51 protein-coding genes (2 of these 51 only partly in view) are annotated in these 57434 nt (G+C 70.3%); 30 read left to right on the forward strand and 21 right to left on the reverse strand.

The features are described from left to right. Both M4960_RS17855 and M4960_RS17860 read right to left on the reverse strand, forming a co-directional pair. Positions 1–502, reverse strand: partial view of a M23 family metallopeptidase gene (locus M4960_RS17855; protein WP_173169795.1) — the 5' portion only. It extends 848 nt beyond the left edge of the window; 502 of the gene's 1350 nt are visible here — the first part of the coding sequence; it begins with the start codon at positions 500–502; the stop codon falls past the left edge of the window. 64 nt (positions 503–566) lie between these two features. Then, positions 567–2234, reverse strand: coding sequence for a hypothetical protein (locus M4960_RS17860; protein WP_248704981.1), 1668 nt, complete (start codon positions 2232–2234; stop codon positions 567–569). Positions 2235–2320: 86 nt separating this feature from the next. Here M4960_RS17860 and pyrE point away from each other — a divergent pair, with 86 nt between their 5' ends. Both pyrE and M4960_RS19855 read left to right on the forward strand, forming a co-directional pair. After that, positions 2321–2872, forward strand: a complete 552-nt coding sequence (pyrE, locus tag M4960_RS17865; RefSeq protein WP_071404348.1) for an orotate phosphoribosyltransferase — start codon at positions 2321–2323, stop codon at positions 2870–2872. Further along, positions 2869–5190 (forward strand): septum formation family protein, encoded by a 2322-nt coding sequence (locus M4960_RS19855; protein WP_248704982.1) that lies wholly within the window; start codon positions 2869–2871, stop codon positions 5188–5190. Before pyrE ends, M4960_RS19855 begins: the two co-directional genes overlap by 4 nt. A gap of 178 nt (positions 5191–5368) precedes the next feature. Here the strand turns inward: M4960_RS19855 and M4960_RS17875 are convergent, their stop codons facing one another. Further along, positions 5369–6322 carry an aldo/keto reductase gene (locus M4960_RS17875; protein WP_131847050.1) on the reverse strand — a complete coding sequence of 318 codons (954 nt, stop codon included), beginning with the start codon at positions 6320–6322 and terminating at the stop codon, positions 5369–5371. A 111-nt stretch (positions 6323–6433) separates the two neighbouring features. Here M4960_RS17875 and M4960_RS17880 point away from each other — a divergent pair, with 111 nt between their 5' ends. Then, positions 6434–7078 (forward strand): HEAT repeat domain-containing protein, encoded by a 645-nt coding sequence (locus M4960_RS17880; protein ID WP_248704983.1) that lies wholly within the window; start codon positions 6434–6436, stop codon positions 7076–7078. Between the two features lie 420 nt (positions 7079–7498). Here M4960_RS17880 and M4960_RS17885 read toward each other — a convergent pair whose 3' ends face one another. After that, the gene (locus M4960_RS17885; protein WP_123340073.1) at positions 7499–8188 is read right to left on the reverse strand and encodes a metal-dependent transcriptional regulator; all 690 of its coding nucleotides are present in this window, start codon (positions 8186–8188) and stop codon (positions 7499–7501) included. A gap of 37 nt (positions 8189–8225) precedes the next feature. Between M4960_RS17885 and M4960_RS17890 the strand changes: the two genes are divergently transcribed. Continuing rightward, entirely contained in the window at positions 8226–9104 is an 879-nt protein-coding gene (locus M4960_RS17890) for a CPBP family intramembrane glutamic endopeptidase (RefSeq protein WP_248704984.1), read from the forward strand. An 80-nt stretch (positions 9105–9184) separates the two neighbouring features. Here M4960_RS17890 and M4960_RS17895 read toward each other — a convergent pair whose 3' ends face one another. Together M4960_RS17895 and M4960_RS17900 are read right to left on the reverse strand one after the other, a co-directional pair. Beyond that, positions 9185–9997: a methyltransferase domain-containing protein gene (locus M4960_RS17895; RefSeq protein WP_134195375.1), complete on the reverse strand. Its 813-nt coding sequence runs from the start codon at positions 9995–9997 to the stop codon at positions 9185–9187. A 2-nt stretch (positions 9998–9999) separates the two neighbouring features. Further along, positions 10000–10797, reverse strand: a complete 798-nt coding sequence (locus M4960_RS17900; RefSeq protein WP_111086157.1) for an HAD-IIA family hydrolase — start codon at positions 10795–10797, stop codon at positions 10000–10002. Between the two features lie 182 nt (positions 10798–10979). Between M4960_RS17900 and M4960_RS17905 the strand changes: the two genes are divergently transcribed. From M4960_RS17905 to M4960_RS17920, 4 genes are all read left to right on the forward strand, one after another. Further along, complete coding sequence (locus tag M4960_RS17905) at positions 10980–11675, forward strand: TetR/AcrR family transcriptional regulator C-terminal domain-containing protein (protein ID WP_248704985.1); 696 nt, start codon at positions 10980–10982, stop codon at positions 11673–11675. Positions 11676–11725: 50 nt separating this feature from the next. Beyond that, positions 11726–12022, forward strand: a complete 297-nt coding sequence (locus M4960_RS17910; RefSeq protein WP_131921319.1) for a DUF4190 domain-containing protein — start codon at positions 11726–11728, stop codon at positions 12020–12022. Between the two features lie 19 nt (positions 12023–12041). Then, positions 12042–12908, forward strand: coding sequence for a hypothetical protein (locus M4960_RS17915; RefSeq protein ID WP_248704986.1), 867 nt, complete (start codon positions 12042–12044; stop codon positions 12906–12908). A gap of 87 nt (positions 12909–12995) precedes the next feature. Next, the gene (locus M4960_RS17920; protein WP_123672028.1) at positions 12996–13643 is read left to right on the forward strand and encodes a TrmH family RNA methyltransferase; all 648 of its coding nucleotides are present in this window, start codon (positions 12996–12998) and stop codon (positions 13641–13643) included. Between the two features lie 91 nt (positions 13644–13734). Here the strand turns inward: M4960_RS17920 and M4960_RS17925 are convergent, their stop codons facing one another. Continuing rightward, positions 13735–14730: a LacI family DNA-binding transcriptional regulator gene (locus M4960_RS17925; RefSeq protein WP_248704987.1), complete on the reverse strand. Its 996-nt coding sequence runs from the start codon at positions 14728–14730 to the stop codon at positions 13735–13737. A 472-nt stretch (positions 14731–15202) separates the two neighbouring features. Here M4960_RS17925 and M4960_RS17930 point away from each other — a divergent pair, with 472 nt between their 5' ends. Then, positions 15203–15883, forward strand: coding sequence for an endonuclease domain-containing protein (locus tag M4960_RS17930; RefSeq protein ID WP_173169786.1), 681 nt, complete (start codon positions 15203–15205; stop codon positions 15881–15883). A gap of 92 nt (positions 15884–15975) precedes the next feature. On the opposite strand, the gene M4960_RS17935 is transcribed toward M4960_RS17930, so the two are convergent. The 3 genes from M4960_RS17935 to M4960_RS17945 are packed head-to-tail and all read right to left on the reverse strand — an operon-like array spanning position 15976 to position 19639. Next, a complete protein-coding gene (locus M4960_RS17935; protein WP_248704988.1) occupies positions 15976–18210 on the reverse strand; it encodes a YhgE/Pip family protein in 2235 nt (744 codons plus the stop codon). Beyond that, positions 18207–18977, reverse strand: a complete 771-nt coding sequence (locus M4960_RS17940) for a hypothetical protein (RefSeq protein WP_248704989.1) — start codon at positions 18975–18977, stop codon at positions 18207–18209. The genes M4960_RS17935 and M4960_RS17940 overlap by 4 nt, the downstream gene beginning before the upstream one ends. Continuing rightward, positions 18974–19639: a TetR/AcrR family transcriptional regulator gene (locus tag M4960_RS17945; RefSeq protein WP_111086194.1), complete on the reverse strand. Its 666-nt coding sequence runs from the start codon at positions 19637–19639 to the stop codon at positions 18974–18976. Before M4960_RS17945 ends, M4960_RS17940 begins: the two co-directional genes overlap by 4 nt. A 161-nt stretch (positions 19640–19800) precedes the next feature. Here M4960_RS17945 and M4960_RS17950 point away from each other — a divergent pair, with 161 nt between their 5' ends. Together M4960_RS17950 and M4960_RS17955 are read left to right on the forward strand one after the other, a co-directional pair. Next, entirely contained in the window at positions 19801–23475 is a 3675-nt protein-coding gene (locus tag M4960_RS17950; RefSeq protein ID WP_248704990.1) for a S8 family serine peptidase, read from the forward strand. Positions 23476–23649: 174 nt separating this feature from the next. Next, a complete protein-coding gene (locus tag M4960_RS17955; protein WP_159573348.1) occupies positions 23650–23814 on the forward strand; it encodes a hypothetical protein in 165 nt (54 codons plus the stop codon). An 87-nt stretch (positions 23815–23901) separates the two neighbouring features. Here M4960_RS17955 and M4960_RS17960 read toward each other — a convergent pair whose 3' ends face one another. The 3 genes from M4960_RS17960 to M4960_RS17970 form a co-directional block, all read right to left on the reverse strand. Next, positions 23902–24075: an antitoxin gene (locus M4960_RS17960; protein WP_173169781.1), complete on the reverse strand. Its 174-nt coding sequence runs from the start codon at positions 24073–24075 to the stop codon at positions 23902–23904. 106 nt (positions 24076–24181) lie between these two features. Beyond that, complete coding sequence (locus tag M4960_RS17965) at positions 24182–25063, reverse strand: L,D-transpeptidase (protein ID WP_123293843.1); 882 nt, start codon at positions 25061–25063, stop codon at positions 24182–24184. A gap of 76 nt (positions 25064–25139) precedes the next feature. Next, positions 25140–26525, reverse strand: a complete 1386-nt coding sequence (locus M4960_RS17970; protein WP_248704991.1) for a hypothetical protein — start codon at positions 26523–26525, stop codon at positions 25140–25142. Positions 26526–26907: 382 nt separating this feature from the next. Here M4960_RS17970 and M4960_RS17975 point away from each other — a divergent pair, with 382 nt between their 5' ends. The 5 genes from M4960_RS17975 to M4960_RS17995 all read left to right on the forward strand — a co-directional run bounded on the left by M4960_RS17975 (position 26908) and on the right by M4960_RS17995 (position 31970). Beyond that, entirely contained in the window at positions 26908–28203 is a 1296-nt protein-coding gene (locus M4960_RS17975; protein ID WP_111086193.1) for an adenylosuccinate synthase, read from the forward strand. Positions 28204–28205: 2 nt separating this feature from the next. Further along, the gene (locus M4960_RS17980) at positions 28206–28766 is read left to right on the forward strand and encodes a low molecular weight phosphatase family protein (protein WP_173169778.1); all 561 of its coding nucleotides are present in this window, start codon (positions 28206–28208) and stop codon (positions 28764–28766) included. Between the two features lie 240 nt (positions 28767–29006). Then, entirely contained in the window at positions 29007–29981 is a 975-nt protein-coding gene (locus tag M4960_RS17985) for a CPBP family intramembrane glutamic endopeptidase (RefSeq protein WP_173169777.1), read from the forward strand. Further along, positions 29968–31305 carry a sensor histidine kinase gene (locus tag M4960_RS17990; RefSeq protein ID WP_173169776.1) on the forward strand — a complete coding sequence of 446 codons (1338 nt, stop codon included), beginning with the start codon at positions 29968–29970 and terminating at the stop codon, positions 31303–31305. Before M4960_RS17985 ends, M4960_RS17990 begins: the two co-directional genes overlap by 14 nt. Next, positions 31302–31970 (forward strand): response regulator transcription factor, encoded by a 669-nt coding sequence (locus M4960_RS17995; RefSeq protein WP_123293595.1) that lies wholly within the window; start codon positions 31302–31304, stop codon positions 31968–31970. Before M4960_RS17990 ends, M4960_RS17995 begins: the two co-directional genes overlap by 4 nt. 9 nt (positions 31971–31979) lie before the next feature. Here the strand turns inward: M4960_RS17995 and M4960_RS18000 are convergent, their stop codons facing one another. Next, entirely contained in the window at positions 31980–33206 is a 1227-nt protein-coding gene (locus M4960_RS18000) for an MFS transporter (RefSeq protein WP_173169775.1), read from the reverse strand. A 54-nt stretch (positions 33207–33260) separates the two neighbouring features. On the opposite strand from M4960_RS18000, the gene M4960_RS18005 reads away from it, so the two are divergent. Further along, entirely contained in the window at positions 33261–34109 is an 849-nt protein-coding gene (locus M4960_RS18005; RefSeq protein ID WP_173169774.1) for a helix-turn-helix domain-containing protein, read from the forward strand. On the opposite strand, the gene M4960_RS18010 is transcribed toward M4960_RS18005, so the two are convergent. Beyond that, a complete protein-coding gene (locus M4960_RS18010) occupies positions 34022–34495 on the reverse strand; it encodes a hypothetical protein (RefSeq protein WP_173169773.1) in 474 nt (157 codons plus the stop codon). The two genes, M4960_RS18005 and M4960_RS18010, sit on opposite strands and share 88 nt — an antisense overlap. A gap of 124 nt (positions 34496–34619) precedes the next feature. On the opposite strand from M4960_RS18010, the gene M4960_RS18015 reads away from it, so the two are divergent. From M4960_RS18015 to M4960_RS18025, 3 genes are all read left to right on the forward strand, one after another. Next, positions 34620–35243: a TetR/AcrR family transcriptional regulator gene (locus tag M4960_RS18015; RefSeq protein WP_123340091.1), complete on the forward strand. Its 624-nt coding sequence runs from the start codon at positions 34620–34622 to the stop codon at positions 35241–35243. 257 nt (positions 35244–35500) lie between these two features. Further along, positions 35501–35962 (forward strand): GNAT family N-acetyltransferase, encoded by a 462-nt coding sequence (locus M4960_RS18020; RefSeq protein WP_173169772.1) that lies wholly within the window; start codon positions 35501–35503, stop codon positions 35960–35962. A 57-nt stretch (positions 35963–36019) separates the two neighbouring features. Continuing rightward, entirely contained in the window at positions 36020–36463 is a 444-nt protein-coding gene (locus M4960_RS18025; RefSeq protein WP_173169771.1) for a hypothetical protein, read from the forward strand. Positions 36464–36468: 5 nt separating this feature from the next. Here the strand turns inward: M4960_RS18025 and M4960_RS18030 are convergent, their stop codons facing one another. Then, entirely contained in the window at positions 36469–37767 is a 1299-nt protein-coding gene (locus M4960_RS18030) for a PP2C family protein-serine/threonine phosphatase (RefSeq protein ID WP_248704992.1), read from the reverse strand. A 285-nt stretch (positions 37768–38052) separates the two neighbouring features. Between M4960_RS18030 and M4960_RS18035 the strand changes: the two genes are divergently transcribed. Both M4960_RS18035 and M4960_RS18040 read left to right on the forward strand, forming a co-directional pair. Beyond that, entirely contained in the window at positions 38053–38382 is a 330-nt protein-coding gene (locus tag M4960_RS18035; RefSeq protein ID WP_248704993.1) for a hypothetical protein, read from the forward strand. 112 nt (positions 38383–38494) lie between these two features. Further along, positions 38495–38824, forward strand: a complete 330-nt coding sequence (locus tag M4960_RS18040; protein ID WP_207913272.1) for a hypothetical protein — start codon at positions 38495–38497, stop codon at positions 38822–38824. Between the two features lie 5 nt (positions 38825–38829). Here M4960_RS18040 and M4960_RS19860 read toward each other — a convergent pair whose 3' ends face one another. Further along, complete coding sequence (locus M4960_RS19860; protein WP_248704994.1) at positions 38830–39672, reverse strand: VanZ family protein; 843 nt, start codon at positions 39670–39672, stop codon at positions 38830–38832. Between the two features lie 138 nt (positions 39673–39810). Between M4960_RS19860 and M4960_RS18050 the strand changes: the two genes are divergently transcribed. From M4960_RS18050 to M4960_RS18080, 7 genes are all read left to right on the forward strand, one after another. Continuing rightward, positions 39811–40854: an LCP family protein gene (locus M4960_RS18050; protein ID WP_248704995.1), complete on the forward strand. Its 1044-nt coding sequence runs from the start codon at positions 39811–39813 to the stop codon at positions 40852–40854. Positions 40855–41316: 462 nt separating this feature from the next. Further along, on the forward strand, positions 41317–42699 hold the full coding sequence (locus M4960_RS18055; RefSeq protein ID WP_248704996.1) for a sugar transferase: 1383 nt from the start codon (positions 41317–41319) through the stop codon (positions 42697–42699). Then, positions 42696–43847, forward strand: a complete 1152-nt coding sequence (locus M4960_RS18060; RefSeq protein ID WP_248704997.1) for a DUF1972 domain-containing protein — start codon at positions 42696–42698, stop codon at positions 43845–43847. Before M4960_RS18055 ends, M4960_RS18060 begins: the two co-directional genes overlap by 4 nt. Further along, positions 43844–45088: a lipopolysaccharide biosynthesis protein gene (locus M4960_RS18065; RefSeq protein ID WP_248704998.1), complete on the forward strand. Its 1245-nt coding sequence runs from the start codon at positions 43844–43846 to the stop codon at positions 45086–45088. The genes M4960_RS18060 and M4960_RS18065 overlap by 4 nt, the downstream gene beginning before the upstream one ends. Continuing rightward, complete coding sequence (locus tag M4960_RS18070) at positions 45085–46374, forward strand: O-antigen ligase (protein WP_248704999.1); 1290 nt, start codon at positions 45085–45087, stop codon at positions 46372–46374. The genes M4960_RS18065 and M4960_RS18070 overlap by 4 nt, the downstream gene beginning before the upstream one ends. Continuing rightward, positions 46367–47545, forward strand: a complete 1179-nt coding sequence (locus M4960_RS18075; RefSeq protein WP_248705000.1) for a glycosyltransferase family 4 protein — start codon at positions 46367–46369, stop codon at positions 47543–47545. The genes M4960_RS18070 and M4960_RS18075 overlap by 8 nt, the downstream gene beginning before the upstream one ends. Beyond that, positions 47545–48480 carry a glycosyltransferase gene (locus tag M4960_RS18080; protein WP_248705001.1) on the forward strand — a complete coding sequence of 312 codons (936 nt, stop codon included), beginning with the start codon at positions 47545–47547 and terminating at the stop codon, positions 48478–48480. The genes M4960_RS18075 and M4960_RS18080 overlap by 1 nt, the downstream gene beginning before the upstream one ends. A 31-nt stretch (positions 48481–48511) precedes the next feature. On the opposite strand, the gene M4960_RS18085 is transcribed toward M4960_RS18080, so the two are convergent. The 4 genes from M4960_RS18085 to M4960_RS18100 form a co-directional block, all read right to left on the reverse strand. Next, the gene (locus M4960_RS18085; RefSeq protein WP_248705002.1) at positions 48512–52096 is read right to left on the reverse strand and encodes a FlgD immunoglobulin-like domain containing protein; all 3585 of its coding nucleotides are present in this window, start codon (positions 52094–52096) and stop codon (positions 48512–48514) included. A gap of 114 nt (positions 52097–52210) precedes the next feature. Beyond that, entirely contained in the window at positions 52211–53182 is a 972-nt protein-coding gene (locus M4960_RS18090; protein WP_248705003.1) for a hypothetical protein, read from the reverse strand. Beyond that, positions 53179–53814 carry a low molecular weight phosphatase family protein gene (locus M4960_RS18095; RefSeq protein WP_248705004.1) on the reverse strand — a complete coding sequence of 212 codons (636 nt, stop codon included), beginning with the start codon at positions 53812–53814 and terminating at the stop codon, positions 53179–53181. The genes M4960_RS18090 and M4960_RS18095 overlap by 4 nt, the downstream gene beginning before the upstream one ends. Before the next feature lie 2 nt (positions 53815–53816). After that, complete coding sequence (locus M4960_RS18100) at positions 53817–55256, reverse strand: polysaccharide biosynthesis tyrosine autokinase (RefSeq protein WP_248705005.1); 1440 nt, start codon at positions 55254–55256, stop codon at positions 53817–53819. A gap of 472 nt (positions 55257–55728) precedes the next feature. Between M4960_RS18100 and M4960_RS18105 the strand changes: the two genes are divergently transcribed. Beyond that, positions 55729–57434, forward strand: the 5' portion of a protein-coding gene (locus tag M4960_RS18105) for an S-layer family protein (RefSeq protein WP_248705006.1). The gene runs 3844 nt beyond the window's last position; only the first 1706 of its 5550 coding nucleotides appear in the window; its start codon is at positions 55729–55731; its stop codon lies off the right edge, out of view.

A 57434-nucleotide genomic window follows, 5' to 3' on the forward strand; every position in this document is an offset into this window, starting at 1 on the left:
CGGACAGCTTGCTCAGCGCGCCGAGGTCGTAGAGCAGGTCGCGTGCGTCGTCACCCTTGGTGAGCACCGAGGTCGTGACGTCGGCACCGCCCGAGCGGGCCATCTGCGCGGCGAACTGGCCGGCCTGCGCGGCGCTCTGCTCGGCGACCTTCGCGTGTTCGTCCGCCTTCGCGCGGAGCTTCTGCTCTTCTTCCGCCTTCTTCTGCGAGACGTTCTGTGCCTCGTAGAAGACGTCGCCGAGTTCCTTCGCCTTCGCCTGTGCGGCCTCGACCTTGGCGTCGAGGTCGCTGATGATGCCCTTGATCTCGGTGATCTGCCCCTGCTTCGCGGATTCCTTGCCACGGGCGTTCTTGACCTCGTCCCACGTGGGGTAGGTCACCGCCTGGGCAGTGGGTGCATCGACGACGACCGTGCCGACGAGGCCCGCGAGTGCCAGTCCGGTGACGGCGAGGCGGAGGCGCACGGAGGCACGAGGGGTGCGGTGGCTGGTGGGGCGAGACATCGACCACGAGCCTATACATCCGTACAGAGAAGATCGGACGCCGACGCGCCGCTGTGGACAACTCCTAGAACCCGCGCTCCTGACGGATCTCGTCCGCACTGCCGACCACGTCGCGCCGGAGGACGTCCGCGCCGGAGGTCCCCGCGTAGTCGTAGACGTCGAACCCCGTGCAGTGCGTGATCGTCGCCGGGGCACCGAGGGAGTCCTCGACCGCGGTGGTCCACAGGTCGTGCGACCCGACCACCACGAAGGTCGGGTCGGCGTCCCGGTAGGCCCCGAGGTCGACGAGCCACGGGTACGTGTCGAAGGTGTCGCGGACCTGCAGCAGCTGCACGTTCGTCGCGGAGTACGTGGCGAGGGGCCGCACCGTCCAGAACTGGCCGACCCCGGTGACCGACCGTCCGTCCGCCCAGCGGTCCAGGCAGGACGACGGCGTGTACCGGGCGGTGGCGACGGCGTGCGCGGTGCTCGGTGCGGTGGCGACCCCGGCGGCGAGGACGGCGACGGCGGCGATCGCGACGGTGGCGCGGACCCCGCGGAACGGCCGGTGCACGCGGGTACGGCGGACCGCGGTACGGGTGAGCTCGGCCACCGCGACGAGGGCCAGCAGCGGGGCGGTCACGACGGGCTCGAGGTACCGCGGGGTCTCCGACCCGACGAGGACGACCCCGATCGACGCCGCGACGACGGTCACCAGGGGCAACGCGGTCGCGACGAGCACGGTGCGTGCGGTCCGGACCCGCCAGGCCCACACCGTGCCGCCGACGGTGACGAGCACCCCGACGAACATCAGGAACAGCCCGGCGTCGCCCGCCGCCGTGCCGGCTCGCACGTCGGTCAGCGCCGCGAAGAACTGCAGGGTCTCCACCGCGCGCGACGGCCGGACGTAGGTGGACGGGTCGAGCGACACGAAGGGCTGCAGCGGGATCCGCACCAGGTACCCGAGCAGCGACCCGACCGTCACGGTGCCGGACAGCAGCAGCGCGGGACGCCACGGCACCCGGCGCACCGCCGCCAGCAGCACGAGCGTGACCACCACGGGTGCGGCGGACCACGGCACGTACAGCGGGTTCGACGCGGTCGTGCAGAGCGCCACCAGTCCGAGCACCACGAGCACGACGACCGACGCCCGCCCGACCCGCACGGCGCGGAGCACGAGCACCGCGGTGCCGAGCATCGCCAGCACCACGCCGTAGTAGTACGTCGTGGTCAGCAGCAGGGACGCCAGCTCGAGCGACGTCGCGGTGCCGGACGACTCCGTCAGCACCAGCAGGGTCACGAACGCCACGCTCGCCGCCGACACCGTGATGCGGGCCGCTCGTCCGGCCGACGGCATGAGCTCGTTCGCGGCAGCCCGTACCAGCGCGTACACGGCCAGCAGGACGAGCACCCCGTTCAGCGCCAGGGCCTGCTGCGGGGTACCCGTGACGAGGGCGCAGAGCAGGTAGACCGGCAACTCGGGGAAGAAGAACAGCGCCGGGGACATCGCCCACTCGAACGGCTGCCCGAGCTGCATCGACCGGTGCACCAGGGGCAGCAGCACCGAGTCGCCGTCGTACCAGAGCAAGGCGACCCGTTCCGTGGCGACGACGTGGCGGAGGGCGATGACGGACAGAGCCAGCGCGACCAGGGCGCCCAGGGCCTCCCGTCCGATCGCCCCGGCCACACCGCCGGACCGACGGCCGCCGGACGGAGCCGGCGCCACGGCGGAGCGACGCGGTGCTCGGGGCATGTCCCGGAGCGTACCGAGGGCTGCTCGGGACGACCCCACAGGACGGGGGAGCGCGCTGCGAGTCCGACCGGCTACCCTTGTGCGCTGTGACCGACGCGCGCGAACAGTTGATCCAGTACATCTCCTCCGAAGCGGTGTTCCACGGCGACTTCACCCTGACCAGCGGGAAGAAGGCGACGTACTACATCGACCTGCGGAAGGTCAGCCTGGACCACCGGGTCGCGCCGCTGATCGGGCAGGTCATGACCGAGCTCGTGCAGCAGGTGCCGGATGTCTCGGCCGTCGGCGGACTCACCATGGGTGCCGACCCCATCGCCAGCGCCGTGCTGCACCAGGCCGCCGCACAGGGCCTGACCTACGACGCCTTCGTCGTCCGCAAGGAGCCCAAGGACCACGGCCGCGGCAAGCAGGTCGAGGGCCCTGACCTGAAGGGCAAGCGCGTCGTCGTGCTCGAGGACACCTCCACCACGGGCGGCTCGCCGCTCAAGGCGGCCGAAGCGCTCGAGCGTGAGGGCGCGATCATCGCCGCCGTCGCGGTCGTCGTCGACCGTGACACCGGCGCCAAGGAGACCATCGAGGCAGCCGGGTACCCCTACTTCGCGGCCATCGGGTTGGCTGATCTGGGGCTGACCGCGTGAGCGGGGAGCGTCCGGACGACGCGCGCGACCCCGAGGACACGGCCGGCCCCGCAGCGGCGGCCGACGGTGCCGACGGGGTGGACGGCCAGGAGGCCCGGCGCGCGTCCGACCCGGACGCTCCGTTCCACGGTCTCCGCAGCGCCGCGGACATCTTCGGCGCCCCGCGGGGCGAGGAGGACTGGCCCTCGCGACGGGAGCGCCGCGAGGCCGAGCGCACCGCACGCGAGACGGGCGCACCGTTGCCGGAACCGTTCGAGGCGTCGGTACCCGAAGCCTCGGCCCCCGAGGCGCCGGCGCCCGAGGCGCCCGCCGCGCCTGCTGCTCCGGCGCTGGACGACGGCGCGACGCAGGCCATCTCGATGCCCGAGCAGCTGTCGGCGCCGTCCGAGAGCCCGGACGCCGCCGCCGAGCACGAGCGCTCCACCCTGCACGACCGCATCCCGCCGGCCGCCGTCGTGCCGCCGAACCCCACCGCGCCGCACCCCTCGTCGATCGTGCTGCCCACCGCGCAGACCCACCGCGACGAGCGCGCCGCGGCGTCGCAGGCCATCGAGGACGAACGTCGCCGCGTCGACCCGTTCGGCGAGGGCCGTGCCGACGTCGACTGGCTCGGCCGTGCGACCGGCTCCGGCGCACCCGTCCCGCCCGCCGGACCCGTCGCACACCAGCCGCTCGGCGTCGAGAACGTGCTGCCCCCGTCCGAGGAGCCGCCGAGCTTCACCGACCTGCTCCGGATCGCCGGCGAGGGGTCCGTGCCCACGCAGGGCGCCGGACCGGACCGGCCGTTCGACTGGGCCATCCGCGACGACGAGACCGGCGAGGTCCCGACGACCCTGACCGGCGACTCCTTCGACACGACGGCGTTCGGTGGCGGCGGCTCGTGGTCGTTGGCGGACGAGACCGACGCCGAGGACGAGGTCGTCTCCGGCGAGGTCGACACCCCGGTCGACGGGGTGCCGCAGGCGCTTCGGACGTTCCCGGTGCCCCCGGCGGTGCCGACTGCTGCGGCTGCTGCGGCTGCTGCCGTGCCGCCTGCGGCTGTGCCACCGGGGGCTTCCGTGCCGCCTGCTGCTGTGCCGCCGGCGGTTCCCGGTGCCGGGCCGGTGGCTCCCGCGGAGCCGACCGAGGCCCCGGACGCGACCCGCTCCGCTGCCGAGGGTGACGGGGCGGACGCGGCCACGGGCCTCCCGGACGCCGCGACCACCGCACTGCCGGTCGCCGGGACGCCCTGGTGGTCCGAACCCGACGCGACCGTGCCGCCGACCGCTGCGCCGCCCCTCGTCGAGCCCGCTGCGTCGCCCGCATACCCGGCGCACCTGCCGCCCGCGGTGGGCCAGGACCTGGACGCCGTCCTCGGCCTGCGCCGGGACGACACGGGGGCGCAGCCCACGGCGTTGCCGGCCGCGGCGCCGGACGAGCTGGACCAGTCCGAGTGGGACGGCCGCGAGACCAGCGACACGAGTGCGATCAAGGACCTGTTCGGCACCGAGGCCGTCGGGCAGCTCGGTGGCACGGGCTACGACCCGGAGGACACCGGGACGCGGATGATGCCGGCGGCCGCGATGCCGTCGGCTGCTGCCGGTGCCGGTGCCGGTGCCGGTGCCGGTGCTGCAGGTGCGTCGTCGCCTCCTCCCGCTCCGTCGGGCCAGCCGGTCGAGCGCGACAACTTCATCAACCAGGGTGCGGCGCGCCTGCGGAGCGAGGGCAAGCGCGGCAAGCAGCTGCTCGTCTACGGCTCGATCGCCCTGATCGTCGTGCTCATCGTCCTGGTGTTCCTGCTGTCGAAGTGGATCCTCGGCAACAACATCTCCGACCAGGAGATCGCGCCGACGAAGTCCCCGGCGGCAGCGTCATCGGCTCCGGCGACTCCTTCGACTGCGGCGTCTGCCGCTCCCTCGGACGAGGCCGCTGCTCCGGCTGCGACGCTCCAGTTCGCCACCACGCCCGCGCTGCCGGGCGAGCACGCCTGGACCGACCTGGCCGGCGGGGAGTGCCTGTCGCCGTTCACCAACGCCTGGGCGCAGAGCTTCACGGTCGTCGACTGCGCGACGACGCACATCGGGCAGCTCACCGCACGGATCGCCGTCGACGGGGACGCCTACCCGGGGGCCGAGGCCCTCGCGACGCAGGCGGCCGACCAGTGCCAGTCGGACGCGGCCCTGAACGCCTCGGCGGCTGCGGCCGTCGGGGACGTGCAGGTGCAGGGGTCGTACGCGCCGGACCAGGCGACGTGGGACCAGGGCGACCGGTTCATCTCGTGCTTCGTGACCCGGTCGTCGGGGCAGGAGCTCACGGCGTCGTTGGCGCCGGGGGCGTAGGGCGGCTGCTGCTGCTGCTGCGGCGGCTGCGGCGGTCGACGTGGAACGACACCGTCGACGTCGTACGACATCGATGTCGTCGCCCGTTGCCCGCCGGTGATGCCCGCGTGTGCAACGAACGACATCCCCGACGTCGTGCGACGTCGAGGATGTCGTTCGGGGTCGAGGCGGGCGCGGGTCAGGCGGCCGCGGGGACCTTCGCCGACACGTCGGACAGGGTCTGCAGCTCGTCTGCGCTGAGCTCGAGCTCCGCCGAGGCCAACAGCGCCGGCAGCTGCTCGGTGTTGCGGGCGCTGGCGATCGGCGCGACGACGTCCGGCTGCGCCTGCAGCCATGCCAGGGCGACGGTTGCGAGCTCAGTGTCGCGGGCCTCGGCGATGGTGGACAGGGCGTCGACCACGGCGAGTCCCTCGTCGTTGAAGTAGCCCGAGACCTGGCCCTCGCGGTCCTTGCCGGCGAAGTCCTCCTTCGAGCGGTACTTGCCGGTCAGGAACCCGGCGGCGAGAGCGAAGTACGGCACGACGCCGAGGCCGTGCGCGTGGGCGAGCGGTGCGATGTCGGACTCGTACGGCTCGCGGGTGACGAGGTTGTAGTGCGGCTGGATCGCGACCGGCTGCGCGAGGCCGTTCTCCGTCGCGATGCGGATCCACTCCTCGGCGCGGTCCTTCGAGTAGTTCGAGATCGCGGTGTAGCGGACGATGCCGTCCGTGACGAGCTGGTCGAAGGCGCGGACGGTCTCCTCGAGCGGGGTCGACTGGTCGTCGAAGTGCGCGTAGTACAGGTCGATCCGGTCGGTGCCGAGGCGCTGCAGGCTGGCACGGGCGGCAGCGGCGACGGTGTCCGCGCCGAGGCCCTGGAACTGCGGGTGCTGCGAGCCCTTCGTGGCGATGACGACGTCGTCACGCTTGCCCGAGGCCGCGAGCCACGAACCGATGACCCGCTCGGACTCGCCGCCCTCGTTGCCGGGGGCCCACGCCGAGTACACATCGGCGGTGTCGATGAAGTCGCCGCCCGCCGCGGTGTAGGCGTCGAGGACCCGGTGGGAGGTCGACTCGTCCGCCGTCCACCCGAAGACGTTGCCGCCGAGGGCGAGGGGGAACACGTGGAGGTCGCTGGTACCGATGCGGGGCATACGGTGGTCCTTTCGTGGTCGGGCGAGCGGTCCTCGATGCGAACCGCTCCTCGGCCGACGCTATGCCCCGAGGCTTGACACGGCCCCGGTGGCAGCGGGTTGCATGGACCCATGACCGCACTCACCGATGCCCTCGCCGACCCCCGTTCCTCGGTGCGGCTGCAGGCCGTGATGGCCGCCGGGACCACCCCGGACGCGGCCGACCTCGACGTGCTCGTCGAGCAGTGCGCCGTCGAGCCGGACTTCTTCGTCCGCGACATGCTCACCTGGGCGCTGACCCGGCACCCGTCGGCCGACGTCGTCGCGCGGGTGGTCCCATCGCTCACCCGTTCCGAGCCGCAGGCCCGCAGCCAGGCGTTGCACACCCTGTCGAAGGTCGGCGACCCGTCGGCGTGGCCGTCGGTGCGCCCGCTGCTCGCGGACCACGACGACGAAGTGCTCCGCGCCGCCTGGCGGACCGCCGTCGCACTCGTGCCCGACGACGAGCGGGGAGACCTCGCCCGGACGTTGGCGGTGCAGCTCGGGGTCGGTCCGCGCGAACGGCGGCTCAGCCTGTCGCGGGCACTGGTCGGGCTGGGTGAGGAGACGGTGGCGCCGGTGCTCGCGGCGGCTGCCGGCCGGGGCTCCGACGCCGTGCGGGACCACGTCGCCGACACGGAGCGGCTGTTGCGCGACCCGGACGCTGCGTCCGCGCTCGCCCTCGAGCGGGCTCGGCGCGAGGTGGCGCTCGGCCGCACTCGGTCCGCCAAGGGCTAGGGCCGGCGGGCGCGCCCGGCTGGGCGGGTCGAGTGGTCGAGAACCGTCGGCGTCGCGGTGGTGGGACGGGCGCGTCGCGCGGTCACGAAACCCCGTGGCCGGGCTGCCGAGTGGTCGTGAACCGTCGGTTGCGGGACTGCCGGGCGACAGATGGTGACCGCTCGGCGGACGTGAGCGGGGTGTCGTGACCAATGGGGGCGACGGACGGGAGGCGCGTGGCGGCCGCGCACCGGGCCTCCCGTCCGACACCACGCGCGTTCGCGGGCCGTGGTGCGGTCACGAAACCCCGTGGCCGGGCTGCCGAGTGGTCGTGAACCGTCGGTTGCGGGGCTGCCGGGCGACAGATGGTGACCGCTCGGCGGACGTGAGCGGGGTGTCGTGACCGCCCGACCGCCCGACCGACCCGCGCGCGCAGCCCGCTCAGTCGGCGTCGGGAGCCAGCCAGATCGCCGTCGCGGCGGCGGCGGGCAGGTCGACGAGCGCCTCGGCGCCGTCGGCCCCACGTCGGGAGACCGCGATGACGCCGGCGTAGTCCCGCACCCGCTCGACCCGCAGGTGGGTGCCGAGACCGACCCCGAGCTCGTCGAAGTACCGCAGCAGCGAGGGGTCGTCGTCGGACACCCGGTCGACGGTGCCGCACGCGCCGGGCTCGATCGCACCGAGCAGCGTGCCGAGCGTGGCGGGCACGGTGCCGTCCGCGGCGGGGATCGGGTCGCCGTGCGGGTCGTGGGTCGGGTGCCCGAGGTCGGCGTCGACCCGGTCGAGGAACCGCTCCGACACCGCGTGCTCGAGCGCCTCGGCCTCGGTGTGGACCTCGTCCCACGTGTAGCCGAGGCGGGACACCAGGAACGACTCGATCAGCCGGTGCCGTCGGACCATCGCGACCGCGACCTGGTGCCCGAGCGGGGTGAGCACGACGCCGTAGTACGGGGTGTGCTCGATGAGGCCGTCGCGGTCGAGCTTCTTGAGGTTGCCGGACACCGTCGATGCCGACACCTTCAGCGTCGCCGCGATGTCCCGCGTGGCCAGTCCGGCGCCGCCGCGCTCCCCGGCCTTCCAGATGAGCTTGACGTAGTCCTCGGCCATGGTCGACAACGAGGGCAGGCGCATACCGCCAATCGTACGGCTGCACTGGTACAACCGGGACGTGCACCAACCCCGTCGTCGCCGCTGGCCGGTCCCACCCTCGCTGCTCATCGGCCTCGCGCCGCTCGTGGTCTTCGCGGCGATCAGCGCGTGGCGGTCACGGCCGAGCGACGACTACCCGACGCTCGGCCAGACCGTCGACAGCGTCGTCCGCGCCCTGGTGATCCCCGAGGGCATCGCCGCCGTCGCGCTCGCCGTGGTCGTCACCGGGCTCGGGTGGTGGCGGATCGCGACCGTCGACCGCACCCGGACGCCGCTGCGCTGGTCCGCGCTCGCACCGGCGCTGGTGCTCGTGGTGTGCCTGGTGCGGCTGCCCCTGATCGACTGGACCGCGCTGCCCGTGCGCTACTTCCTGCTGCTCACCGTCGGGGTGCTGCTCGTCGGGGTGTTCGAGGAGCTGATGGCCCGGGGCATGCTCCTGGTCGGGTTGCGTCGCCGGGTGCCCGAGTTCGGGGTGTGGGCGCTGTCGTGCGTGCTGTTCGGGCTGCTGCACCTGCTCAACGCGCTCGCCGGGGCCGGGATCGGACCGACGCTGATCCAGGTCGTGTTCGCGGCGTCGTTCGGCTCCACGCTGTACGTCGCACGCCGGGTGACCGGTTCGCTGCTCGTCCCGGTGCTGCTGCACGCGTTCTGGGACTTCGGGTCGATCGGGTACTCCGCGACCGCTGACCCATCGGACACGGGTCGCGTCGTGGTGCTCGGCCTGATCGGGCTGTTCTCGTTCGCCGTCCTGGCGTTCGGGATCGTCGCGGGCGGCATGGTCGCGTGGCGTGACGACCGGCCGCGTCGCCTGGCGAAGCGGTGGCGTTCGGTGCCGCCGATGGCGGCCTTCGCCCTGGAGGCCCGTGGCGACCTGGCAGCGCCGACCCCGGCCCGGTAGCCGCCCGGCTGCAGAGCCCGGCGCGCTTCCGCGCCCGGCGCGCTTCCGCGCCCGGTGCGTGGCAGCCGCGGCGCCGTCCGTCAGGGCTTGCGACCGACGGCGAAGACCCGGCGGAACGGGTACACGGTGCCGTGGGTGCTCGCCGGGTACGCCTCGCGCAGCGCCGCCCGGTACCGCTCGACGTACTCCGCCGTCAGCGCACCGGAGGGGTCGGCGGCGTCGAGGGCAGCCAGTGCCGGTCGCAGCCCGGTGCCGCGCACCCAGTCGAGCACCGGGTCCTCGCCCGGCAGCAGCTGCGCGTAGGTCGTCTCCCACGCGCGCGCCGCGAACCCGGCGTCGAGCATGATGCCGAGGTAGCCGGCGGGGTCGAGCACCGGGTCCTCGCGCAGGACGCCGTCGAGCGCTGACGCCCACGGCCCGGAGGCCCCGATCGACCGCATCAAGGCGTGCGACGGGGACCCGAAGTTGCCCGGCACCTGCATCGCGAACCACGATCCGGACGGCATCGCGTCGAGCCACCGCGGCAGCAGCTCCACGTGCGACGGTACCCACTGCAGCGCCGCGTTCGTCACCACGACGTCGTCGGTCGGCCCGGGCGTCCAGTCCTCGATCGCACCGAGCTCGAACGACAGGTTCGGCAGGCCCGCCAGAGCGGGGTCGGCCGCAGCCGACGCGAGCATCTCCGCCGAGCTGTCGATCCCGACCACCGGCGACGAACGCCACCGCGCTGCCAGCGTGGCGGTGAGGGACCCGGGACCGCAGCCCAGGTCGACGACGCGACGCGGGGCCTCCCGTCCATCGTCCGCCGGCCACGCGACCTGCGCGACCAGGTCGTGGAAGGGGCGCCCGCGGTCGTCCGCGAACGCGGCGTACCGTGACGGGTCCCAGCGCATCGCTACAGCTCGACCTCGAAGGGGGCGGTGCGCACGAGTTCGTGCACGCCGGAGATGACCTCGCTCGGACGGAACGGGTAGCGGTCGATCTCGGCCTGGTCGCTGATGCCCGTCATCACGAGGACGGTGTGCAGCCCCGCCTCGATGCCGGCCTGCACGTCGGTGTCCATCCGGTCGCCGATCATGCCGGTGTTCTCGGAGTGCGCGCCGATGCGGTTCATCGCCGAGCGGAACATCATCGGGTTCGGCTTGCCGACCACGTACGGCTGCTTGCCGGTCGCCTTCTCGATCATCGCGGCGATCGCGCCCGTGGCGGGCAGGACGCCCTCGGCCGACGGGCCGGTGGCGTCGGGGTTGGTGACGATGAAGCGGGCGCCGTCGCGGATCAGGCGGACGGCCTTGGTGATCGCCTCGAACGAGTAGTTGCGGGTCTCGCCGACGACGACGTAGTCGGGGGCGGTCTCGGTCATGATGAACCCGGCTTCGTGCAGGGCGGTGGTCATGCCGGCCTCGCCGATGACGAACGCGGAGCCGCCGGGCATCTGCGACTTGCAGAAGTCGGCCGTGGCGAGGGCACTCGTCCAGATGCGCTCCTCGGGGACGTGCAGGCCCGAGCTCCGGAGCCGGGCGCTGAGGTCACGCGGCGTGAAGATCGAGTTGTTCGTCAGGACGAGGAACTCGGTGCCCTCGTCGAGCCACTGCTGGATGAGCTCGGGGGCACCGGGGAGAGCCTGGTTCTCGTGGACGAGCACGCCGTCCATGTCGGTCAGCCAGCACTCGACGTCGTCGCGGGTCGCCATGGCCTCACCCTACTGCGCACGGCCGACGGGCCGGCCCGTCAGACGGGTTCCTTCGAAGGGGCCGGGAGGCGCGGATCGGCTCTTGCGCGTCGCCTCCGGACCCGAGATGGTCGAGTCACCGAACGCCACTCGGCTTTGCCCTAGGCTTTTCGGGACACGTACCGAATCAAGGAGAACCCGCCGTGCTCGTCGAACCCGGATCCCCGACCGCCACGCCCCGCCCCGCTGCGGTGCCGGACCTGGAAGCGGCTCCCGATCTGGTCGAGGCGACACCGCGACGACGACGGGGCCGGCCCAACGTCCTGAGCCGCGAGCAGGTGATCGACGCCGCGACGGCGATCGCGAACGAGGACGGCCTCGACCGCCTGTCGTTCCGTGCGCTCGGGGTGCGGCTCGGCGTCGCGCCGATGACCGTGCACCGGACCATCGGCGGCCTCGACGACCTGCACGGTGAACTCGTCCGTCGCACCGTCGACGAGTTCACCGCCACCTTCGTCTGGCCGGACGAGTGGCACGCCGTGGTGCGCACCTTCGCCACGACGTTCCGCGACCTGATGCGCACCCACCCCCTGGTGCTCGAGTCGCACAGCCGGCGCGGGGCCCTGGTGTCCACCGAGTCCGACGCCGTCGTGGCGAAGGTCGTCGGGGCGCTCCGCTCCGCCGGGCTGGCCGATGCCGAGGCGATGTACGCGTTCTTCGTCGTGTACGACTTCGTGGTGGGGCACACCTCGGTGGAGATCGGGCGTGGAGATGCCGAGGCTGGGCGTCCCGAGCGGCACGCGCTCGTCGGAGAGCTCCTGGGGGAGCACTCGTACGACGCACGCTTCGCGCTCGGGCTCGACGTCCTCATCGCCGGGATCGAATCGCGCGTCCGCTGAATTTCGGTACGCTTCCCAACAAAAAAAGATGTGAGATACCGTCTTTCACGATGTCCACTCAGTACCAATCCCCACAGTCTTCCGTTCCACAGTCCTACGGTTCCGTCCCGCACCGCACGAACACCCTCGCGATCATCTCGCTCGTCGCGGCGTTCGTCGCACCGCTGATCGGGTTCATCCTCGGTCTCGTCGCGATGTCGCAGGCGCGCAGACGATCCGAGGGGGGCCGCGGCCTCGCGCTCGCCGCGGTCATCGTCGGTGGGGTGGTCACGCTGCTGTACATCGGGCTGTTCGTGACGATCGCGGTCCTCGCGGCGAACACCCCCGATCCGACGTACTCGTACTGACCGACCACGCACGTCGATCATGAGCACCACCGATCCGGCCGCCGCCCTCCGTGCGAAGGCCGCCGCGCAGCAGGGCAGCGCCCGTGCACTCGTCCTGACGATCGTGTGGGCGGCGCTCCTGCTCGCCGTCGGCGTCGTCGCCGGGTACGCGCTCGGGTCCGTCCTCGGCACCATCCGGGACATGACCGTCAACAGCGTGTTCTCGGACACGCCGGACCCGGAGTACCCGTGGTGGGCGATGCCCGTCGCGGTCACGGGGTCGATCGTCACGCTGGGCATGTACTCGAAGTGGAACCACCGCTTCGCAGGCCGGGCGTCGGAGTTCGTCGGGGTGGGACCGGTGAGCATCTGGCTCGTCGGCGCCGCAGCCGGGCTCTGGTGGACGACCGCGACGCAGTGGGCGCCCGTCGACCGCGTCGGGACCACCGTCGACCCGGCGTTCGGCCGCGACGAAGTCTGGGGCATCGGCGGCTGGAGCTGGTACGCCGCTGCGTGGTGGATCCCCGCACTGGTCACCGCGCTGGCGCTGGTCGCCCTGATCGGCGGGACGGTTGCACGCCGCGGGCAGGGCGGCCGACGCGGTCGGCTCGAACAGCTGCTGCGTGCGGGACGCCGGGTCGACGGGATCGTCACCGCGGTCAGCGGCTCGACCGCCCACGACGCCTCCTTCACGCTGCTGCGCTGGACCTTCACGTTCACGGACCTCCAGGGACAACAGCGCTGGGTCGACCGGACCGAGGGGTTCGGCGACGGAACCGGCCCGGTGCTCGGAGCGACCGTCGTCGTCGTGTTCGACCCGACCCGTCCGAGTGATCGGAAGCGCATCTTCGCGGCGACGAACGCCGGTGCCGTGCCGGAGGACTTCCTCCGCCCGGGTACGCAGTGACACCGTGACGCGGCGGGCGTTCGGCTGGAACACGGTCGTGGGACTCGCGCCGACCGGCCCGGTTCGCCGCGGCTCTACCCTGGAGGCGTGACCGACGAGCCCGCCCCGACGCACGAACTGACGACGAACGGCGTCGGCCCGCACCCGGAGCCCTGGCCGGACGACCCGCGGCTCGACCCGGAGCTGCTGGCAGCGGGGGACTCGCGGAACGTGCTCGACCACTTCCGGTACTGGTCGATGGACGCCATCGTCGCCGAGCTCGACACCCGCCGGCACGCGTTCGACGTGGCGATCGAGAACTGGCAGCACGACCTGAACATCGGGTCGATCGTGCGGAGCGCCAACGCGTTCCTGGCCGGCACGGTCCACATCATCGGGCGGCGGCGCTGGAACAAGCGCGGCGCGATGGTGACCGACCGGTACCAGCACGTCCGGTACCACCCCGACGTGCAGGCGTTCCTGGCCGCGATGGCCGAGGAGCAGCGCCCGGTGATCGCGATCGACAACACCCCTGGCGCCGATCGCATCGAGACCGCGGCGATCCCGGAGCGGTGCGTGTTCCTGTTCGGCCAGGAGGGCCCCGGGCTCACCGACGAAGCGGTGGCCGGGGCGTCCGGGCACCTGGAGATCACGCAGTTCGGGTCGACGCGGAGCATCAACGCCTCGGCGGCGGCTGCGATCGTCATGCACAGCTGGATCGTGCAGCACGCGGCGCCTGCCGACGCGACTTCGTGAGCAGAAATGGTCGGGTACGGGCCCTGGACCCGACCATTTCTGCTCACGAAGCGGGCGGGGCGGACGCGGGGCGGGCCTCCCGTCAGCCGCGTCAGCGCGGGGCGGTCGTGCGGCGAGCAACCAGGCGGGGCTCGACCAGGGACTCGGTGGCGGCCAGCCCCGGGTCGGCGATGCGGGCGAGCAGGCGCTCGCCGGCGCCGCGGCCGATCTCGACACTGCGGTCGTCGATGCTCGTCAGGCCGACGTAGCGCGTGGCGGCGACGGGGGTGTCGTCGTAGCCGATGACGGAGACGTCCTCGGGGACCCGGAGTCCGCGTTCGGCGAGTTCGGACAGTGCTCCGAGGGCCATCACGTCGTTGGCGGCGAACACCGCGGTGACGTCGGGGTGCTCGTCGAGCAGGGCGCCGAGGGCGCGGGATCCCGCCTCTTCGGTGGGTTCGCCGGGCAGGACCACGACGGCGGGACTTGCACCCGCACTGGCCGCGACGGTGCCCTCGAACCCTGCGCGGCGTTCCTTCGACGCCGCCGAGCTCGCCCCCACGAAGCCGAGCCGCGTGTGGCCCAGCGCGAGCAGGTGCTCCGCGGCCATGCCGCCGCCGGCCCGGTCGTCGTTCGCCACGGTGTCCGCGCGGGGGATCGACACGCGCCCGCCGGCGATGACGACCGGCATCGAGGCCGGGATCGCCAGGTCGGTGTCGGGTTCGCCGGCGATGACGATGCCCTCGACGCGCATGGACAGGAAGCCCTCGACCGGCGAGGCGTCGAGCCCCGTGTTCAGGAACCGGTCCGCGACGACGAGACGGTGACCCTGGTCCTGCAGGGCCTCGCGCAGCCCGGTGAGCAGGTCGACGAACCACTGGTTCCGGAAGTCGTCGAGGACCACGCCGACGGTGCGGCTGCGGGTGCCGGCGAGGGACACGGCGGCAGTGGAGGGCCGGTAGTCGAGCTCCTGGATCGCCGTGAGCACGGCGGCCCGGCGCTGGTCACTGACCCGGGGGGAGCGCTGCAGCACCAGGGAGACGAGGGACTTCGAGACCCCGGCGCGCGCGGCGACGTCGTAGATGGTCGCGGGTTTGCCGTCTCCCATGATGCGCTTCGACCTCCGTTGGTTCGTCCGTCGATCGTAGCGGGCGGCGGGGTTCCGTTCGGTGCGTCGAGTGAGCAGAAGACGACGGGTGCTGGATGCTCACCCGTCTTCTTCTGCTCACTCGGTGCGCGGTGCGAGTCCTCCACACGGGAGGCGCGGTGTGCGTTGTGCACAGAACAAACGTTCGGCCTGCGGAGGCGGGGCGCGGGGCGCGAGCGTGGTGCGCATGCAACCACGCGCACTTCCGCCATCGCTCCGCGGGCGAGCGTTCGACGTCGGAGCCGCTGACCGTGCGGGTGTTCCGCGTGAACGGCTCCAGCGCCGAGACCTCGTCTGCCCGACGCGGTCCATCCGCTGGGCGCGTGACCGTCAGCCGGACCAAGTCCAGCGAATCCAGGCACTGCGACCGGTCCTGTTGCCTGGCCAGTTCATCAGCCACCTGTCGGCCGCAGTCCTGTGGGGGCTCCCGATCATGTGCTCTGACGACGATCCGGTCCACATCACGAGCGTGCTGCCGCAGACCCAAGCCCGTCGGAGCGGGGTGGTCGGGCACCGCATCGCGGCAGAGCGCGCGTCGGTCCGACTTCGTCGCGGCATGCCGGCGAGCGCGCCTGACGCGGTCTGGGTCGAGTGCGGCGCGATGCTCGACGCCGACGAGCTGGTCGTGCTCGGCGACGCGATCGTCACCGAGCGCCGCTGTGCGACGACTCCGGGCGACCTCGCCGTCGCGCTCGCCGCAGCCGGCACCCGCCGTGGCGTCCGCAAGCTGCGGACGGCACTCGAACTCGTGCGGGTCGGTGCTGGCTCACCGCAGGAGACCCGGGCGCGACTGACGATCGTGCGCGCCGGATTGCCCGAGCCGGAGCTGCAGGTCGACGTGCTCGACGAGGCAGGGCGGTTCGTGGGGCGCGTCGACATGGCGTACCCGGAGCAGCGCATCGTCATCGAGTACGAGGGGGACCAGCACCGGACCGACGCCGAGCAGTGGGGTCGTGATCTGCGGCGCTACCGCGAGATGGAGCGGCTCGGCTGGGCGGTCGTGCGGTGGACGAAGTCGGACCTGGGCGTGCACGTGTCCGGCGCCGTCGACCACCTGAGGGAGCTGCTTGCGCATCGGACTCGTCTCGCTCCTCGCTCCGGTCGCACCGAGTGAGCAGAAGACGACGGGTCGCCTCGGGCCACTCGTCGTCTTCTGCTCACTCGGCGAACGCGGGGCGCGCGACGCTGCCGCGCCGCGCGCCCCCGCTACCCGATCAGGCTCGGGCGCAGGTCGCGCAGCGTGCGGGAGCGGGTCTGCCGTGCCGTCACCACGAAGGACACCAGGAGCGCGCCGAGCAGCCAGCAGAGCAGCACGCCCGCGTCGGACCACGCGGCGCCGAGGTTCCCGCCGTACATCGTCTGCCGGATCGCGTCGACCGAGTACGTCATCGGCAGCGCGAAGTGCAGCGCCGCCAACGGTCCGGGCAGCGTCTGCCACGGGAACGTCCCGCCAGCGGTGACGAGCTGCACGAGCATGAGCACCAGGCCGAGGAACTGCCCCACCGACCCGAGCAGCACGTTGAGCGCCATGATGACCGCCGCGAAGGTCGCCGAGGCGAGCACCATGATCCCGATCGTGCCGCCGACGTGCACCACGTTCAGGTCGAGGGCGAACCGCACGATGAAGAACAGCGCGACCATCTGCACCAGGCCGAGCAGCGCCGGGGTCAGCCAGCCGCCGAACACCACCGCGAGGGGCTTCCGCACCGCGGTGATCGCCCGCTTCGAGATCGGCTTGAGGATGAGGAACAGCGCGTACATGCCGATCCAGGCCGCGAGCGAGATGAAGAACGGCGCGAGGCCGGCGCCGTAGTTCGACGCGGCGGCGACGTTGTCGTCCCCGACCTTCACCGGGTCGGAGATGACCGAGGCCTGCGACTCGCGCTCCGAGGCGTTCGACGCGGGGATCTTCGTGCGGCCCTCGTCGAGCGACGCGGCGAGCTTCGACGACCCGGTCTTGAGCTTGTCCAAGCCGGAGACGAGCGACGAAGCACCCTTGTCGGCGGACGCTGCGCCAGTCGCGAGCGACGAAGCACCTGACGACAGCGTGGGTGCGGCGGACGCGAGCGCAGACGTACCGTCTGCGACCTTCGCGGCACCCGTCGAGAGCGTCGACGCCCCGTCCGCCGCCGACGAGATGCCCGAGGTCAGTGTCGGCGCCGCGGCGGCCAGCTTCGACGTCCCGGCGGCGAGCGTGTCCGAGCCGTCGGAGAGCTGCTGGATGCCACTCGTCAGCGACGGAGCCTTCTCGGCGAGCTGCGACGCTCCCGCGGACACCTGCGCGCTGCCGGTCTTGAGCTTCTGCAGGTTGCCGGACAGCGCTCCGGCACCGGTGCCGAGATCGGCACTGCCGGCCTGCAGGTCGTCGAGCCCGGCGAGCAGCTGGGTCTTCTGCTCGGCGGTGAGCACCGTTGACTCCTGCACGACCGGCTTCAACGATGCGACGAGTTCCGGCGACTGCGCCGAGAGCTGCTGGACACCCGCGATGAACGGTGCGGCCTTGTCGGCGAGCTCGGCGTTGCCGCTGGCGACCTTCGATGCACCGGACGCGAGCGTCGCCGAGTCCGCAGGCAGGGTCGACGTCTGGTCGCGGAGCTGGTGCAGTCCGGTCTGCAGCTGCTGCGCGCCGTCGTTCAACTGCTGCGTCTGCGACGGCAGCGCCGCCGTCTGCTGCTGCGCACTCGCCAGGCCCGAGGCGAGCGTGGAAGCACCCGACGCCACCTGCTGCGCCCCGCTGTCCAGCTGCTGGGTCTGGGACGGCAACGACGCCGTGCCGGACGCGAGCTCCGCCGCACCGGACGACAGCTTGCCGGTGCCGTCCGCCAGCTTGCGAGCCCCCGAGTCCGCCTTCGCGGTGCCGGAGGCGAGCTGGTCGGCCCCGTCGACGGCGTCGCCGAGGCTGTCGCGGACGTCGGCGAGCCCGACGAGCAGGGTCTTCGCCGCCTGCTTGCCGACGCGTTCGGCGACGGCCGTGCGCATGGTCTTGCCGGCCTGCTCCGCGATGGTCGAGGCCAGGTACGAGTTCGTGTCGGCCGTCGTCATGACGAGCTTCGCCTGCGTCGGGTCGTCCGACTGCGCGGACACCAGGTGCTCGGAGAAGTCGTGCGGGATCGTGACCACGAAGTCGTAGGTGCCGTTCCGCACACCGGAGCGGGCGTCGGCGGCGCTGGTCTTCGTCCACTTGAAGTCGGCGCCGTCGATCGCCTCTTTGGTGACGTCGGTGCCGTAGTCGACCTGGTCGCCGTCGAGGGTGGCCCCGGCGTCGAGGTTCACGATCGCCGCCGGGATCTGGTCGAGCTTGGCGTACGGGTCGCGGTTCGCCCACAGGTACGCGCCGCCGTACAGCAGCGGCACGATCATCAGGGCGATGAACGCCAGTCGTGCGAGCGGGGTCGCGGTGAGTCGCGCCAGTTCGGCGCGGACGAGCGAGGTGGTGGTCACGGGGTTGCCTCCGTCGGGACGGTTGCGGATTCTGCGGTGACGGAAGGGCCGGACGGGAGGCCCGGCTCGGTTCCGTCGGACAGGGCCGCGTCGTCGGGACCCTCGGTCTGGAGCGCGACGTGCGTCGCGGCGTCGTCGTGCGTTTGGACGGTTTCGGTCGTCTCGACGGTGTCGAGCAGCGTCTCGACGGTCGCGGCTGCGGCCTTCGAGGTGACCAGCACGATGGTCACGCCGCGTCGAGCGACGTCGCGGAGGACCGCGAACCACTCCTCGACGGCGCCGCCGTGCCGCTCGGGCGCGGTGACGACGAGGCCGGTCACGCCGTCGCGGAGCAGGGCGAGCTCGACGAGCAGTCGGACGCGCACGGCGGTCGGCACCCGCTGGACCGGGGTGTCCGCGTAGTGCCCCAGGCCGAGTTCCACGAGCACGGTGTCGACGTGGTCACGCGAGGGGCGCTGGGCGGCGAACGCGAGCTCCTCGCGCACGATCTGCTTGACGGTCATCACGGGGAAGGGCTCGGCGACGCCCGGGGTGTCGACGAGGGCGAAGGCGCGGCGCACGGCGGCGGCGTCCTCGTGCCCGTCGAGCAGCAGCCGCCCGGTGTCGGGCTGCATCCGGCCGCCGGCGACGAGCGAGGCGAGCACGGGGGCCTGCTCGGTCTCGACGGCGACGACCCCGGGGTGTCCGGGCGCGGCGACGGCGGAGACGACGGGCAGTGCCGCGCCGGGCTCCTCGCCGATGCCGACGTGGTCGAGTTCGAGCGTCATGCGGGGTCCTTCACGGGGGAGACAGCGGAGCCGGTGGCCGGGGCCGCGGGTTCGGACAGCAGGGCGGTGCGCCAGTCGATGCCGGCCATGCCGAGCGCCGACAGCACCACCATGCGCCGTCCGGCCTCGTCCGGGGTGCCCGATCGGGTCGCCTCGTCGAGGACGGCGATGCACGCACCCTCGACCAGACGCCCGAGGGTGGCGGGGTCGACGTCGTCGCGCATGGCGCCCTCGGCGATCCCGAGGGCACACGCCTGGCGGACCTGGGCGCGCAGGGGTGCGAACACCTCAGCGACGGGCTCGGCGAAGGGGCTGCGCACGGCGACCCGGGCCATCGAGCGGACGTGCGAGACCTCGGTCCAGAGGGTCACGGCGATCGCGGCGAGCCGGGCGGCCGGCGGCAGCTCCTGCAGGTCCGAGGTGGTCGGCATGGCCGCGGCGATGCGAGCGGCACCGGACGTCACGACCTCGCGCACGAGGTCGTCACGTGACGGGAAATGTCCGTACACCGCGCGGCGCGAGAGTCCGGCCGCCGCGGCGATCGTCTCGATCGAGGCGTCCGGATCGCGCTGCAGGCAGGTCCGTGCTGCGTCGAGGAGGGCTGCCCGGTTCTCGGTCGCGTCGCGGCGGGGTGCGCGTGCGGGGTGGGAAGCAGTGGTCACGAACCCCATCGTAATAACGTGCACACATGTGTGCAACTTAACAGGGAGACCGGCCCTCGAACGGGGGTGTCCCCCAAAGTGCGGACTGCCCTTTCTGAATGTAAGCGCATAACTTCACAGCAATCTCATGCGAACCACGGACTGAGCCTGGAGTGCCCTCTTTGAACCGTGCAACACCGAACCACGACCCGAACCCGACCCCGAACTCCCATCGCATCGCACGCGTCCTGACCGCCGGCATCGCCGCCGTGGCCCTGACGTGCGGCGGCCTCGCAGCCGGGGGCGCGGCCTCCGCAGCTCCGGCCGGGGTGTCGGTGGCCGACCTGAAGCTCTCCGCACCACTGCGCGACGCCAAGCCCACCAAGACCGTCGCCGCCTTCGTGCGCACGACCGGCCAGGGTGCCCTCGAAGTCGACGCGAACGCGAAGGGCGGTGACCTGACCAAGTCCAAGACGCAGTCCTCGGCAGCGAAGAGCCGCGTCAAGGCGATCGAGTCGACGACCGCGGCCGTCCGCGCCGCCGTGAAGCGCGCCGACGCCGACTCGACCGAGCTCTACTCGACCGAGTACACCGTCCCCGGTGTCGCGGTCGTCGCCGACGTCTCCGCGCTGCAGGACATCGCGAAGCGCTCCGACGTCGAGAGCATCATCCCGCTCACGCCGAAGAAGATCGTCGAGCCGACGGTCAACGCCGACGCGAGCGCCGCACCGTCCGGTGTGGACCCGAGCCTCGTGAAGCCGGGCGCCGACGGCGTCTCGCCGAAGAACGCCGCGAGCGACGTCTACACGCGCTCGCTCAACGCCTGGCAGCAGACCGGCCACACCGGCAAGGACGTCAACGTCGCCGTCCTCGACACCGGCCTCGACTACACGCAGGCCGACTTCGGCGGACCCGGCACCACCGCGGCCTACCAGCAGGCCCTGGCGAACGCGAGCTCCGGCGCCCCGGACCCCAGCCTGTACGACGCGTCGAAGTTCCTCGGCGGGTACGACTTCGCCGGTGCGACCTACAACGCCGACCCGACCGACCCGGCCTACGACCCGGTGCCGGCTCCGGACGACAACCCCATCGACGGCAAGGGCGGCGACCACGGCACGCACGTGTCCGGCTCGATCGCGGGCTACGGCCTGACCGCCGACAAGCAGCAGTTCGACGGCGACTACACCAAGCTCACCACGCAGCAGGTGCAGGACATGTGGATCGGTCCGGGCACCGCGCCCGAGGCCGGCCTCTACGCCCTCAAGGTGTTCGGCGACGGCGGCGGTTCGACCGACGTCACGGGCGCCGCGCTCGACTGGGTGGGCCAGGCGCTCACCGAGGGCAAGGACATCAACGTCCTGAACCTGTCGCTCGGCTCCGACTACGGCGCACCGGACGACCCCGACAACGCCAAGATCGACGCGCTGACCGCACGCGGGGTGCTCCCCGTGATCGCCTCGGGCAACGCCGACGACTTCACCGACATCGGTGGCTCGCCGGGCAACGCCGAGGGTGCGCTCACCGTCGCCGCGAGCGCCACCGGTCAGTCGCTCTACGACGGCGTGCAGGTCACGGCCCCCGCGAACGTCGCGAAGACCTACCGATCGCAGTACTCGCAGAACTTCACGGGAACCCTGCCGGTCGAGGGTGACGTCGTCGTCCCGACCAGCAACATCGACGGCTGCGCCGCGTTCAGCGCCGCCGACGCCGCGAAGATCGCGGGCAAGGTCGTCTGGCTGAAGTGGACGGACGGCGCGCTCGAGTGCGGCTCCGGCGTGCGCTTCAACAACGTCCAGGCCGCCGGCGGCATCGGCGTCCTGCTCGCGGGCACGATCAACACCTTCGACTCGGGCATCGCCGGAAACGCGACCATCCCCGGAGCCGAGCTGACGCTGGACGCCGCCACGAGCCTCCAGGCAGCTGCCAAGGCGGGGACCCTGCACGTGCGCCTCGCGGACGAGCTCAAGGGCTTCGAACTCGCCACCGACCCGGAGGCCGTGAACACGCTCGCCGCGTTCACCAGCCGGGGCGTGCACGGGTCGTTCAACGACATCGTCAAGCCGGACATCGCCGGCCCCGGGGTCAACGTGATCTCGGCGGCCAACGGCACCGGTGACGGCCGCATGTCGATGAGCGGCACCTCGATGGCCACGCCGGACGTCGCGGGCATCGCGGCGCTGACCTTCCAGGCGCACCCGGAGTGGAGCGCACCGCAGGTCAAGGCGGCGCTCATGAACACGGCGACGCACGACGTCAAGGACGGCTCCCGATCGGCGACCCTGCTCCGGCAGGGCACCGGCCGCGTCGACGCCCTGCAGGCCGTGACCGCCGGCACCACCGTGCGGAGCGTCGAGAACGACCTGCTCGTCACCGCCTCGTTCGGTGTCGTCGAGGTCTCGAGCGCGACGACCGAGAGCCGCACCCTCCAGATCGCGAACACCGACGGCGTCGCGCACACCTACGACGTGGCCTACCAGCCGCAGGTGTCGCAGCCCGGCGTGACGTTCGCGCTCAACACGAAGCGTGTCACCGTTCCGGCGAACCGCACCGCGACGGTGAAGCTCACCTTCACGATCGCCGACCCGACGAAGCTCCGCCGCGTCATCGACCCCACCCAGGAGTCGGTGCAGCAGGGCTACCAGCGCGAGTTCGTCACCGCCGCCTCGGGCATCGTGGCGTTCACGCCGACCGACACGACCGCGGTGCCGCTGCGCGTCGGTGCGTACCTCGCACCGAAGCCCGTCAGCTCCGTGCAGGGTCGCTCCACCGTCGCCTTCACCGGCCCGGGCAAGTCGGCCGACCTGACGCTCAAGGGGCGCACGGTCGACCAGGGCGGCCTGACGACCGGCTACCACGCCGCCGTCGCACCGTTCGTACTCGGCGGGACCGACCCGGTCGAGTCGTTCCCGGCGGGCTCGGCGAAGCGCTCGCTGCAGGCAGCGGACATCCGCTCCTACGGCGCGAGCTACGACAAGGCCTCGGACACGATCGCGTTCGGCATCCAGACGGCCGGTCCCGACGCCAACCCCGGCGCCGTGACCAACGTCGAGGTGCTCATCGACACGAACCGTGACGGCGAGCCCGACTACCTGGTCTACAACGCCAAGTCCGCCGCGGTGGACGCGACGTTCGCGACGACGATCGACCTGGCCAAGGCCGCGTCGGACGACCCGGACGTCGACCCGGTCGTCGACGTCCAGCCGCTGAACGGCGGGGCACCCGGCCAGGACGTCAACACCTTCGACAGCTCGGTGAAGGTGCTCACGACCACGGGTGCGCTGATCGGCGCGAAGGGCAAGTTCACCTACTCGGTCCTGACCGAGTCGGCGTACGCCCCGGGTGCCGCGACCACGGGTTCCTCCGTGGTGGACGAGACGAAGAGCGCCTCGTTCGACCCGTCGAAGCCGGCACTGTCCTTCGCGCAGGGCCGCAGCACCGGCGTCCTGTTCGCCGACTCCGGCGCCCTCCGGGTCACCCGGGCCTCGGGTGTCACGAAGGCCACCGTGCTGCTCCTGCACCTCGGCAACGCGTCGGGCAAGCAGGCCGGCACGTCGACCATCTCGGTGACCGCGCCCAAGCTCGCGCTCGCCGCGGGCAGCAAGGTGACGGTCAGCGGGACGGCGAAGGTCGGCTCGAAGCTGTCGGCGAACCACGGCAAGTGGAGCACGACGAAGGCGACGTACAAGTACCAGTGGCTCCGCGACGGCAAGGTCGTGAAGAAGGCCACCGCTGCGACGTACAAGCTCGGCACCTCGGACGCGGGACACAAGTTCTCCGTCAAGGTGACCGCGCACGCCTCGGGCTACAAGGACGGCACCGCGACGTCCAAGTCGACCGCGAAGGTGTCGCGCAAGTAGTCGCCGCGAGCGCGTCCGCGCGACGCACGTGGTGAGCAGAAGATGTCGGGTCCCGCGTTCGGACCCGACATCTTCTGCTCACGAAGCGGATCGGGGCCGGGGGCGGGGACCCCGTGAACGCGGAATCGGGACAGGTAGTTAGACAAACTAGTTATCGGGTGCCAGGGTTGCAGCATGCAGAACACGCTGAGCCAGCTCCGGGCCAACCCGACCGAGTGGCGCCGCCGGGGCCTCACCCCGCCCGACGTCGTCCAGGCGATGATCGAGCAGCGTCTCGCCGAGCCCGGCTACTCGCAGCCCGTCGGCGACCCGTCGTACCAGGACTTCTTCCGCGCCTGATCGCGGAACGCACGTCACATGCGGACGGGAGGCCCGGTGCCAGCTGGCACCGGGCCTTCCGTCCGTCACCCGGGTGCGTACCGGGCGTTACTCGCCGACCTTGTCGTCAGCCGCCTGCTGGGCCTTGTCGATCTGGTCGCCGTGGCCGCCGCCGGTCGCCTTGTCGGCCGCGTCGCCTGCCTTGTCGAGGTCGGCGTCGGACGCCTGCTCGCCCTTGTCGCTGTTCGCGAAGTCCTTGGCCTTGTCACCGAGGTCACTCATGTCGTGCTCCTTCCGATGGTGGATCTGACGGGTCCGACGGTGCTCCGGACTCACCGAGCGTCCACGCAGCCTGTGTGGTCCGGACGAGAGGTCGCGGTACCGGTGACTACGCGACCATCTGCACGACGGTGCCGAGCGGGAGTGCGTTGATCGCATCGACGGCATCACCGTCGAGGCGGACGCACCCGTGGGACACCGCTCCGCGGGCGACGGATTCGTAGTGCACGCCGATGAGCCCGCCGTCGTCACCGCCGAACGGCTCGTCCGCCGCTGCGGAGTGCAGCGTCGTCAGGTTGATCTGGTGCACCGTCTGGTCCTGGGCGGGATCCAGGTACCTCGCCTGGATGTAGCCGACGACACCGGTCGGGGTCGGAGTGTCCCCGGCACCGACGCCGGCCGGGAACTCGTGCACGACCTTGCCGCTCGCAGCGACGATCGACACGGTCTGGTCGCCGACGGAGATGACGACGTGGTCGTCGAGCGCGCCGCCCTGGTGCAGCAGGCCGCGGCGCATCCAGCCGGCGGTCTGGGCTGGAGCGCCGCCCGGTGCAGCTGACGGCAGTGCCTGTCGGCTCGGGGTCATGACGAGGGCCCAGTCGCCCTGGAACCGCAGCGGGACGACGACGGTGGGGTCGCCGAGGAAGTTCTCGGCTGTGAGTCTCGCGACCGGCTCGGTGCGGTCGTCGCCGTAGAGCGGCGCGTCGCGCTGGATCGTGTACGCGTGTCCTGCGGCCTCCGGGACGTCAGGGTCGTACGAGGGCAGGAGCCCGCCGATGACCGCGTCGTACCGGGCCTCGGGGAGTGCTGCGACCGTCTTCGTCGACGGTGCGCGGTAGGGCTCGGCGGACGCCGTCGGGGCCGCCGTGGCGGTACCCGTGCTGCTCGCAGCGGTCGGGGCGGGATCAGCGTGGCAGGACGCCAGGCCGAGCGAGAGCAGCACTCCGGCGGCGACGGCGAGGACGAGGCGAGCTGAGCGAGTTGCGTGCATGTGCGGATTCCGGGTCGGGACGGCGAACGGGGACGCGACGATCCGTCGCGCCCCCGCTCGGTGGATGGTTCCGGTGTCAGCCGCTGACGACCGGGAGTGCACCCACGGCCGGGGTGCGGCCGGCGGTCGGAGCGGCGCCAGCGCCGGTCTCGGTACCCGTGCCGGTGCCGGTGCCGGTGCCGGTGCCGGGGGTCGCGCCCTGGTCGCCGCCGTCGACGGGGGTGGTGCCCTCGTCGCCGCCGTCGCCGGGGGTTGTGCCCTCGTCGCCACCGTCACCGGGGGCCGCTGCCACGGCGGGCAGCGTGATCGAGAACTCGATGTTGCCCTGGCCCTGGCCGCCACCGACCTGGTTGACGCTCAGGTCCTGCTCGACAGCAGCCGAGTCCGAGAAGGTGCCCGTGGTGGACCAGTTGCCGTCGGCGTCCACGATCGTCTGCGGAGCAGCGCGGTTGCCATCGGCGTCCAGCACGTTCACGGTGTCGCCCACGGCGCCGGTCCCGGTGAAGGTCACGGTGCGCGAGTCGACGGTGTCGCCGTCGGTCGGGCTGGTCAGCGAGAAGTTGAAGTCCGCAACCGCGGCTTCGGCGCGAGCCGTGACGGTGACGGAGTCGACCGTCGACAGGTTCGCGCGCTGCTCGTTGATCGTGTAGGTGTGCTCGTCGGTGTCGGTGCCCGGGATCTCGTACGAGATCGTCCAGGTGCCGTCGTCGGCGATCGGGGTGCGGCGGACGGGGTAGCCCACGTCGAAGTTCACCGTGTTGCCGACGGCGCCGGTACCGGAGACCGTCAGCGTGCGGCCGGAGACCGACTGCGACGTGACGGCGAAGGGCAGGACGGCTACTTCGGCGCGAGCCGTGACGGTGACGGAGTCGACCGTCGACAGGTTCGCGCGCTGCTCGTTGATCGTGTAGGTGTGCTCGTCGGTGTCGGTGTCGGTGCCCGGGATCTCGTACGAGATCGTCCAGGTGCCGTCGTCCTTGATGGCGGTGCGCTGCACCGGGAAGCCCACGTCGAAGTTGACGGTGTTGCCGACGGCGCCGGTGCCCGAGACGGTCAGCGTTCGGCCGGAGACCGACTGCGACGTGACGGCGAAGGGCTTGTCCGTGGCCTCGGGGGCGGCGGTGACCGTCACCGAACCGTCCTGGTTCAGGCCCTTGAGCTGCTCGAACGTGTAGGTCTGCGTCGTCGTGTCCGTACCGGGGATCGTGTACGAGATCGTCCAGGTGCCGCTCGCCGGGATCTCCTGGCGGGTGTTGCGGAAGTCCTCGTCGAGCTGGATGTTCTCACCAGGGGTGCCGGTGCCGGTCACCGTCAGCACGCGGCCGGAGACCGACTGGCTGGTGATGGACAGGTCGGCGGGGTCGGCCATCGCAGGGGAGGCGGCGAAGGTGACGCCACCGACGACGATCGCGGCGCACGCCGGGAGAGCGAGCGCCTTCTTGCTCCAGAGAGCCTTGTTCATCGTTGAACTCTTCTTTCCGTGCTGCATGAGGGCACGACTGTTCTGATGCATCCGGGCGCGCTGCAGCGTCCGGTGGTGCTCACGCGAATCTCGCGCTGGCTGAACGGAGTGGGTTGGACTCCGACGTGACGCCGACAGGGAAACCGACGTCGCGGTGCACGATACGTCGCGCTTCCCGAGATGTTCCGGCCTGGAACTATTTGTCCCCCCTTGTGGGGACGTTCGGTGCGCACCGACGCGTAATGAGGACAATTCACCGACGCGGCGACGGTGCGGGCGACCGTGTCCGATGGGTGGCGCGCGAGTGACCAGCCGATAGACTCGGGTGGACCACCGGCCCGCCTGGTCGCGTGAGGTCCTCCGCCAACGTGAGGAGAACCAGATGCCCGCAGCAGTCATCATCGGAGCCCAGTGGGGCGACGAGGGCAAGGGGAAGGCCACCGACCTCCTCGGCTCCCGCATCGACTACGTCGTGAAGTTCAACGGCGGCAACAACGCCGGCCACACCGTCGTCGTCGGCGGCGAGAAGTACGCGCTGCACCTGCTGCCCTCCGGCATCCTCACGCCCGGCGTCACGCCGATCATCGGCAACGGCGTCGTCGTCGACCTCGAGGTGCTGTTCCAGGAGCTCGACGCGCTGAAGGCCCGCGGCGTCGACACCTCGAAGCTGCTCGTGTCGGCGAACGCCCACCTCATCACGCACTACCACCGCACCATCGACAAGGTGACGGAGCGGTTCCTCGGCAAGCGCCAGATCGGCACCACCGGTCGCGGCATCGGTCCGTCCTACGCCGACAAGATCAACCGCGTCGGCATCCGCGTCCAGGACATCTTCGACGAGAACATCCTGCGCCAGAAGGTCGAAGCGGCCCTCGACCAGAAGAACCACCTGCTCGTCAAGGTCTTCAACCGCCGCGCGATCGACGCCGAAGAAGTGGTCGAGTCGCTGCTGTCCTACGCCGAGCGACTGCGCCCGATGGTCGCGGACACCGCCCTCGAGATCCACCGGGCACTGGAGCGCGGCGACACCGTCCTGTTCGAGGCCGGTCAGGCGACCATGCTCGACGTCGACCACGGCACCTACCCGTTCGTGACGTCGTCGTCGGCGACCGCCGGTGGCGCAGCGACCGGTTCCGGCATCGGCCCGGGCAAGCTCGAGCGCATCATCGGCATCGTCAAGGCGTACACGACCCGCGTCGGTGCCGGTCCGTTCCCGACCGAGCTGTTCGACGAGTCCGGCGAGTTCCTGCGCGCCAACGGCTTCGAGTTCGGCACCACGACGGGCCGTCCGCGCCGCTGTGGTTGGTACGACGCCCCGATCGCCCGGTACACCGCGCGCATCAACGGCGTGACCGACTTCGTGCTCACCAAGCTCGACGTGCTGACCGGGCTCGAGACGATCCCCGTCTGCGTCGCGTACGAGGTGGACGGCGTCCGCGTGGACGAGGTCCCCGTGAACCAGTCGGACTTCCACCACGCGAAGCCCGTCTACGAGGAGTTCCCCGGCTGGACCGAGGACATCACCGGTGCCCGCTCGTTCGACGACCTGCCGAAGAACGCGCAGGACTACGTGCTCGCGGTCGAGGCGATGTCCGGCGCGCGGATCTCCGCGATCGGTGTCGGTCCGGGCCGCGACGCCATCGTCGTCCGGCACGACCTGCTCGGCGCCGGCGCCTGACGATGCGGGTCCTGTTCGTCTGCAGCGGCAACATCTGTCGTTCGCCGCTCGGCGCGCAGGTCCTGACGGCGCGACTCGGCCCGGACGCTGCGGCGTTCGTGGTCGAGTCCGCCGGCACCATCGCCGACGACGGTGCCGCGATGGACGGCGCCGCCGCGGCACAGTCCGTCCGGCTCGGCGGTTACCCGTCGGGGCACGGCTCGCGGTACCTGACGGCCGCGATCGTCGAGGAGGCCGACCTGGTGCTGACGGCCGAACGGTCGCACCGCGCGGCCGTGGTGTCGCTCGCACCCCGGGCCACCAAGCGGGCGTTCACGATCAAGCAGTTCGCGCGGGTGCTCGCGGGGCTCGAGCCCGGTGACCTGGCCGACGTGCACTCGCCCGAGGCCCTGGTCGAACGGGTCGCACGCCTGCGCGGCACCGTCCCGCCGCCGATCGACCCCGCGGACGACGACGTCGACGACCCCTACCGCCGGTCCGAGGCGACCCACGCTCGGGTCGCCGACGAGATCGACGCCGCGCTCGCGCTGATCGCCGACGCCCTCCGGGCCGCGCTGCGCTGACGCCGCCGGACCGAACTCGCACGGTGCGAGCTCTGTCGTCCGGTGCGAGGTTGGTGGCTCGGTGCGGGGTTGTAGCGGCGCACGGAGCGGTCAACCTCGCACGGGCCGGCGGACACCGCACCGTGCGCCGCAGCCGCGCCACCGCCGCAGCCGCCACCGCCTGCATCCTTCGATGCAAGTCCGGCAGGTGCATCCCTGCGCCGGTCGTCCCGCGACGGCGCAGTTCCTAGCGTCGTGTGCATGACGAACACCACCGAAGTCCGGCCCTCCGCCGGCACCACTCCGCAGGAGCGTGGGGGAGCCAGCGGCGTCATCGCCCGGCACCCGCTCGTGTCCTTCTTCACCCTGGCACTCGGCCTGAGCTGGCTCGCGTGGGTGCCCTACATCCTGTCGCCGCACGGCCTGGGCGTGTGGGACCTGCACTTCCCCGAGGTCCTCGGCACGGCGCAGTTCACCGGCGTGCTGCCCGGAGCGCTGCTCGGCCCGTTGGGCGGCGCGTTCATCGTCACCGCGGTCGCCGACGGCCGTCCTGGCCTGCGTCGATGGGTCGGGCGGCTGTTCCGCTGGCGGGTCGCCTGGTACTGGTACGCCCTGGCGCTCGTCGTCGTGCCGGCCGTGATCGTCGCGTCCGCGCTGCCCTTCGCCGGCGGTGACGTGCGGGCCCCCTCGGCGCTGGCGTTCGCGGCCCTGGTGCCCGGCCTGCTCATCCAGCTGTTCTCGACCGGCCTGAGCGAGGAGCCCGGCTGGCGCGACTTCGCCCTGCCCCGGCTGCAGCACCGCTTCGGCGGGCTCGGAGCCGCTGCGATCCTCGGTCCGATCTGGGCGCTCTGGCACATGCCGCTCTACCTGAGCGACTGGGGCGGGTGGCCGAACGCACACTGGAGCGAGCCCGTGGTCTTCGCCCTGTTCACGATCACGTTCAACGTCGTGATGATCCAGGTGTTCAACAAGACCGGCGAGAGCCTGCCCCTGGCCCTGCTGCTGCACGTCGGCGTGAACAACACGATCTCGACGCTGTTCCCGGAGATGTACCCGAGCATGACCGCCGGCACGCTGATGATCGGCCTGACCATCACCTCGACCGTCGCCGCCGCGGTGCTCCTCGTCGTGACCCGCGGCCGCCTGGGCTACGACCCCGTCCGCCGTGCGCTGCCGATCGACGCCCCGGTCCCCGCCCGCACCCGCCTCGTAGGATCGCACGATGGCCTCCGCTGACCCGCGCACGCGCACGCCGCGCGACGGCGACCCGCGCACCCGTCCGCCGCGCGACGGCGACCCGCGCGCCCGCGACCGCCGCGTCGACGTGCTCGTCGCGCTCGGCACGGCCGTCGTGGCCCTCGGCCTGCTGTTCGGCCTGCCGCCGCTCGACGCCCTCGAGCCGGACGGCCCCGCCCTGGCCCTGCGGGTGCCGGCTCCGTTCACCGCCGCGTGGACCGTCCTGGCGCTCGGCCTGCTGGCCCAGTCCGCCGCCCTGCTCGCCGCCCGTCGTGCACCACGGACCGTGCTCGTCGCGGTGTCCGCGCTGCCGGTGCTGGTCGCCGCGCTCGCTCCGCAGTCGCTCGACCTGTTCGGTCTCACCGTCCTGCCGGTGGTCGTCGCCGTGGTCCTCGCCGCCCTCCGTGTCCCGCTCGCACGCCTGTGGCCGACCCTGCTGGTCGCCGGCGCGCTGGTGGCAGCCGGCAGCGCGGTCCTGTCCGGCGCACTCGGCCAGGGCGTCCTCCAGGCCGTCGGCGCCGTCGGGCTCCCGCTCCTGGTCACCCTGCTGGTGCGGTCCCGCCGCGAGGTCCGCGCCGCCCGCACCGCCGAGGCGAGCGCGGTCTTCCGTGAACAGGACGCCCTGGTCGACGCCGCGGTCTCCCGTGAACGGGCCGCCATGGCCCGCGAACTCCACGACATCGCCGCCCACCACCTGTCCGGCATCGCCCTGATGGCCGCCGTGATCGACCGGCAGATCGACAGCGACCCGGAGCGCGCGCACGAGGGTGCCCGTCAGGTGCGGGAGCAGAGCACCGCCGTCCTCGACGACCTGCGCCGCCTGGTCGGGCTGCTGCGCGAGGACGTCCCCGCCGAACGCGCGGTCGAGACGGTCGCCGGCATCGTCGACCTGGTCGAGCGTGCCCGGTTCCGCAGCGACGTGCGCCTCGAGGTGCTCGCTGGCGACCACCAGCGCGGAGCGCAGGCGCTGGCCGACGGCGTCGGCCCGCTCGCGCAGCTCGCCGCCTACCGGACGGTGCAGGAGGCGTTGGCCAACGCCGCCCTGCACGCCCCGTCCGCCCCGTGCACGGTCACCGTCGACGACCGCGACCCGACCCGGGTGGTGATCCGGGTGGAGAACGCACGGGCCGCCGCTCCGGCAGCGCTGACCTCACCGTCGGGCGGCAACGGCCTGCGGGGGATGCGCGAGCGGGCGGACCTGGTGGGGGCGAGCCTCCAGACCGGTCCCACCGCCACCGGCGGATGGCTGGTGGAGCTGGCGCTCGGACGGGAGGCACCTGCCGCACCCGCGCAGACCGCCGACGGTGACGGGGTGGTCGCGTGATCCGCGTGCTGGTGGCGGACGACCAGCCGCTGGTCCGTGCGGGGGTGTCCGCGCTCCTCGGCGCGGAGGCCGACATCGAGGTGGTCGGCGTGGCCGCCGACGGCGGCGAGGCGCTCGCGCTGGCACGCTCGTTGCGACCCGACGTGGCTTGCCTGGACATCCGGATGCCCGTGATGAACGGCATCGAGCTCGCGCGGCTGTTCTGCGCTCCCGACGCCGACCCGGCGATCCCGGTGCTGATGCTCACGACGTTCGACCTGGACGACTACGTGTTCGGTGCGCTCGAGGCCGGTGCCTCCGGGTTCCTGCTGAAGGACGCCGAGCCGGACACCATCGTCGACGCCGTGCGGCAGGTCGCCGCGGGGAACGGGACGCTCGACCAGGCCCTGACCCGGCGGGTGCTGCGCGAGTTCGTGTCGCGGCGGAGCCTGCAGCCGGTGTCGGGGGACCGGGCCGACGGGGTGCTCACCGCCCGCGAACGCGAGGTCCTGCTGCTGCTCGCGCAGGGGATGTCGAACGAGGAGATCGCGGTCGCACTCGTGCTCGAGGTCTCGACCGTGAAGTCGCACCTGGCGCGGATGCTGCCGAAGCTCGGTGTGCGGTCGCGGTTGCAGGCCGTGGTGTGGGCGTACCAGAACCGGATCGTGGCGGTCCCCGAACCGTAGGGCGCTGCGCTACCGGCGGAGCACGTGGCGGTCGCGGCTCGCAGCGGCACCGGCCACGAACTGCAGCACGAGCAGGACGAGCAGCACCACGATCGGCACGGTCCAGCCGCCGGTCGCGGTGTGCAGCAGGCCGAGTCCGAGCGGCCCGAGCCCCGCCAGCAGGTACCCGATGCCCTGCGCCATCGTCGACACGTGGGCGGTGTGCCGGGCATCGGGGGAGCGCCACACGATGTAGCTCAGCGACAGGCTGATCGCGCCGCCCTGCCCGAGGCCGAGCAGCGTCATCCACGCCCAGGCGCCCGCGGCCGGCGCGACGAGGAGTCCGGCGAACCCCGCGGCGCAGAGCACCACGACGACGAGCACCGGCAGCCAGGTCGGGCGCAGGCGTCGGGCGATCGCCGGCCCGGTGATGCCGGTCAGGATCCCCGGCAGGCTCGAGTAGGCCAGCATCAGGCCGGCAGTGTGTGCCGAGACGCCGGCGTCCTGCAGCACGGTCGGCACCCACGTCAGGAACGCGTAGTACGACAGGCTCTGCAGCCCCATGAAGCCGGTCACCGCGATCGCCACGGGGTCGCGGAGCAGCCGCGCGAAGGTCGGTTCGTCGGCGGCACCCGCGCCGGTGGCACGGGTCGGGGTGTCCGGGCGCTGCAGCGCTCGCGGCAGCCACACCACGAACGCGATCGCCGCCGGGATCGCCCAGAAGGCCAGTGCAGGGCGCCACGACCCGGCGAAGGCGGCCATCAGCGGGACGACGGCCGCCGAGGCGATCGCCGCACTGAGGAACAGCGCCGTCGAGTACAGGCCCATCATCAACCCGACCCGGTGCGCGAAGTCGCTCTTGATCGCGGCCGGCATGCAGACGTTCGCCACCGCGATCGCCGCTCCGGCCAGCACCGTGCCGCCGTAGAGGGCCCAGCCGTGCGGCTCGAGCCGGAGTGCGATGCCGATCGCCAACACCGCCATCGTCAGGCCGAGCAGCCGGTGCAGGCCGATGCGCCGACTGAGCACCGGGGTCAGGAACGCGAACGCCCCGAACGCGAACACCGGGATCGTCGTGAGCAGGCTCGCCGCCGACGGGGACAGCCCCAACGACCGCTCGATCGCCCCGAGCACCGGCCCGACCGAGGCCACACCCATCCGCAGGTTGATCGCGATGAGCAGCAGGCCCGCGCCGACGTACCAGCCGGCGAGGAGCCGCGGGCTGGTGGTCGTGACGGGGATCGAGGCGGTGGTCATGGGTCGATCCCACCACTGCTCGCCACCGGCCCGGAACACGTAGACTGCCGCACGATGTCGGATTCCAGCCAGGTGCCGGTCGACGCGCGGACCGTCGACCTGCGCACCGAGGCCGCCTTCGCCTTCGCGCACGCCGAGACCGTCCCGACGCACACGCACCCGCTCGGCCACCTGGTGCACGCCGCCTCCGGCGTGCTGTCGCTCATCACCGACGACGGCGCGTGGATCGCGCCGCCCAACCGCGTCGCGTGGGTGCCGGCCGGTGCCGAGCACCGGCACCGGGCCCACGGGGCGACCGACATGCGGGTCGTGTTCCTGTCGGCGGACGCAGCCACGGGCCTCCCGTCCGGTCCGGCGGTGCTCGCCGTCTCGGCGCTGGCCCGGGAGGCACTGCTCGCGTTGACGACGGACGCTCGCCGTTCCGAGACGGCGATCGAGCACCTGCGGGCGGTCGTCGTGGACGAGCTCGCGTCCGCGCCGGAGCAGCCGCTGCACCTGCCGCAGCCGCGGGATCCGCGGCTGCGGCAGGTGGTGCGCGAGGTCGAACGGGACCTGACCCGGCCGCGCGGACTCGGCGAGCTGGCGCGCGAGGTCGGCGTGGGCGAGCGGACGCTCAGCCGCCTGTTCCGGCAGGAGACCGGGATGGGGTACCGGCAGTGGCGGTTACAGCTGCGGGTGCACCGAGCGCTCGTCCTGCTGGCCGGCGGGGCCTCGGTGACCGACGTCGCGGCGGCGTGCGGATGGGCGACGACGAGTCAGTTCATCGACCAGTTCACGCCGCTCGTGGGCATGACGCCCGGGGTGTACCGGCGGCGTCAGCCGGTGGTGAGCGGGTCGGCGGCGCCGGGGACGACGAGTCGCCAGACGCTGTCGTCGTCGTCGGGGTCGTCCTTCGTCAGGTAGAGGCGGAAGCGGCCCTCGTCCGCGAGGACGTCGCCGTCGAGGTACTCGACGGGTTCGCCGCTCGTCGTGCACTTGTCCGACGTGCTGACGACCTCGATGGTGGTGCCGGGGTCGTCGCCCTTGGCGACCTTCGTGACCTCGGCGTCGTGGACGTCGTAGACGCCGCCGATCTCGACCGTGCGGTCGGTCGTGGTGACCCGGGCGTCGACGACCAGGTCGGCGGCGTCCAGGCGCTCGGCCGCCGTCAGGGGGACGTAGTCGATGCAGGAGCTCACGGAGGTCCCCGGCCCGATCCCCTGGATCCGGCCGTCGTCGCCGCACCCCGTCAGCACGCCGCTCGCGAGCACGGCCACCACCACGACCGGCACGATCCGTCCCCAACCCATGGGATGAGTATCGCTCGCAGGTTGCTCCGTCGGGAGCACCGTGACCGGATCGTGCTGGTCCGATAAGCGAACAGGACCCGTTCGGGGGCTTTGGCGGGACGCGTGTGCCTGGTGTGGTGAATGCATGCACATCGAAACGCCGGATCCGGCGTCGCTCCGCTCGACGGTCGTCGAGGGGATGATCCGCGCGCTCCGGGCCCGCCCGCTGCACGAGGTGACCCCGGCCGTCGTCGCGGCCGAGGCCGGAGAGTCGGTCGACGTCGTCGACCAGACGTTCCCGAGCTGGGACGGCCTGCTCCTGGCGACGATCGACCGCTGGAACGACCAGCGCACCACGCCGCTCATGCCGCTCGCCGAACAGCACGGCACCGTGCCGTTCCTGCGTGCGATCGTCACCGCCAACATCGCCGACCCGTCGCTCATGCGGTTCCTCACCGCCAGCCTGAACATCGCCGCCTCGCCGGAGCACCCGCTGGCGCCGATGCTGCACTCCCGCTGGCGGCGCTTCCACGCCTTCGTGCAGCACTCCCTCGAGCGGGACATCCTGCTCGGCCGGGAGCCGCGGACCATGGAGCCCGCACGTGGTTCCGAGCAGCTGCTCGCGACCTACGAGGGGCTGCAGCTGCAGTCGATGGTGCGGCCGGAGATGGACCTGCTGGAGTCCTTCGACCGGGCCGTGACCCGCCTGCGCGAAGGATGGTCGCGGACCTACGTCGCGCCCGTCTGGGACCTCGACCTGGTGAGTTGACCCGGACCCCCGTGGGCTGACCCAGGCCTCGTGGGCTGACCCAGACCTCGTGGGCTGATTCAGACCCACCACAGACCACGGACGCTAGGGCGTCCGAGGGCAGACGCCAGCCGTCTGCATGCGAGACCGCTCGATTCGGGTTCGAGCGGAAGCGCACCCACCGTGCCGCCGCTCGATTCGGGTTCGAGCGGCGGCACGCACACCGATCACCCACGTGGCACCGCGACGACGCCGTGCCGGCGAGGAACGAACAGCACATGCAGCACCTGACGATCTCGGTCGCGGCCGAGTCCTTCGACCTCGAGGACGCCGTCCGGCTGCGCGCCGCGGCGCGGATCGAGGTCGACCGGATCTACGGGCGGTCCGCCGACACCGGACGGCCGCTCACCGGGGCGACCGCCGCCGTGCACGTCATCGCCCGCGACCCCTCGGGCCTGGCGCTCGGGACCGGGTCGCTCAGCGCCGCGGGGGACGGGGTCTTCGAGATCCGCCGGCTGTTCGTCCGACCGGACTCCCGCGGGCAGGGCGTCGGCGACCTGCTCGTGCTCGAACTGCTCGCGCAGGCCGAAGAGCTGCAGGCACCGGCGGTCGTGGCGGAGATGGGAGTGCTGCAGCCCCACGCGGCCGCACTGCTCGTCCGGAACGGGTTCGTGCGGATCCAGCCGTTCGGGCCGTACCGCGAGGACCCCGAGTCGGTCTGCTTCTCGCGGGCGCTCTGAGGGGCGGCCGCTGGGCGCTGCGGCCACGCAGCTGCGCGGCTGGGCTACGGTCGAGGCATGGGGAACGACGACGTGGCCGGGCAGCAGCGGCGGGACCGGAACCGGTGGTGGCTCTGGTGCGTCGGCGGGTTCGTGCTGTCGCTCGGGCTGCTGCTCCTGCTGGGGCAGTGGTTCCCGGTGAGTGCCGGGGTCCTCGTCGGCTGGTTCGTGCTCGCGACCTCGGCCTGGTCACTGCCGACTGGCCGTCCGCGCCTGGGCAGCCCCGTCGCCACGTTCGTGCTGTCGACGATCACGGTCATCGGGGTGGGCTTGCTGGTCGGTGCCATCGTGCCGAACCGGGGCGACGGTGACCTTCGCATCGAGGGGATCGTCCTCGGGGCCGTGCTCACCGCGGTCGGTGTGACGTGGGGGATCGTCGTGGCGAAGCGGTTCTCGCGGCGGCAGGTCGATGCCGAGATCGAGCGGTTCCGGCGCGAGCAGGCGTCACCGACCGACGACTGACCTCGTCACGTGCGCTCCTGACGCGCCGGTTGCGCGGGCAGTGCGGAGGCCCCGATCGCCACCGGTGCTCGTCGGATCGCGATCACGGTCACGTCGTCGTCGTGCGCGACCTCGTCCGCCCGCGCGGACAGCGCCGCCACCAGCGCCGTGGGCTCGGAGCCGTAGGCCCGTGCGAGATCGGCCACGGCGTCGACGGTGTCCTCGCGCCCGCCGAACAGGTCGAGCACGCCGTCACTGAACGAGATGAGCAGGTCGCCGGTGTCGAGGAACCCCTCGGTCGTCGCCCACTCGTCGCGGAGCCCCATCCCGAGCGGGAGGTCGCTCGACCGGAGCCGATCGACGGCGCCGTCCGACCGGAGCACCAGGCTCAACCCGTGGCCGGCGTCCGCCCAACGGAAGGTCCCGTCGGTGGAGATGCGCGCGTGGAACAGCGTGGTGAAGGTCACGTCGGTCGCGCTGCCCTCGGCGGCGAGTCCGTCGGCCGCCCGCAGGAGCGCCTCGGACGGGTCGTCGACGGTGCGGGCACTGCGGACCGTGGCCCGCACGGCCGCTGCGATGAGCCCCGCCCCCACGCCCTTGCCCATCACGTCACCGAGGCTGACGGCGATCCCGGTGTTCGTCTCGTACCAGTCGAAGAAGTCGCCACCGACCGACTTCGCCGGCAAGCAGGCGCCCGCCACCGCGACGTCAACGCCCAGGTGGTCGGTCGACGTCGGCAGCAGCGACCGCTGGACGGCGGCGGCCCGCTCGATCTCCGCGCGCACGCGTTCCTCGCCCAGCCGGGCAGCGCGCACGTTGCGCCGCGCTCGCCGCGAGAGTTCCTGCACGACCGCCGCGACCGTCCCGAACACGATCACGGTGACGCCGAGACGGACCAGCTCGCTCGCACCGGGCACGTTCGTCGGCGTCAGGAAGTAGGGCGCCATGATCACGAGCGTCACGCCCAGCGCCGCGTACACGACGGTCATGCGCCCTCGCAGGGACCCGCACCAGACGACCGGCAGGACGGCGAGCGAGGTGAACACCGAGGCGCTCGCGCCCGTGCTGGTCCGGAACAGCGCGATCGCCACGAAGTCGAGCACCAGCAACGCCGGCACGAGTCCGACGGAGTGCGGCAACGCCAGTGCCACCGCAGCCACGACCGTCGCGACGCCGGTGACCGCGAGGCTCGCGACGAACAGGCCGTCGTCCGTCACCTGGAGCGACGGCACCGTGATGCTCAGGACGGCTCCGAGCGCCAACAGCGCACTCAGCGGAGCCTGCCGGGCGAGGGGGCTCTCGAGGATGCTGGTTGGGCGAGACATTCGAGAAGGACGTTACCGGTCGGGGCGGCTCGTTGCGCGGTCAGCGCGGCCAGGTCAAAGGCGTCTCGGTCATTTCGTGACGCATCTCGAAGGTCCGGAAAACGAGTACCCCGATCTGACGCGTGTACCCCGAAAAGTCGTCACACCGCCCCGGAAACCCGGGGGACGCCGATGGGTCGCATTGACGGAACCCGTGAATCAACGGGCATCGCTGGCGGTTCGGGCCGTGGTTCTCGTAGCGTTCTGGTGTCAGCAGATGTACCCCGGATCGTGAAGGAGAGCGATATGAGCATCACCGTCAAAAACGCGACGCAGGCCGAGGTCACCCTCGACACCGACACGGTCGACACCATCGCGATCCTCGAAGCCGACGCGGCGACCTCGACCCGTCCCACTCGCGCGAAGGTCACCTGGGTGCAGGAAGACCAGGGCGAGTGGATCGCCGGCTACGGCGGGTACTTCGGTGGCAGCGTCGACAAGCGCGACGGCCGCTTCGTCGCCTCGGACACCTTCGGCCTGGTCGTCGGTGAGTTCGCATCGCTGGAAGAAGCGCAGACCAAGCTCGAGGACCAGCTCCACGTCATGCTCCCGTCGGTCATCCGACCGGTCGAGTAGGCGCCACCGCACCACCGGGGCAGCCGGCGCCCGTCCCACCACGCACCATCGGCGTCCGCGACGCCCGCAGCACCAATACGCAGCACGCAGCACAGCCCGAAGGAGCACGACCATGAGCATGACCGCCGATCACCACCAGCAGACCGAAGTGACGCTGGACACCCGGACGATCGAGGTCATCGCCGAGATCGAGGCGCAGGTCGTCGCTGACACTGCGCCTGCTCGCGTCCGCATCAGCTGGGCGCAGCCCGACACCGGGCTCTGGGTTGCCAACTACGGCGGGTACTACGGCGGCACCGTCGACCGGCAGGGCACGCACTTCTTCGTCGCCGACACGTTCGGCGAGTACGTGGGGGACTTCCGCTCCCTCGACGAGGCCAAGGGGCGTCTGGCCGAACGGCTGCACGTCCTGCTGCCGGACGTGATCCGGCAGGCAGTCTGAAGCCTTCAAGGGTGTGGTCGAGCCTGAGCAGAACGTCGGCTGAACCATCCGACGAGGACAACCCCGGCGGCCACCCCAAGTGCGGTACCTGCAGTGTTAGCGGCCAAATCGTCAAGTGACGATGAGCGTGCCGGAAGCATCAGGCCCTGTCCGATCTCGATGCCTGCGCTGAGGGTGAAACCCACGACCACCGCGACCCATCGGCGAAAAGGCGGCAACGCGAGGGCGAGAAGAAGGCCGAGCGGCGCGAAGAACACGATGTTGGCTGCGAACTCGACGAAGTCGTAGCCCAACCACTCCGGCGCTCCGGCACTTCGCAGGTGCGCGAGGAGAGCGTCGAGGGCCGGACGGGCCTCCTGGTCGACCGGCGCGTGCCAAAAGCCGATCATCGCGGCGGCGATCAGGAACGCGCCCAGTGCGACCACCGCGCCGACCCTGACCCTCCCGGGTGCACGGTTATCACTCCTGGCGCGAAGCGCTCCGGCGATGAGCGTCCCGACGGACACCCCCACGATTGCTGCCGTCGCCACGGCGACGAGGGCCCGATGGCTGTCGGTTGCCACTGCGCCCACTGTCCCGGCGACCGCGGCCCCGAGTGCGCCAGCGAGGACTGGGCGTAGCTGGTGGAACGAGATGATCAGCAGCACCGGCAGCGGAACGAACGTGACGGCTGTCGCCAGCGCGATCTGGACGGCCTGGTCGACCGCGAGTGCGCCGTGACCGATCGACGCGACTGCGGAAGCGGCCTCCAGGACCACCGGCTTCGTACCGGGGGCGAGCGTGGCGGCCGACGCTCCGGCGATCCACGTCGCGAGCGCTGCACGGCCGGTCGTCGAGGTGAGCGTCACGCGACGACCGTAGTGCAGATGGCTAGACCAGAACGGGGGGCGTCATCGGTCCGGGGTAACTGCTGAGGATTGCTACGCTCACAGCTGACCTGCATCTCGGGGCCGTTGTGCCTCACGCTCCGGAAGGCACGACGCGTCATGACCGACATCTTCGACCTCGGCGAGACCCCAGTGGAGGAACCGGACCAGCCGGCCCCGAAGCGTCGTCGCTCCCGCCTCGTCATCACGCTCCTGAGCGTCACTGCCGGTCTTGTCGCGATCCTCGTCGGACTCGGTGTGGCCTTCGGCATCTACGCCGGGAACCTAGCGAGCACGTACGACGCGAAGACTGACAAGATCACGAACGCCTTCCCGTCGGGCAACCGACCGGAAGCCACGAAGGACGGCGCGAAGAACATCCTGCTGATGGGGTCGGACTCGCGAGGTGACGCGACGAGCATCGACAGCTCGAAAGCGTCGGACCAGCGCACCGACACGATGATGCTCGTGCACATCGATGCCGATCGAAAGGCCGTGTGGGTGATGTCGATCATGCGTGACCTGTGGGTGACCATCCCGGGCCACGGTGAGCACAAGATCAACGCAGCGTTCGCGTACGGCGGCTCAGCGCTGACGGTGCAGACCATCGAGCAGCTCCTCGATGTGCGTATCGACCACGTGGCGATCGTCGACTTCCAAGGTTTTGAGGGGATGACAGACGCGCTCGGCGGGGTCGACGTCGAGAGCCCGTCGGACTTCACCGCTCGTGGGCAGCACTTCACGAAGGGCACGAACCACGTGAACGGCGAGCAGGCGCTCAAGTTCGTCCGCGAGCGGTATTCCTTTGCGAACGGTGACTACCAGCGCGTTGCGAACCAGCAGGCGTTCCTGCGCGCGATCGTCGACAAGACGATCAGCAAGGACACGCTGACCAGTCCGTCGAAGATCACGGACTTCGTCGGTGCTCTGTCCGAGTACTTGTCCGTTGATGACTCGTTGAGCGCCACTGAACTCGCGAAGCTCGGAGTCAGCCTCCGCGGCGTCGACAAGCAGGATGTGCACTTCTTCACGATCCCGACCGGGGGCACCGGGACCTCGGCGGACGGCCAGTCCATCGTGTTGCAGAACTCGCTGGACATGCCGGGCCTAAGGTCGGCGCTCGGTTCGGACTCCCTGGACTCGTTTGAGCCCGCCTCCGAATAGTGCGGGCAGCGCGGCGGGGTGGCCCCAGTTCGGGGGTATTGGCAATGATGCGGGCCGTTACCAACCCGTTGCAATTGCCATCTGATCCGCGTGTTCCTGCGGCTCCGGCGAGATCCTGCGAGGTCCCGCGCGCCGGCGGCAGGTCTGTCCCCCCTTCTAGTGACGCGTCTCGTACCCCCTGGTCGCCTAGAGTCTTCAAAGTCGAGGATCACCCGATTACTCGACGTCTAGCCACGTTCCGAGTGGCTGCCAGCGAATGCTGGACCACATGTTGCTGCCTGGTTCCAAGCCGGACCGCAGCCGTCGAGCGGGGGACCGGAAATGGTTGCGATCATCGATCCGCGCACGAACACGACTCGTCCCGGCTCCACGGCTGATGGAGTACGGGCGCTCGTCGGCGAAGCAGCGCCCCGGTGGGCTGAACGGTACGCAAAGCGCCTGGCTTTCACCGACCCGATCGTCGTGGCCGGATCTGTCCTCATCGCCGAACTCGTCTGGTGGCTCGTCAACATCGTTCCCGCCGTGGGCTGGCACGAATGGACCGCGGCTGCATCACGGCACAGCATCGCGAGTGTGGTCCTCCTGATCACGTGGACCGTCGCGCTCGCCGCGGCCGGAACCCGCGATCCTCGCGTGATCGGATCCGGGTCGTTCGAGTACCGTCGCGTCCTCGAGACCTCCGTGATGCTCTTCGGCCTGTTCGCCATCGTTGCCGTCGTCCTGGACCTCGACCTCGGCCGCACCTTCGTGCTCACCGCGTTCCCGCTCGGCACCCTCGCCCTGCTCGGATGCCGCTGGGCCTGGAGGCAGTGGCTGATCGAGCAGCGTCGGTCCGGCACCTACACCAGCCGTGCGCTCGTGATCGGGAGCGCCGGTTCGGTGCGGCACCTCGTCGACGAAATCAGCCGCCAGCCGTCCGCGGGTTACCGCCCCGTTGCCGCGAACGTCTCCGGCGCGACCGGCGCCACCATCGGACGCGAACGCGTCCCCGTCGTCGGGACCGCCGACATCGACACTGTGCTCGAGACACTCAGCACCCGGGACATCGACTGCGTCGTCCTCGCGAGCAGCGACGTCTGGACCCCGGTCGCGACTCGCCGACTCGGATGGGCGCTCGAGGAGACCGGTACCGAGCTGATCGTCGCGCCATCGCTCACGGACGTCGCCGGACCTCGCATGCACACCCGCCCGGTCGCCGGCCTCCCGCTCATCCACGTCGAGTCGCCCGTCTTCGGCGGACGGAAGGCCCGCGTCAAGGCCGCGATCGACCGCAGCACCGCCGCGATCGGCATCCTGCTGCTCTCGCCGATCCTGGTCGGCGTCGCGATGGCCGTACGGGCCACCTCACGCGGTCCCGTGATCTTCCGGCAGCAGCGGATCGGGCTAAACGGCAAGACCTTCACGATGTTCAAGTTCCGATCGATGCTCGTCGACGCCGAGGCGGCGCTCGAGCACTTGCGTGCCGAGCAGCAAGACGCTGGGAACACGGTCCTCTTCAAGATGAAGAACGATCCTCGGGTGACCCGCGTCGGCCGCTTCCTCCGTCGTTACAGCCTCGACGAGCTGCCCCAGCTCTTCAACGTGATGAACGGGTCGATGTCCCTCGTTGGTCCGCGCCCCCCACTCGCTGCCGAAGTCGAGACGTACGAGGCGCACAACCACCGGCGGTTCCTGGTTCGTCCGGGAATCACCGGCCTGTGGCAGGTCAGCGGTCGAAGCGATCTTTCGTGGGAGGACTCGGTTCGACTGGACCTGTACTACGTCGAGAACTGGTCGGTGTTCAACGACATCGTCCTGCTGATGAAGACTCTCCGGGCCGTGGTCCGGACCTCTGGAGCGTATTGAGCAAGAACACCGAACGCCGTGCCGTTGCGATCGTGGGTACGCGCGGGTACCCGAGTTACTACGGCGGGTTCGAGACGGCCGTGCGCCGTCTCGCGCCCTACCTCGTCGACGCCGGGTGGGACGTCACCGTTTACGGTCGCCCCGGCACCACAGTCGACGACGATCCCGAGCACGACGCGCGAGTGCGCACCGTCACGACCTGGGGCGTCGAGTCGAAGTCGTTGAGCACCCTCACCTACGGCCTCAGCGCAGCGCTCCACGTCGCTCGTCGTCGCCCCGCGGTCGCGCTCGTCATGAACGTCGCAAACGGCTTCTGGCTCCCGATCTACCGCCTCGCAGGCGTCCGCACCGTAGTGAACGTCGATGGCATGGAGTGGGAACGCGCCAAATGGAACCGCATCGCGAAGGCGGTCTTCAAGCTCGGTGCGAAGCTGACCGCGAGATGGGCGGACGAGCTCGTGGTCGACGCCGAGGAGATCGGGCGTCGCTGGGAGGCACAGTTCGGCCGGGGCGGCACCTTCATCCCGTACGGCGGTGATCCCGCGGACCCCCTGCCGATCGAGCCCGGTCTCGAGCACCGGCGGTACGTCCTGATGGTCGCGAGGTTCGTGCCGGAGAACACCGTGCACGAGTTCCTCGAAGCCGCCGAAGAGCTGGCCGACGAGCACGACGTGGTGATCGTCGGATCGACCGGTTACGGTGGCGAACTCGACGACATGGCGGCGGACCTCGCGGCTCGGAAGCCCCGCGTGCGGTGGCTCGGGCACGTCAGCGACGACCGTCGACTCTTCTCGCTCTGGCAGCACGCCGGCGTGTACTTCCACGGTCACAGCGTCGGAGGGACCAACCCGGCCCTCGTTCAGGCGATGATGCTTGGCGCTCCGACGGTGGCGCGGGACACTCCGTTCAACCGCGAGGTGCTCGACACCGCCGGTAGCTTCACGACGCCAGAGTCCACCAAAATCGCGACGGCCGCGAGCGAACTCCTCGCCGACGCCGCCCGTCAGGAGAGTTCCAGCGAGGAGCTCGCACAACGCGCCCGTGGGTCGTACTCCTGGGACGGCGTCTGCGAGTCCTACGAAAGTGCCATCGCTCGGCATGCGGCATGGGCTGTCCGCGGTGTCCCTGACTGGGTCGACGCCCGATGACCGACGTTCGACGTGCGGAGCGCTCCGAACTCAGCACTCGCGCGCCCGGCCGGTTCGACGCGAGTGCGCGGCCACGCCGGCTCGGCCGCAACCTCTATCTCCTGTTCGTTGGGGTGACGGCATTTCTCGCCCTCGCTCAGATGGTCCTGCTTCCCCGGAACCTCAGTGCGTTCGAGTTCGGCACTCTCTCGATCGCGCTGTCGCTCACGCAGGCCGTGCAGCAGTTCGGCGACCTCGGGTTCTCGAACGCAGCCTTCCGACGGGAGCTCGACAGCTCGCTCCGCGGTGAACTCCGTGAGTACGGCTTGACGAACGTCTTCGTCGTGTCGACAGTTGCGATCCTGGTAGCTGCCGTTGCGGCCTTCGCCGGCGCTTTCAGCTGGTATGGCTTCGGCGTGCTGGCGCTGGCGGTGCTGAGTGGCACGGTCCTCGCCGCGAGCAAGATGAGCGCCAACAGCGCGATCGAGGCAGGCGACGAGCGAGCCGCAGCCGTGCAGAACGCGGTTTGGCAGAATGCACCGAAGCTCGGGATGATTGTGGGCTCGTTCGGTGGCACGGCGCTTGCATCAAGCATTGGCGCTGTCGTGACGGCCGTCGGCTTCGGCCGCCCCCGACTGCCGCGGCGGTGGGCCACACCGACGACGTTCTCCCGGCACGCACGACTCTGGGCGCCAGGGCTCACGCTCGTCGCCGCTGCGTTCGCTGCTTCGTGGGTCGACACCTACATCCTGACCGCGCTGCAGGGAGTCGATGCAGCCGGTGCGTACCAAGCGATCCTGCGACCACTCTTGGGAGTGACGTATATCTACTTGCCCGTCGTGGCGATCCTCCAGTCGGCTGCGAATCGTGGGCAGTGGCAACGCATGAGGCGCCTGCGCCTCGCGTCGGTCGGAGGGTCTGCCGCCTGCGCGGCCTTGGTCGCGGCGGCGCTGATCATGATCGGCGACCAAGTGTGGCCGGAGTACAAGTTTCCGACGGTAGCGGTCGTGTTGTGCGCGGTCAGCGTCGTAGCCGGATGCGCGTCCACGGTGTTCGGGACGGAACTGCTCGTGCACGGTCGGCAGGGCTTCTCCGCCGTTGCGACACTCGGCGGTGCGGCGGTGCTCGCGGCGCTGACTGCGGCGCTGGTCCCGCACCTCGGTCTCGTCGGTGCTGCTGCCGGTTCGTGCGCAGGGTGGCTCACCGCGGCCGTTGTGCAGTGGATCGGGTGCATGCGCTACAGGCCGGACTCAGCACGATGACCGGACTCGTCTGGATCGCCCTGATCGGAGGGCTCACGGTTATGGTCACGCCGGTCCGCTTCCGTTTCGGCGCAGCTCTCGCCGTCGCCGCGGCGGCCTTCACCTTCATCCCGGCGAAGGCGTTCGATATCGGTGCCGCATCCAGCGTCGCAGGCTCGGCGCTCGGCGCTCTGTTCATCGCCCTGGCGCTCCTGACCTCGCTGCGGAAACTCCGTCTGGACGCGAGGCTCGCCTGTGTCGTCGCGATCACGGCGTTAGGTGAGGTCGGGGGTGCTCTTTCACCGGAGCCGAACCTCTTCGCCATGGTCGTCGCCGGGGTCGCTCCGCTGGTGTTCGTCACCGCTCGCGGGGCGTCGCGAGGCGAGCGGCGCATGACGCTCTGGGCGCTTGTCATGCTCGGACTGGTGGAGGCGCTGCTCTGCGCCTACGAGGCATTGGTTCGAGACGTGCCGTTCTTTGCGGAGGTTCCGTATGGGGAGAACCCCTTCATCGACGGTGCGATCCGCGGGCAGGGGACTCTCGGGCACCCCCTTGTCGCGGCTCTCGTACTGATCGTGTCGATGGTCGCGATCACCGACGTCGCAAAGTCGCGGTCCGTCATCGCGCTCGGGATCGTCGTGCTCGCCGTCGGCGTGATCGCGACCGGGAGCTCGAGCGCGATCGTCGCCGCTGTGTTCTACCTCGCAGCACGGTGGGTGTTCCGTGGGCGCGCGCTTTCTCGGGTCGCTAAGATCGTCGTCGGCCTCGGACTCGCTGTGGTCGCGACGGCGACGCCGGTGCTTACTGGTGCGCTCTCCGCAGACATTGGTGGGAACAACTCGGTACACCGACTGAACTCGGTGTACGCGCTGCCCCGGCTTCTCACCGATCGCTCGTTCCGAGAAGCCGTGTTCGGTTCGGGATGGGGGTCCGCGGAAAATCTGTACCAGCGCAACGTCCTGATCAACGACAACTTCTACGCGATCGACAATCAGTTCACGACCATCCTTGCGACCGCGGGGATCGTCGGACTCCTCCTGTTTCTCTGCCTCGTAGCGGTCGTCTTCCGGACCGACCCGACTGCGCGACTCGCCATCGCGACCTTTGCGGTCATGGGATTGAGCTTCGACGTCTTGTCCTGGGTCGCGACCGGGGCCGCGTTCTGGATCTTCTTGGGATTCGGTACTGGCGCCGGATCCGAGCGGGACGACGGGATCGAACAGAACTGCGCCGCCCACCAGCAGAGCCCGAGGGAGACCGTGACCGCCTTGACGACGTGGACTACACGAAGGAACACCGATGGTTGAGCCCCACCACAGTAAGCACCATGTGGGCAGGGTCCTCTACTGCCACCCGGGGACTGAGCTGTATGGGAGTGACCGGATGGCGCTCGCAACGGTGCAGGGGCTCGTCGACTCCGGCTGGGACGTTCACGTTGTGGTGCCAGACGACGGTCCTCTCCGGTCACTCCTCGAGGAAGCTGGTGCCACTGTGGAGGTACGCGCGTTCTCTGTGCTCCGCAAGAACCTTCTTCGCCCGGCTGAATTCGTCCGGTTCGTCGGCCGTTTGCCGCTCGAAATGAGCAGGACGATTCGCCGTCTCCGGACCACCCGACCCGACGTCATCTACCTCAACACCATCACGCAGCCCGTCTGGCTCGCAGCCGCGCGGCTGGTTCGCATACCCGCGGTGGTGCACGTCCGAGAGGCGGAGGACAGCGTCCCGGTGGTGGTCCAGACTGCACTCCTCGCGCCGCTGTCCCTCGCCAGCGCTGTGCTCGCGAACAGCGCTGCTACGGCTGCACATGTAAGGGAACGGGGGTTTCGCCTCGCATCGAAGACCCACGTCGTCTACAACGGTAAGGACTGGTCGCCCTACCTCCGCAGCGAGTACACCCACCCGCGTGACGTCGCGACGCTTTTGTTCGTCGGCCGCCTGAGCCCTCGGAAGGGCACCGATCTCGCCATTCGAGCGCTTAGCGAGATCAGGGCGAGCGGGGTATCGGCCCGCCTGGAGATCGTGGGATCGGTCTTTCCCGGCTACGAGTGGTACGAGCAGGAACTCCGCGAGCTCGTGGCATCGCTCGGTCTCAAGGAGTTCGTTCGCTTCACGGGGTTTATGCAGGACACGACTCAAGCGTTTGCTCGAGCCGACGTGGTCGTGGTGCCCTCCCGCGCAGAACCGTTCGGCACCGTCGCAGCCGAGGGGATGGCCGCGATGCGACCCACGGTCGTCGCCAGAGTGCAAGGCCTCGTCGAGATCGTCACCGATGACGCGGTCGGGAGGACCTTCGCTCCCGACGACGCCTCGGACCTCGCGAAGCAGTGCCTTTCGCTCCTCCGCGACGCAGCTCGCGCGACGGAGGTCGCCCGAGCTGGCTACGACAGCGTGATGCGCCGCTTCTCCATGGACCAGTACCTGGCCGGAGTGGGGGCCCGATTGGCAGAAGTGCGGAAGAACGCAGAAAGAGTGTCCTGATGAGCAGAACCGCCGTCGTGATCGTCACGTACAACTCCAGCGACGACATCGAAGCGTGTGTGCGTTCGCTCGAGGGCGCGCACGATACCTCGATCATCGTCATCGACAACGCTTCCGCGGATGCGACACCCGAGATCCTGGAGCGGCTCGCAGCGGAAGGAAGGATCGACACGTTGGTCCTCTCGAAGACCAACGACGGTTTCGCCAAGGCGGTGAACCGCGGCCTCGCGATCGAACCCAACGCGGACGCATTCCTGCTGAACCCGGACGCCCGCATAGACGCGACGAACTTCGAGCGTCTGCGCGAGCTTGCTCACTCGATGCCGTCGGTCGGCGTGCTTGCGCCCCTGGTCGACAACGGGGCCGGGACGGCGACGCTCGGGGCCGGGCAGCAGCCTCGGTTGTGGCCAGTCTTCACGCACTTCAGCGGGCTCGCGCGACTCTTCCCGAACACGCGATGGCTGCGTGGAAGGCACCTTTTCCGATCCAGCCACTCTGAGAGCGATCACGACGTCGAATGGGTGTCGGGCTGCGCAATGTACATCACCCGAGCAGCCCGTGCTGCGACCGGTGCACTTAGCGAGCAATGGTTCATGTACGGAGAGGACATCGAGTACGCACGCCGTGTGAGCCGTGCGGGCTTCCGGATCGTGATGACGCCAAAGGTCCACGCTTCTCACGCGATCGGAGCGTCGGTGAACCAGAGTACCTCGACGGTGTCGACGATGTGGGCGGAGAACACCTTCGCCTACTACGTCTCGGAGTTCAGGCCGGGGCCGCTGCGCAAGCTCCTCTGGCGACTGGTGTTCTCTGGCGGCCTCCTGAGCCGTGCCGCACTTATCTACGCCCGGACCGCTCGGCGTAGCGGTGCGTCCACGGACGCACAACGTGCCAAGGCTCGACGGTTCGTCGCCTTCTCCAGGGCGATCTGGTGAGCCCCGGATTGAAACCTCCGCGTGGTCGTGGTCACCGGACGAGGAATGAGCGCCCGACCCAGAATGGCTGACCGGTCACGGCGTCGGCAGTGATCTTGAATGCGTAGGAGCCTGGCGCGACCCGGGCGGCCGAGGAGTTTTTCAGATCCCAGTCCAGTATGTGCGCCCCGCTCGTGTACGCCTGGTTCGTCGCGAGGGTGCGGACCACCTTCCCGGCGGCGTTGACGATCTGGATCGTCACCCGCGAGCGGTCGCCCGACACCCACCGCAACCGAGCGCTGTTCCGAGTGGCGTCGAAGACCGCGTCTACGGTGTTCACCACGTACTTCGGCCGTGACGTCAGCGCGACGTTCACGCTCTGGTCGGATGCTGACGGAAGCGTCGAGTAGTCGTCTCCCGTCTGCAGGTAGCTCGGCTGACGCGCGACGGTCGCTGCGGTGGGCGCGCTGGACGGCAACAAGCTGTAGAGCGCCTGCTCGTTGAAGTTCCGACCGACCAGCGTCGCCCCTCGGGTGACCTTCCCGTAGTGTGCGGTGAGGTCGTCGACGAAGATCTGTCCATACCCCTGTCCTCCCAGCGGTCGTGCGATCTGAATGGCGCGCACGCGTACCGGGTAGTCGACCTTGCCGTTCCCGCCCGAGAAGGTCAGGTTCGGGTTCCCGCCGTCCAGGTAGAACGTGTGTCGCGACCACGCGCGCGACGACAACTGTCCGACCTTCGCCTGGATCAACTCTCCCTCGGCATCCTGCAGACGCAACGAGAGCGCATTCGCGCTCGCGTCCCCATACGCCCAGAGTGACAGGGCGCCGGGGCTTCCGGCGACGGGGTCGTTCACACGGATTTCCGCGGCCGAGCCGATCGGCAGGGAGTAGTTCACAGACAACCCGCCGACGCCGCCCAACCGAGTCGTCGTCGCCTTCGCCGTCAACGATGCCCCCGATGGCGCGTACGTCTGAACCCCGGTGGTCACGGCGAGGTCGTCAACGACGGTCTCATCTCCATTGGTAGGCGCCGCGCTCCCGACGTAGGACATCGAGTCGAGGGCAGCGCCGACCTGTCGCATGGATTCGTAGGCCGGCTTGAGTGCGCCGGCGGTGGTGATAAGGCCGTAGTTGTCGTCCCTGCTCGCCGTGTTCCCGTGATCACGCAGGCTGAACCACTGCACGCCCTGCACTCCGTACGCCAGGGCCGTCAAGTAGAGGCGCGGAAGGTACTCAGCTTGAAGCGCAGGTGTGACGCCGCTGGTGCAACCGCAAGTCGACCACCCCGCCTCGGTGACCCAGAGCTTCGCGGTCGGCTTGGTGCGCTCGATCCACGCGCGTGCGCCCCCGAGCCACGAACCCATCACCGCGGACTCCGGTCCACCCTCGACGTAGGTGTGGATCGCGAGGTCGTCGAAGCTTCCCAACGCTCCGGCCGAGGTCACCGCGTCGAGGTAGGCCTGGTCGAAGCCCGACAAGCCGCCGATGAGGACCCTGGCGGATGGATCCACCCGCTTGATTGCCGCGGACGTGGCCTGGAGCATCGCTGCGTACTGGCTCGGACTCGCAGCGGGCAACCAGTACCGGTCGAGATCCGGCTCGTTCCAGATCTCCCAGTTGTGGACCTTCCCGCGGTAGCGCTCTGCGGCCGCTGTGGCGAACGCGGCGAAGGCGGACATGTCCTTCGGCGGATAGTAGCGTGCGCTGCTCGCCGGCGTTCCCTGAGGGGCAGAGGAAGCCCACGGAGCGGTGTAAAAGAGCTTGCCGACGACGCTCACGCCGCGTCCCTCAGCCACGGCCACCGCGCGATCGGTCTTGACCCAGTCGAACGACTTCTGTTTCGGCTCGATGAGTGCCCAGTTGAACTCCTCGCGCGTGGTGGCGACGTGGAGACGCTCCATGGCGGCAGCGTCGTCATCAGCCTGCTTGAGCGTGGTGGCGGTCGTCATGAAACTGTTCACGCCGATGACCGAGCTGGGGGTATCCGTTCCATCGCGAGCCGTGACCGCGGTCAGGTAGGGAACGGTCATCGGAACGACATCCGGTGCGACCTTCCCGTCCTGCCGGTCGTCGATGCGGAGTGATCCAGAGACGACACCGGCCAGATACGTGCCGTCGTCCGCACGGCCGTCCCATGGAACGATCGTCTCGCCGGACCGCGCCGTGCCCGTCAAGGTCCGGACGTGCCCCGCGCTGTCTGACAGTGTGAGGGCGTAGTCGCCAACCACGGACGAGTTGAACCCGAGCTGGAGGGTCCCTCCAGTCTGGCGATTCACGGAGCCCGTGGCGGAGAGGTGCCCCCAGCCTTGAGCCCGCAGGCGTAGGTCATCGACGAGGACCGCGCCGGTGGCGGGTTGACCGGAGCTCCGCGTGATGCCGAGGCGGTGGAAACTGATCGGACCGGAGAGCACGGCGGATGCGTCCCCGTCTTCGATCGAAACCGGCTGCGACAGGTCGATGACGGCCGTTCTCCACACGCGTGATCGCAGATCTCCCACTCGGTACTGGGCTTCCTTGCCGGTCGAGTCGCGCAGCCGGAGGTTCAGTGTGTTGAGAGACCCATCTCCGCGGTACGCCAGGGTGAGCGTGGCGTACGAGTCGGGCGAGGCATCGGCTCCCGATCGCGATCGGCCGAGTTCAGCCGTGGAGACGCTGCTCAGGTCGTAGGTCATCCGCAGCGCCGCCGCACCCTGGACCGCGTCGGTCGTCCGTGCTGGGGAGATGCTCCCTGTGGTGGCGGCCCAAGCCTCGGCATCGTCATCGAAGCTGAGCAGTTGGACTGAACGAGCATCTGTGATCGATACGTCGACGATCGCTCGAAGTCCGGAGGCCACGGCATCCGAACCGAGTCTGCCGTCAGGGGTCGAGTCGTGACGGAAGACAGCGTCGACGAGACCTGCCATGACGGTCCGATCGTCGGCACGGCCGTCCCAGACGACCGTTCTGGTGCCCGCGGAAGTGACCGTATCTGTCAGTGTCCGCGATTTGCCTTCGGGGTCCGTGAGGACGAGGGAGTAGTCGCCAGCGCCGCTCGCAGTGATGCTGAAGTCGTTGGACTCGCTTGCGTTCGGATCGAAGGTCCGGTTCGCTGAAGTCGGTTGGCTCCACCCGCTCCGGATCGGCGTGACAGCGTCGACCGTTACCGTGCCGGACGTCGGCTGGGTACCGTTTCGCGCCACCACAAGCCGGTACAGGTCGATGCGACCGTCGAGTACGCCATCTGCTTCGTCGCCGCTGACCTGACCGCCAGAGAAAGTCACGTCGGTCGTGCGCCACCCGGTGCTATCCAGGTTTCCCACTCGGTAGTAGAAGTGTTCTCCGGCCGCGTCTTCGAGCTTGACGTAGAGCGTGTTGTAGGTTCCGTCGCCCTGGTAGGACACCCGGACTCCGGTTAGGGGTGCTGACCCGAAATCGGCTGGCGCAGTGGTGTCCGCATATCCGATCTCGACGTTGGGTCCGACTGTGTAATGCACTTCTAGCGCACCGTTGCCATCGGGCGACGGGCGCACATCACTGAGCTTGGCCGTGCCGAGCGAAGTTTTCCAAGCTGTGGATGACGCGAAGGCCTCGCCAGCACCCGACGTGGCGCCGCTCGCGGGCACGATCGGGGATGCCAACGTGGACAACAGCCCCACGACGAGGACCGACGTCAGGAAGGACGTGACCCGACGTGCTGGGCGCGTATCTCGATGGTGAGCCATCCTCTGAGCCATGGTTCATCTTCCACGCATCGGGACGTTCGTGTCATGTCATCCGAGCGCGGATGTGCGCGCCAGCGTCGTGACCGTGTCGCCACTCCAGACCCAGGCAGCCGCGTCCGAACTCGCGAGCGCGACGTCGTCACATGCGTCCATGGAGTCCCCGAGTGGAGCATTAGACGCGATCTCGACGACCGCACAGCGCGCACCGTCGCCACTGAGGGCGATCGCGCCGTCACTTGACAACGCGAGGACTGCCTCTACGCCGCCCCGCGGTGCCCACGCGGCGCCGCCGTCTTGCGTGGACACGAGCAATCCGTCCGCGCAGCGGACCGATGCCGTCGTGGGGGACTCGACGCCGAGCTCCAGGACGTCAGCGCAGGGTGATTCCCGAGCGTCGCTCGGGGTGTGCACCCGCGACGTGTCGGCGGGGTCGACGTACCAGGCTGAGGTCAGGTCCTCTGCACGGTCGGCGAAGCTCGCGCCACCTGAATAGGTGACCGCGAGGGTGAGCTTGCACGTGTCAGCGCGCTGGCCGACGACGAACAGCTGGTCGGCGCTCGTCGCGGAGATCCGACTGATCGAGCTCAGACCGGGTACCTCGTGCTGCGTCCAGTTCGCCCCGGAGTCAGTGGAGAGCTCGACCGCAGCTTGCCCAGCGTCACCGGGAGTACAGGTGCCGGCCGATCCGCGCCAGGCGATGGTGTCGGACACGGCGCTGATGAACCGCTTCGCGCGGTGTGGTGCTGTGGGGTCGGCGGACGGTGTGCCGGAGGCGGAGGCGGAGGCGGAGGCGGTGGCGGACGGCGTAGCCGACGGGGTGGCGCTTGGCGTGCCGACGGCGACGGCTGCGTCGGCGTTGTCGGTGGCAGCGCCACGGCCGTTGACCACGGCGTACCCGACGAGGACGGCGTCGACGGCCAGGAACACGGCGATACCGGCGATGGCGAGAGGACGCCGGCTCTTCCGTGAGCGGGCGCGGCGGAACCGTTCGGTGTGGCCCGCGCCTCGGGACTGCTTCATCGAGCGGCCTCCACGGAGATGTTCACGGCGCGACCGAGTGCGCGTATGACGATGTCCGCGGCCGGCACGAGCTGTTGCGCGCTGGCCTCGTACACGCTGTCCGATCGGCGGTAGGGGTCGACGACGTCGTCGTGGACCGGGTCACTCGCGTTCGGAACGAACCCGCGTCGCGCGGCGACGAGGGCCACGACCGCACGGAGTCGGTCGGCGCTCGCGGTCTGCGGCATGCGGGCAACCTCGAAGAGGTCCTCGTCGGTCAGACCCCCTGCGAGTCGGGCGAACTCGCGAAGTGTGAACGTGTACCGGCTGGCACGAGGGTGCATGGCGACGACAGCGCGTCGGTGCTCGCGGGCCATGGCGAGGACGAGATCGGCGCCTGAGACATGGGACTCGAAGAGGAAACGTGCGCGGTGGGCGTCTGGCACGCCGCCGTAGGCCCGGCTCAGGGACTGTGCCTGGGTGGGCATCCGGTCGCCGTCAGAGGCCATCGTTCCGGCGCTGCCTAATTCGACGTGGTCGAGCCCGGCGAGGCCGGCGCGGAGGTATTGCTCAGCGAGCGGCGATCGGCAGATGTTGCCGGTGCAGACGGTGAGAATCGTGAATGTGGGCTGCGGTTCGGGTCGGAGCGCCACGGTCAACGGTTCCTGGCTGCGACCGGTCGGGGCTGGTCTTGTCGGAGGCTGTCGCCGAACTCGAGGTGTTCTTCGTTCTTGCCGTAGTACGCGCCGTAGTTGCCGTAGCCGTAGGCGTCCGGGCCCTTGTTCGGCGTCATGGTGAGGACCACCCCGAGCATCGTGCTGCCGATGTTCTCGAGGTTGCGGACGGCGCCGGTGAACTCGTTCTTCCGTGTGCGGCCTGCTGCCGCGACGACGATCGCTCCGCCCGTGTACTTCGAGATCACGGCTGCGTCGGTCACCGGGAGCAGTGGCGGTGCGTCGATGAGGACGTAGTCGAACGACTTGGAGAGGGACTCGATGACGGTGACCATCGCCCGTGATCCGAGCAGCTCGCTCGGATTCGGGGGGATCCGGCCAGCGGGCAGCACGTAGAGGGATCCACGGCCCCAAGGTTGAAGCACGTCTTCGAGGTCGGCCCGCCCGATGAGGACGTCGGTGAGCCCGACGACCCCTTCGAGACCCATGGTATCGGCGAGCCGGGGGAGGCGGAGATCCCCGTCGACGACGACGACGGACGCGCCGGTCTCCGAGAGCGCGATCGCAAGGTTGGCGGTCGTGGTCGTCTTGCCCTCACCCGGCAGGGACGACGTCATGACGAAGCACCGCTGCTCTGAGTCGAGGTTCACGAACTGCAGGTTGGTGCGGAGCGAGCGGAACGCCTCTGCCCGCGGGCTGCGTGGGTCGGTGCTCACGATCAGCGGGCGCTCCTTGGCCTCCGGGTTGAAGCCGATGCCGCCGAGGACGGGTGCCGTGGTCAGCGACTCGACGTCGTGCGTGCCGTGGATCCGGGTGTCGAGGGTGGAACGTAGTACCGCGATGCCCACGCCGAGGGCGAGCCCCACAAACAGGCCCAGTGCGATGTTGAGCGTGGTGCGCGGCGAGGATGGACCGGTCGGCGGGATCGCGGGCTCGATCGTCTCGATCTTGACGAGGCTCGGTCCGCCGTCGCTGGGGCTCTCGAGCTTGTTGACGACGATCTCGGTGAAGCTCAAACCGACCTCGTTCGCGATCGCAGCGGCCTGCTTCGACGTCGTGTCCTGAACGGTGATGTTCATGAGCACGGTGTTCGTCGGTGATTCGGCGGTGATCTGGTCGGCGAGTTCGGCCGGCGTGACGTCGAGTCCGAGCGATGCGATCACGGGCTTCAGGACGCTGGAGCTTGTGACGACGTCAACGTACGACTTCACCTTCTGCTGGGCGGCGCTGGAACCCTGCACGAGGTCGTTGGTCGTCGTGCTGTCAGAGGACTGCACCGACACAAAGAGCTGCGTCGAAGCCTCGTACTTCGGGGTGGCCAGCAGCGAGGCGAGCGCTCCGATGGCGACCCCAACGAGCGTGACCGCGACGATGAGGATCCAACCCTTTCGGACGATCCGGATGTAGTCGCGCAACTCCATTGATTCCCCTTCGACAGCATGGCGTGGACGGCGGCGGGAGCCGCAACGATGAGTCAGCGGGCACGGCAATCACCGGCGTCCACAGCTGAGTCCCACTCATGCTGCCACATGGATCCCACGAAACCGACGTCGTGATCAATTCGTGAGCATGCTCACCCCTTTGTTGGGGGTTCATCCACCTCTCGTGGCCCGGCGTTGTTCGGTGACCGCACCTAACGGCGGTGGGTTGCCCATTCCCGAGATGGCGAACCTACCTACCCCCACAACGAGTGGTCCCCCCTATTGGGGACCCGTCCTGTCCCCACTTCGGTATCGAGACCTGCCAGTATCGACCCGGCGCCAACGACCCTTCTCCCTGAACCGACGGCCGTTGATCAGGCGCCCGCATCGTCTCGACCCGAAAGTGATCATGCTGCCTGGAAACCAGGGCACCGCTGTGCCTCGACGCCGTTTCGGCGTACGTACCGTCGCCATGTTCGGTGCCGCGCTGCTCGTCGGCGCCGGTCTCTCGATGACCACGGCGGTTATCGCCGCTGAGCCGGCCTCCGCTGTGGATGCGACTCAGAACGGTGCGCTGGTCTGCTACCCGCAGAACACGCTGTACGCGATCGACCGGTCGGGCAAAGTCGTGGCAGTTGACATCAGTGAAGGCGACGCCAAAGGCACGACCAAGGAGCTCGTCACCCTCGGAGCCGAAGCGAACAACGGTCTCGGCATCTCGCGCGAAGGCGTTTCGATGTTCGCCGCGGCGAACGGCGGGACTCCGACCCTTCGTCAGTACGACCCGAAGACGGGCGTCGCCAGCGACTCCGTCACGACTGACACGACGCGGTCCGTGATCCGTGGCGCCGTGAACCCAGCGACGGGCATCTACTACTACGGCGATGGCGACAACGACGGCTGGCTCGGGGCGTACGTGCCGGCCACCGACACCACGTCGGCCAAGTACCTGGGCCAGGTCGGACAGATCAAGGGGCTGGCCGCTGGCAACGGCGACTTCGCGTTCAGCTCGCGCGGACTGATGTTCGTCGTCGCGGCGAACCACGTGTACCGCGTGAACACGAACGAGGTCCCGACGACGTTGGGGACCACGGCGATGACGGCCACCGAGATCGTCACCCTGCCGACGACTACCAACAGCCCCGGCATCGCGTTCTCGTCCGACGGGTACCTGTACGTGTCGAACACCGTCACGAGCCGCGCCGGTGCGGCAACGACCACGCTCTACCAGCTGGACCCGACGTCGGGCAAGGAAGTCCGCAACTTCCGCATCGTCGGTGACTACGCAGCCAGCGACCTGGCCAGCTGCAACTACGCCGACACCGTCACTGGTGAGTCGAGCGTCGACAAGCGCTGGAACAGCGGTGACCAGTTCAAGCTGTCGATCACCGGCGGCGGCATCACCCCGAACGACGGCACGACCGGCACCACGAGCGGCAGCGCCACGGGCGTCCAGGCACAGAAGGCAGGCGCGGTTCTGACCACGCCGAACAAGGACTACACGGTCACGCAGACCGCCGACGGCACCACGGACATGGCGAACTACGACACGTCGTGGAAGGCCGTCGACCAGGGGACCAATGCGGTCATCGCGACGGGCACCGGGAACACCGGCACCTTCACGTTCCCCGCAGCCACGACCGCCGACGGCACCGACGTCATGGTGACGTTCACCAACACGCTCAAGGCCGTGCACGTCACCACGACCTCGGACACCGGCAACACGCCGAACGGCACGAAGCTCACCGTGCCCGCGAAGGGCGTCTTGGCGAACGACAGCGGCACCGGCCTGTCCGTCGTGTCGAACACCACGCCCGCCCACGGCACCGCGACCGTGGCCTCCGACGGCTCGTACACGTACACGCCGGCCGACGGCTTCTCGGGCACGGACACCTTCCAGTACACGGCGAAGGACTCCTCCGGCCAGACGTCGACCAGCACGGTGACGATCACCGTCGCCCCGGCGGGCACCGACGACGCGTTCAGTGTGCACGCCGGCCAGACCGCGACTGCGGACGCCAAGACGGGTCTGCTCGCGAACGACCACGGCACCGGCCTGACGGTCACGGGCAACACGAAGCCCGCCCACGGTGACCTGACCGTCGAGAAGGACGGCTCGTACTCGTACACCCCGACCGCCGGTTACTCCGGCCCGGACTCCTTCACCTACACGGCGAA

The sequence above is a fragment of the Curtobacterium sp. MWU13-2055 genome (assembly GCF_023242305.1).
Lineage (GTDB): Bacteria > Actinomycetota > Actinomycetes > Actinomycetales > Microbacteriaceae > Curtobacterium.

Excerpts from the sequence above, each read along its gene's own strand:
- M4960_RS17860 (WP_248704981.1), bottom strand. The coding sequence starts at position 2,234 with ATGCCCCGAGCACCGCGTCGCTCCGCCGTGGCGCCGGCTCCGTCCGGC.
- M4960_RS17875 (WP_131847050.1), bottom strand. The coding sequence starts at position 6,322 with ATGCCCCGCATCGGTACCAGCGACCTCCACGTGTTCCCCCTCGCCCTC.
- M4960_RS17880 (WP_248704983.1), top strand. The coding sequence starts at position 6,434 with ATGACCGCACTCACCGATGCCCTCGCCGACCCCCGTTCCTCGGTGCGG.
- M4960_RS17885 (WP_123340073.1), bottom strand. The coding sequence starts at position 8,188 with ATGCGCCTGCCCTCGTTGTCGACCATGGCCGAGGACTACGTCAAGCTC.
- M4960_RS17895 (WP_134195375.1), bottom strand. The coding sequence starts at position 9,997 with ATGCGCTGGGACCCGTCACGGTACGCCGCGTTCGCGGACGACCGCGGG.
- M4960_RS17900 (WP_111086157.1), bottom strand. The coding sequence starts at position 10,797 with ATGGCGACCCGCGACGACGTCGAGTGCTGGCTGACCGACATGGACGGC.
- M4960_RS17910 (WP_131921319.1), top strand. The coding sequence starts at position 11,726 with ATGTCCACTCAGTACCAATCCCCACAGTCTTCCGTTCCACAGTCCTAC.
- M4960_RS17915 (WP_248704986.1), top strand. The coding sequence starts at position 12,042 with ATGAGCACCACCGATCCGGCCGCCGCCCTCCGTGCGAAGGCCGCCGCG.
- M4960_RS17925 (WP_248704987.1), bottom strand. The coding sequence starts at position 14,730 with ATGGGAGACGGCAAACCCGCGACCATCTACGACGTCGCCGCGCGCGCC.
- M4960_RS17930 (WP_173169786.1), top strand. The coding sequence starts at position 15,203 with ATGTGCTCTGACGACGATCCGGTCCACATCACGAGCGTGCTGCCGCAG.
- M4960_RS17940 (WP_248704989.1), bottom strand. The coding sequence starts at position 18,977 with ATGACGCTCGAACTCGACCACGTCGGCATCGGCGAGGAGCCCGGCGCG.
- M4960_RS17955 (WP_159573348.1), top strand. The coding sequence starts at position 23,650 with ATGCAGAACACGCTGAGCCAGCTCCGGGCCAACCCGACCGAGTGGCGC.
- M4960_RS17960 (WP_173169781.1), bottom strand. The coding sequence starts at position 24,075 with ATGAGTGACCTCGGTGACAAGGCCAAGGACTTCGCGAACAGCGACAAG.
- M4960_RS17965 (WP_123293843.1), bottom strand. The coding sequence starts at position 25,063 with ATGCACGCAACTCGCTCAGCTCGCCTCGTCCTCGCCGTCGCCGCCGGA.
- M4960_RS17970 (WP_248704991.1), bottom strand. The coding sequence starts at position 26,525 with ATGAACAAGGCTCTCTGGAGCAAGAAGGCGCTCGCTCTCCCGGCGTGC.
- M4960_RS17975 (WP_111086193.1), top strand. The coding sequence starts at position 26,908 with ATGCCCGCAGCAGTCATCATCGGAGCCCAGTGGGGCGACGAGGGCAAG.
- M4960_RS17980 (WP_173169778.1), top strand. The coding sequence starts at position 28,206 with ATGCGGGTCCTGTTCGTCTGCAGCGGCAACATCTGTCGTTCGCCGCTC.
- M4960_RS17985 (WP_173169777.1), top strand. The coding sequence starts at position 29,007 with ATGACGAACACCACCGAAGTCCGGCCCTCCGCCGGCACCACTCCGCAG.
- M4960_RS17990 (WP_173169776.1), top strand. The coding sequence starts at position 29,968 with ATGGCCTCCGCTGACCCGCGCACGCGCACGCCGCGCGACGGCGACCCG.
- M4960_RS18000 (WP_173169775.1), bottom strand. The coding sequence starts at position 33,206 with ATGACCACCGCCTCGATCCCCGTCACGACCACCAGCCCGCGGCTCCTC.
- M4960_RS18005 (WP_173169774.1), top strand. The coding sequence starts at position 33,261 with ATGTCGGATTCCAGCCAGGTGCCGGTCGACGCGCGGACCGTCGACCTG.
- M4960_RS18010 (WP_173169773.1), bottom strand. The coding sequence starts at position 34,495 with ATGGGTTGGGGACGGATCGTGCCGGTCGTGGTGGTGGCCGTGCTCGCG.
- M4960_RS18015 (WP_123340091.1), top strand. The coding sequence starts at position 34,620 with ATGCACATCGAAACGCCGGATCCGGCGTCGCTCCGCTCGACGGTCGTC.
- M4960_RS18020 (WP_173169772.1), top strand. The coding sequence starts at position 35,501 with ATGCAGCACCTGACGATCTCGGTCGCGGCCGAGTCCTTCGACCTCGAG.
- M4960_RS18025 (WP_173169771.1), top strand. The coding sequence starts at position 36,020 with ATGGGGAACGACGACGTGGCCGGGCAGCAGCGGCGGGACCGGAACCGG.
- M4960_RS18030 (WP_248704992.1), bottom strand. The coding sequence starts at position 37,767 with ATGTCTCGCCCAACCAGCATCCTCGAGAGCCCCCTCGCCCGGCAGGCT.
- M4960_RS18035 (WP_248704993.1), top strand. The coding sequence starts at position 38,053 with ATGAGCATCACCGTCAAAAACGCGACGCAGGCCGAGGTCACCCTCGAC.
- M4960_RS18040 (WP_207913272.1), top strand. The coding sequence starts at position 38,495 with ATGAGCATGACCGCCGATCACCACCAGCAGACCGAAGTGACGCTGGAC.
- M4960_RS18050 (WP_248704995.1), top strand. The coding sequence starts at position 39,811 with ATGACCGACATCTTCGACCTCGGCGAGACCCCAGTGGAGGAACCGGAC.
- M4960_RS18065 (WP_248704998.1), top strand. The coding sequence starts at position 43,844 with ATGACCGACGTTCGACGTGCGGAGCGCTCCGAACTCAGCACTCGCGCG.
- M4960_RS18070 (WP_248704999.1), top strand. The coding sequence starts at position 45,085 with ATGACCGGACTCGTCTGGATCGCCCTGATCGGAGGGCTCACGGTTATG.
- M4960_RS18075 (WP_248705000.1), top strand. The coding sequence starts at position 46,367 with ATGGTTGAGCCCCACCACAGTAAGCACCATGTGGGCAGGGTCCTCTAC.
- M4960_RS18080 (WP_248705001.1), top strand. The coding sequence starts at position 47,545 with ATGAGCAGAACCGCCGTCGTGATCGTCACGTACAACTCCAGCGACGAC.
- M4960_RS18090 (WP_248705003.1), bottom strand. The coding sequence starts at position 53,182 with ATGAAGCAGTCCCGAGGCGCGGGCCACACCGAACGGTTCCGCCGCGCC.
- M4960_RS18100 (WP_248705005.1), bottom strand. The coding sequence starts at position 55,256 with ATGGAGTTGCGCGACTACATCCGGATCGTCCGAAAGGGTTGGATCCTC.